Below are 57671 nucleotides of genomic sequence, written 5' to 3'. Positions count from 1 at the left end.
ACTGAGGCTCAGGCCCGCGTTGCGACCCTGGCGGAGGAGGGCGCGCTGGTGCTCTTTTCCGGCGGGCAGGATTCAGCCACCTGCCTTGCCTATGCGCTGGAGCGCTTCGGGCGGGTGGAGACCCTCGGCTTCCATTACGGCCAGCGTCACGCGGTGGAGCTGGAGCGCCGCCCCGTGCTGCGCGCGGCCTTCGCCGCCCTGAAGCCCGAGTGGGCCTCACGGCTCGGCGAAGACCATGTGCTGGACATGCCGGTGCTGGGCCAGATCTCCGAAACCGCCCTCACCCGCGACGTGGCGGTGGAGATGGCGGAGGGCGGCCTGCCCAACACCTTCGTGCCCGGCCGCAACCTCGTGTTCCTCACCTTCGCCGCAGCGCTGGCCTACCGGCGGGGCCTGCGGCACATCATCGGCGGCATGTGCGAGACCGATTTTTCCGGCTATCCGGACTGCCGGGACGACACAATCAAGGCCATGCAGGTGGCACTGAACCTCGGCATGGAGAAGCGCTTCGTCCTCCACACCCCGCTCATGTGGATCGACAAGGCCGAGACCTGGGGCCTCGCCGAACGGCTCGGGGGCACGGCCCTCGTCGACCTGATCGTGGAGGACACCCACACCTGCTACCTGGGTGAACGCGGCACGCGCCACGCCTGGGGCTACGGCTGCGGCGCATGCCCCGCCTGCAAGTTGCGTTCAGATGGCTTTGCACGCTACCGCGCGGGCCAAGACGTGGAAAGACGCGCATCCGCCACCAAATAACCGCCACTTTGCGCTAGATTTGCAACAAGTCGCTCAACGATTCGAGATCAATCATGGCCGAACCCGTGCCTGCCGCGTCCCCCGACGATTACGGCGCCCAGTCCATCCAGGTCCTCAAGGGCCTCGATGCCGTGCGCAAGCGACCCGGCATGTATATCGGCGACACGGACGACGGCTCGGGCCTCCACCATATGGTGTACGAGGTGGTGGACAACGCCATCGACGAGGCCCTCGCCGGCTGGGCCAAGGAAGTCACGGTCACCCTCAATGCTGACGGCTCGGTGACGGTGACCGACGACGGGCGTGGCATCCCCACCGATATCCACAAGGAAGAGGGCGTCTCCGCGGCCGAGGTCATCATGACCCAGCTGCATGCGGGCGGTAAGTTCAACCAGAACTCGTACAAGGTCTCCGGCGGCCTGCACGGGGTTGGCGTCTCGGTGGTGAACGCCCTGTCCACCACCCTTGACCTCACCGTCTGGCGCGATGGCAAGGAGCACGCCATGCGCTTCCGCCATGGCGACGCGGAAGCCCCGCTGAAGGTGGTGGGCGAGGCCCCCGCCGGGAAGCGCGGCACGAGGGTGACCTTCACCCCAAGCCCCGAGACCTTCACCAGGATCGAGTTCGACTATGCCACACTGGAGCACCGGCTGCGCGAGCTGGCGTTCCTGAATTCCGGCGTGCTCATCATCCTCACCGACGCGCGCACCGCCGACGTGAAGCGCGAGGAGCTGCATTACGAGGGCGGCGTGGAAGCCTTCGTGAAATATCTCGACCGCTCCAAGTCCGCCCTGCTCCAGAAGCCGGTGGTGATCCGCGCCGAGAAGGACGGCATGACCGTGGAAGCCGCGCTGTCGTGGAATGACGGTTATCACGAAAACATCCTGTGCTTCACCAACAACATTCCCCAGCGCGATCGCGGCACCCACTTCACCGGCTTTGCGGCGGCGCTGACCCGGCAGGTGATCGGCTATGCCAATTCCTCCGGCATCGCCAAGAAGGAGAAAGTGGACCCCACCGGCGAGGATTGCCGCGAAGGCCTCACCGCCGTGCTCTCGGTGAAGGTGCCCGACCCCAAATTCTCGTCCCAGACCAAGGACAAGCTGGTGTCCTCCGAGGTCCGCCCGGTGGTGGAATCCCTGGTGGGCGAGGCGCTGTCGGTCTGGTTCGAGGAGAATCCGGCGGAAGCCAGGAACGTGATCGGCAAGGTGGTGGAGGCCGCCGCCGCCCGCGAGGCCGCCCGCAAGGCCCGCGATCTCACACGGCGCAAGAGCCCGCTGGATGTGGCCTCCCTGCCCGGCAAGCTCGCCGACTGCCAGGAGCGCGACCCGGCCAAGTCCGAGATCTTCATCGTCGAGGGTGACTCGGCCGGCGGCTCCGCCAAGCAGGGCCGCGACCGCGCCTTCCAGGCGGTGCTGCCCTTGCGCGGCAAGATCCTGAACGTGGAGCGCGCCCGCTTCGACAAGATGCTCTCGTCCGAGCAGATCGGCACCCTGATCACCGCGCTCGGCACCGGCATCGGGCGGGACGACGGGCATTCGGGCGGCTTCGACCTCGCCAAGCTGCGCTACCACAAGATCATCATCATGACCGACGCCGACGTGGACGGCGCCCATATCCGCACCCTGCTGCTCACCTTCTTCTTCCGGCAGATGCCGGAGCTGGTGGACGCCGGCCACCTCTTCATCGCCCAGCCGCCGCTCTACAAGGTGGCGCGCGGCAAGTCCGAGACCTACCTCAAGGACGAGAAGGCGCTGGAGGACTATCTGGTTACCGCCGGGCTCGACGAGGCCTCCCTGCACCTGGCCACGGGCGAGGTGCGCACGGGCTCGGACCTCGCCCATGTGGTGGAGGTGTCGCGCCTGATGCGCGCGGCGCTGGGCGCCATGCACCCGCGCTACAACCGTGCGGTGGCCGAACAGGCCGCGCTCGCGGGCGCGTTCGGCGCCGGGGCGTTGCAGGACGAGGCCGCCGGCATCGCCGCCGCCGCCGAGGTGGCCATGCGGCTCGATGCCCTGGCGGACGAGACCGAACGGGGCTGGACCGGCCTGTTCGACGAGGCCGGCTACACCTTCTCCCGCACGGTGCGCGGCGTTGCCGAGGTGGCGCGCATCGACCACGCCTTCGTCGCCTCACCCGAGGCGCGGCGGCTGGACAATCTGGCGCGGGACCTCGATGGCGTGTTCACCGCCGCCTCCGTGCTGAAGCGCAAGAATGACGAGCAGGTGCTGTTCGGCGCCGTGGACCTGTTCGACGCGGTCACCGACACCGGCCGCAAGGGCCTCTCGCTCCAGCGCTACAAAGGCCTTGGCGAGATGAACCCGGAGCAGCTCTGGGAAACCACGCTGGACCGCAACGCCCGCTCGCTGCTCCAGGTGCGGGTGAAGGAAGTGGACGCCGCCGACGACCTCTTCAACCGCCTCATGGGCGACACGGTGGAGCCGCGGCGCGAGTTCATCCAGGAAAACGCCCTGCGCGCCAGCGTGGACGTCTAATACTATCGGCCTCGGTCGTTGACCGATGCCGAGTGGACGGCCGAGTGGGTACGCTCAGGCGCCGCGCGGGCTTGATTTGCGCAGGCGCCTTAATGCCGCGAGAACAGGTCGCGCACCTTGCACAGGGTGGTGGTGACATCGAAGCGCTGGTCGGGCAGCGCCTCGCCGGCGAGGATCTTCGCCAGCGCGGTGGCGGGATCGGCCTCTCCGGTCAGGAGAACATCCGTCCCCCGCTTCTTCATGTGGCGCAGGAAGCCGTCGCCCGCACTGCCCGCCACCACCAGGGCCACCCCGTCGAGGGGATGCGGACGATCGTCGGTGAAATGGTGGAGGACTTCCTCCTTGCCAAGCTCCACCCGCGCCGGCGCCGGCAGGGGATCGCCGGCGGCAACGCCCTCCAGATCATAGATGAACCAGCGCCGCGCCTTGCCCGCATGGCCGGCCACAGAGGCCCAGTCCCCGGTCGGAATCGCAATCTTCATGGCTCTCACCGCTTCGCGTGAAGCGATCCGGGTACCATGGGGAGCAAAGCCGCGACATTCCGGAGGAATGCGGAAGGGGGCGCGCCCGCCCCACGCCAAGCCCGCGCGGCACTTGAGCGTTACCCACTCGGCATCGGACCGATGCCAATGGTATTAAGCGGCCTGCTGCTGCTCCAGAAGATGGGCAAGGCCCTCGTCCCAGGGCGGCACCTGACCATAGAGCGCGGCAAGGTGGTCGATGAACACCCGCACCTTCTGCGGCAGGAAGCGGCGCGAGGGATAGACCGCGAACAGCCCCACCCGGTGCGAGGCCCGCCAGCGCGGCAGCACCACCTTCAGCGCGCCGGAGCGCAGTTCCGGCCCCACGTCCCAGGTGGAGCGCAAGGCGATGCCCACCGAGGCCAGCACCGCCTCCCGCACCACCTCGTTGGAATTGGTGCGCAATTGGGAATGCACGCGCAGCGTCACCGGCCCGTCCGGGCCCTCCAGCCGCCACGGGTCCTGGCCGTGGGTGGCGAGCAGCACATGGCCCGACAGTTCGGAAATGTGCCGGGGCTCCCCCACCCGCGCCAGATAGTCCGGCGTCGCGCACAGCACCCGGTGGACCGAGGCGAGGCGGCGGGCAACCAGGCTCGAATCGTCGAGATCGGCGATGCGCACCGCCACGTCGAAGCCCTCGCCCACGATGTCCACGAAGGAATCCGATAGTTCGAGGTCGATGGTGAGGTCCGGATTGGCGTCGAGCAGCGGACGCAGGTGGGGCGCGATATGCAGCCGCCCGAATGAGGTGGGCGCCGATACACGCAGCAGCCCCCGCGCCTCCGACGACTTGCGGGCGAGCTGGCTTTCCGCCTCCTCGATGGAAGCAAGGATCGCCACCACCCGCTCGTAGAAGCCCTGCCCCGCCTCGGTGAGGGTCACCTTGCGGGTGGTGCGCTGGAACAGTCGCGCGCCCAGCCGCTCCTCCAGCCGCTGCACCCTCTTGGACACCACTGGCGGCGACAGGCCCATTTCCCGCCCGGCCGCCGACAGGCTGCCCGCGGTGACGATGCGCGCGAAGATTTCCAGATCGCCCAGATTGCCGATCATGCGCCGGCCCGCCTCCGCCGCGGCCTGATGGGCCGATTGTTTTGGATCGCGACGACGACTTTATCCGCCACGGAAACAATCCGCGACGTTTTTTCCCAGTGAACCGATTATAGTTCCCTCTAAAGAGAACGGGCTCAACGAGGGACCGCCACATGACGGGAACAGCTCCGGGCCTCAGGATGCCGGACGCAGATGCGCGGGTGCTTGCCCGCCGCAATGACATCATCGCCGATCTCAAGGCCATCGTCCCCGGCGAGGGCGTTATCGCCCATGAGCGGGAGATGCGCCCCTACGAATCGGACGCGCTCACCGCCTACAAGCAATTGCCCCTGGTGGTGGTGCTGCCCTCCACCACCGCGCAGGTGGCAGCGGTGCTGAAATACTGCCACGACAACGAGATCCGCGTGGTGCCGCGCGGGGCGGGCACGTCCCTTTCCGGCGGCGCGCTGCCGCTGGAGGATGCGGTGCTGCTGGGCCTCGGCAAGTTCAACAAGATCCTGGAGATCGACACCCCCAACCGCTGCGCCGTGGTGCAGCCGGGGGTGACCAATCTCGGCATCTCCAAGGCGGTGGACCATCTCGGCTTCTATTACGCGCCCGACCCCTCCTCCCAGATCGCCTGCACCATCGGCGGCAATGTGGCGGAGAATTCCGGCGGCGTGCACTGCCTGAAATACGGCCTCACCACCAACAATGTGCTCGGCGCCGAGCTGGTGCTCATCACCGGCGAGATCGTGCGCCTCGGCGGCAAGCACCTGGATGCCGGCGGGCTCGACCTGCTGTCCGTCATCATTGGCTCGGAGGGGCTGCTGGGCGTGGTGACGGAAGTCACGGTGCGCCTGTTGAAGAAGCCGGACACCGCCCGCGCCGTGCTGGTGGGCTTCCCCACCTCGGAAGATGCCGGGGAATGCGTGGCGAAGATCATCGGCGGCGGCATCATCCCCGCCGCCATCGAGATGATGGACAAGGACGCCATCGCCGCCGCCGAGGCCTTCGTGAACGTGGGCTATCCCCTCGACGTGGAAGCCCTGCTCATCGTCGAGCTGGACGGGCCGGAGGCGGAATGCGCGCACCTGCTGGAAGAGGTGACGCGCATCGCCCAAGACTGCAATTCGGTCACCCTGCGGGTCTCCACCAGCGAGGCCGAAAGGCTCGGCTTCTGGGCCGGGCGCAAGGCCGCCTTCCCGGCGGTGGGGCGCCTGTCGCCCGACTATCTGTGCATGGACGGCACCATCCCGCGCCGGCAATTGCCCTTCGTGCTGGCCCGCATGCGCGAGCTGGGGACGAAATACGGCCTGCGCTGCGCCAACGTGTTCCATGCCGGCGATGGCAACCTGCACCCCCTCATCCTCTATGACGCGAACGCGCCGGGCGAGCTGCACGCGGCGGAGAGCTTCGGCGCCGACATCCTGCGCCTGTGCGTGGAAGTGGGCGGCGTGCTCACCGGCGAGCACGGGGTGGGGGTGGAGAAGCGCGACCTCATGGACACCATGTTCAACGAGGTGGACCTCGCCCAGCAGCAGCGCATGAAATGCGCGTTCGACGACAAGAGCCTGCTCAATCCCGGCAAGGTGTTCCCCACCCTCCACCGCTGCGCCGAGTTCGGCCGCATGCATGTGAGCGGCGGCGCCCTGCCCTTCCCGGACCTGCCGCGCTTCTAGAGCATGTTCGGCAAACACCAGTTCGCCGAACATGCTCTAGACCTTTGTTTCATCGCAATTCCGGACGCAAAACCGCTTCGCACTTTTGCTGGAATTGCTCTGGACGCACACCAACAGCCTAAGGCCACCCGATGAGCGACATCATCGCAGCGCGCGACGACGGCGAGGTCGCGGACGCTGTGCGCACCGCGCTTTCCGCCGGCAAGACCCTTGAGATCCGCGGGCATGGCTCCAAGCGCGCCGTCGGCCGCCCGAGCCAGACCGACCTCACCCTCGACCTGTCCGCCCTCACCGGCGTCACCCTCTATGAGCCGGAGGAGCTGGTGCTCTCCGCCCGCGCCGCCACCCCGCGCGCGGACATCGAAAACATGCTGGCGGCAAGCGGCCAGATGCTCGCCTTCGAGCCCATGGACCCCGCCCCCCTCCTCGGCAGCCCGGCCGGGGCGGGCACCGCCTCCGGAACCCTGGGCGGCCTGTTCGCGGTCAACCTCGCAGGTCCCCGGCGCATCAGCCATGGCGCGGTGCGCGACCATGCCCTCGGCATCAAGGCGGTGTCCGGGCGGGGCGAGCCGTTCAAGTCCGGCGGCCGGGTGGTGAAGAACGTCACTGGCTACGACCTGCCGCGCCTCATGGCCGGCGCCTTCGGCACGCTCTGCGTTGCCACCGAGATCACCCTGAAGGTGCTGCCCCGCCCGCCCATGGAAGAGACACTGGTGGCCAAGGTCGCCTCCCCCGAGGCGGCGGCGGCCGCGCTTTCCGCCGCCATGGGGTCGTCCTGCGAGGTGTCCGGCGCCGCCTTCCTCCCCGAGGGGGTCGCGGGACGGCTGCCGGGGCTTGGCGGATCGCCCGCCGTGGTGGCGCTGCGCCTGGAAGGCGTCGCGCCTTCGGTGAACGCGCGGCGGGCCATGCTGCGCGCCGTGCTCGCCCCCTTCGGCGCGGCGGATGTACTGGAGACGGAGGCCTCCCGCGCCCTGTGGCTGGGCGTGCGCGATGTGGTCCCCTTCTGCGGCCTCGGCGAGCGGGCGGTGTGGCGCCTTTCCACCCAGCCCATGGCCGGGCCGGCGCTGGCCACGCGCCTTGCGGCAGATCTGGGCGGCGAAGCCTATTGCGACTGGGCCGGCGGCCTCATCTGGCTGTGCCTGCCCGGCGAGAGCGCCCATGGGGATGAGGTGCGCGCGGCGCTTGCCCCCCACGGCGGCCATGCGACCCTGATCCGCGCCACCGCCGCCGAGCGCGCCCGAACTTGCGTGTTCCAGCCCCTCGACGGGGCACTGGCGGCCCTGACCAAGCGCGTGAAAGAAAGCTTCGATCCCGGCCTGGTGCTCAATCCCGGCCGCATGCATGCGGGGATGTGAGATGGCGCGCCGTCCTCATCCTTCCCGTTCCAGACCCACGCAACCCCTGCCTCCTTTTCACGGCTGAGCGCCCATGCAAACCCATTTCTCCCTCGCCCAGCTCGCCGATCCGCATGTGGCGGAGGCGGAAAAGATCCTGCGCACCTGCGTGCATTGCGGCTTCTGCACCGCCACCTGCCCCACCTATGTGCTGCTCGGCGACGAACTGGATTCCCCGCGCGGGCGCATCTATCTCATCAAGGACATGCTGGAGAACGACCGGCCGGCCACCGAGCAGGAGGTCAAGCACATCGACCGCTGCCTCTCCTGCCTGTCCTGCATGACCACCTGCCCCTCGGGCGTGAACTACATGCACCTGGTGGACCAGGCCCGCGTCCATATCGAGAAGACCTATGTGCGGCCGCCCGGCGACCGGCTCATGCGGGCCATGCTCGCCAAGGTGCTGCCCTATCCGGACCGCTTCCGCATCGCCCTCATGGGCGCCATGGTCGGCAAGCCGTTCGCGCCCCTGCTGGCGAAGATCCCCGGCCTGAAGCCCCTGGCCGCCATGCTGCGGCTGTCGCCCGGCATGCCCAACGGCCGCGCCCATCACGAGGCGCCGGGCACCTTCCCGGCCCAGGGCCAGCGGCGGGCGCGGGTGGCCCTGCTGCGCGGCTGCGCCCAGCCGGTGCTGCGCCCCGAAATCGATGGTGCCGCCATCCGCCTGCTCACCCGCCTCGGGGTCGAGGTGGTGCGGGTGGAGGGCGAGGGCTGCTGCGGCGCCCTGGTCCACCACATGGGGCGGGAGGAGGAAGCCCACGGCTTCGCCCGCACCAATGTGGACGCCTGGACCCGCGAGATGGACGGGCCTGGGCTCGACGCCATCCTCGTCACCACTTCCGGCTGCGGCACGCCCATCAAGGATTACGGCCACATGCTGCGCCTCGATCCCGCCTACAAGGACAAGGCGGCGCGGGTCTCGGCCATCACCCGCGACATCAGCGAGTTCCTCTACGGCCTCGGCCTGCCGAAGGCCGCGGCGCCGCTGGGCCGGCGCGTGGCCTATCATTCGGCCTGCTCGCTCCAGCACGGGCAGAAGGTGAAGGGCCCGCCGGTGGAGCTGCTGCGCACGGTGGGCTTCGAGGTGGCCGAGCCGTTCGACCCGCATTTGTGCTGCGGCTCGGCGGGCACCTACAACATGCTCCAGAGCGAGATCGCCGATCAGCTCAAGGCCAAGAAGGTGGGCACGCTGGAGGCGCTTTCGCCCGACATCATCGCCGCCGGCAACATCGGCTGCATGGCGCAGATCGGCTCCGGCACCGGCGTGCCCGTGGCCCACACGGTGGAACTGCTCGACTGGGCCATGGGTGGCCCGGCACCCGCGGGGGTCTCCGGAACCGCCAAGGCCGCGTGAGGTTCGCAGCCTGAGGTCCACGGGCGTGAGCGCCCGGCACCTTTGCCCGTCCGGCAAAGGTGTTAGCCGGTTGCGGTCTTAGCCTTTGGTCGCACCAGCCGTTTCGCCCGCCCATGTGTTGCACTAGATCAGCGTCACCAGATCCATTGCATCGCACCATGCCCCGTGCCCGGCAGGTCAACGGGGTCTCCCATCAATCCCCGGATTTGCCGGACCCAAGATGCCCAAGCCCTTCGACCTCACCCTCTATCTCGTCACCGACCCGCGCCTTGTCGCGGCGCGCGGACCGGGAACGAGCGGGCTGCTGGCGACGGTGGAAGCGGCCGTAAGGGGCGGCGCCACCATGGTCCAGCTGCGTGACCCCGACGCCCATGGCCGGGCCCTGGTGGAGCAGGCCCGCGCGCTCAAGGCCCTGCTTGCCCCGCTCGGCATCCCGCTCATCGTCAATGACCGGGTGGACGTGGCGGTGGCGGCGGATGCGGACGGCGTCCATCTGGGCCAGGACGACATGACCCCCGCCGATGCCCGCGCCGTGCTCGGGCCACACCGCATCCTCGGCCTGTCGGTGGGCAACCCGGCGGAATATGCCTCATCCGACCTGGCCGGGGTCGACTATCTCGGCGTCGGCCCGGTGAAGGCCACCGGCACCAAGGCCGACGCGGGCGGCGCCATCGGCGCGGCCGGTGTTGCGGCCATACGGGCGCTGACGCCCCTGCCCCTGGTCGGCATCGGCGGCCTTGGAACCGGCGACCCTGGAACCGGAGACCCTGGAACCGGAGTCGTGGCCGATGTGATCCGCGCCGGGGCGGATGGGATCGCAGTGGTCTCCGCCATCTGCGCCGCGCGCGATCCGGAACAGGCTGCCCGCGCGCTGAAAGCCGCGATCATAACCGCCCGCTGAGCCTTTTTGACTTCGGCCGATGCGCTTCAGGTGCCCGGCCGCGTAGCTGCGTAAGCACACCCCGTACGAGCCACCCGTACAATTGGAGACCCGACATCATGTCGTCCCCCGCCCTCAAGACCGCGCCGTCCGGCATCGAGATCATCGGCGAACTCGGCCCGCGCTTCGACGAGATCCTGACCCCGGAAGCCCTCGACTTCGTCGCCGGGCTGCACCGCACCTTCAACCCCACCCGCACCGCCCTGCTGGCGCGCCGCGTCGAACGGCAGGCGAAGTTCGACGCCGGTGACCTGCCCGACTTCCTGGCCGAGACCGCGCACATCCGCGCCGCCGACTGGACCATCGCGGACCTGCCCGCCGACCTGCTCGACCGGCGCGTCGAGATCACCGGCCCGGTGGACCGCAAGATGATCGTCAACGCGCTGAATTCCGGCGCCAAGGTGTTCATGGCCGACTTCGAGGACGCCACCTCGCCGGTCTGGGCCAACATGATCGAAGGCCAGATCAACCTGAAGGACCGCTGGGCCGGCGCCATCGACTTCACCGACGCCACCTCCGGCAAGGCCTACAAGCTGGGGCCGAACCCGGCGGTGCTCATCATCCGCCCACGCGGCTGGCACCTGCCGGAAGCCCATGTGCTGGTGGACGGCGCGGAAATCTCCGGCGCCCTGTTCGATTTCGGCCTCTACCTCTTCCACAACGCCAAGGCGGCGCTGGCCCAGGGCTCCGGCCCCTATTTCTACCTGCCCAAGACCGAGAGCCATCTGGAAGCCCGGCTGTGGAACGATGTGTTCACCGCCGCCGAGCAGAAGCTCGGCCTGGCCGTCGGCACCATCAAGGCAACGCTGCTCATCGAGACCCTGCCGGCCGTGTTCGAGATGGACGAGATCCTGTTCGAGCTGAAGGAGCACATGGCGGGCCTCAATCTCGGCCGCTGGGACTATATCTTCTCCTTCATCAAGCGGCTGGGGAAGAACGACCGCTTCCTCACCCCCGACCGCGCCCGCATGGTGATGAGCGAAGCCTTCCTGAAGGCCTATTGCGAGCTGCTGGTCGACACCTGCCACCGCCGCAACGCCTTCGCCATGGGCGGCATGGCGGCGCAGATCCCGGTGAAGGGCGATCCGCAGGCCAATGCCGCCGCCTTCGCCAAGGTGAAGGCGGACAAGGAGCGCGAGGCGGGCCTCGGCTGCGACGGCACCTGGGTGGCCCATCCCGATCTCGTGCCGGTGGCCCTGGAGGTGTTCGACCGCCTCATGCCCGGCGCAAACCAGCGCGACGTGAAGCGTCCGGACGTGACCGTCGTCCGCGACGACCTTCTGGAGATGCACAAGGGCACCCGCACCGAGAACGGCCTGCGCGAGAACATCCGCGTCGGCGTGCAATATATCGAGGCGTGGCTGCGCGGGCGCGGGGCGGTGCCGCTCTACAACCTCATGGAGGATGCCGCCACCGCCGAGATCAGCCGCGCCCAGGTGTGGCAGTGGATCCATCTCGGCGCCACGCTGGAGGACGGCCGCACCGTGACGCCGGAACTGTTCGACACGCTGCTCGACGACGAAATGTTGAACCTGCATTCGGTGCTGGGCGCGGAAGTCTATGATTCCGGCCGCTTCCCGGAGGCCATCAAGCTGTTCGCCGACATGTCCCTGGCGGACAATTTCGAGGAATTCCTGACGCTGCCGGCCTATCGCCTGATCGCGTGAGAAGAAGGCGCGGGCGGACCTCCGCCCGCGCCTCACACCGGCCGGCGGTCCTCGATGGTCTTGGCATCCGCCGGCAGCGTGCCGGGCGCCAGCAGGGCCACGCGGCCGCGCAGCTTGGTGGTGGCGCGCAGGTCGTCCAGCAGGGCCTCCTGCGACAGCCCCGAGGCGTCCAGCACTTCCACCTCCAGCAGCATGTCGTCCTGATCGCCGATGCGAGCCACCACGAGGCGGCTCTTCATCACCGCCGGATGCTTCTTCACCGCCGCGCTCACCTGCACCGGGTGCACGAACATGCCGCGGATCTTGGTCACCTGGTCGGCGCGGCCCATCCAGCCCTTCAGGCGGACATTGGTGCGCCCGCACGGGCTCAGGCCCGGCAGCACGGCGGAAAGGTCACCGGTGGCGAAGCGCACCAGGGGATAGTCGGGCTCGAACAGGGTGACGACCACCTCGCCCACCTCGCCTTCCGCCTCCACCGGATCACCGGTGCCGGGGCGCAGGATCTCGACGAGGCAGCCCTCGTCCACGATCATGCCCTCCTCTGCCTCGCTCTCATAGGCCACGAGGCCAAGGTCGGCCGTGCCGTAGCATTGGCGGGCGGCGATGCCGGCGGCCTTCAGCTCCGCGCGATGGGGCGGCAGGAAGGCTTCCCCCGTCACCAGCGCCTTCTTGAGGGAGGAGATGTCGGTGCCGGTTTCCCGCGCCTTGTCCACCAGGATCTTCAGGAACGACGGCGTGCCGCCATAGCCCTGGGGGCGGATGTCGGCGATGGCGCGCAATTGCAGGTCAGTCTGGCCCACGCCCGCCGGCACCACGGCGCAGCCGAGCGCATGGGCGCCGCCCTCCACCATCGAGCCGGCGGGGGTGAGGTGGTAGGAGAACGAATTGTGGACGATGTCGCCGGCGCGGAATCCGGCGGCGAACAGGCCCCGCGCGAAGCGCCAGAAGTCGGCGCCGTGGCCTTCCACGTCATAGATCGGCCCCGGCGACATGAAGATGCGGGCCAGCTTGCCCGGCGCCGTCGCATTGAGCCCGCCGAAGGGATAGCTCTTGGGCTGGATCTCCAAAAGGTCCGACTTGCGGGTGACGGGGAGCTTGGCCAGCGCCGCGCGGCTGGTCACCGCCTGCGGGTCCACCTCCTTGAAGAGGCTGGCGAAATAGGGCGCCTTTGCCTTGGCGTGCGCGACCTGGGCGGCAAGCGCCGCCATCAGCGCCTGTTCGCGGGCTTCGGGATCGCGGGTCTCGCAGGCATCGTAATGGCGGTTCGGATCGGTCATCTCACAGTCTCTATTGCCGCGGGACACATGGGAATCCAGACGCCCTTGCCCCCTCTCCCGCAAGCGGGAGAGGGGGCAAAAGTGGAGCGGGCGGGAAAAGCCCTCTCCCGCTTGCGGGGAAGGGCTGGGAGGGGGCGGAGCCGGCGGGGCCGAAAGCCATGTTCACGCCGTCACAGCCACCTTTTCCGGCGCTTGAAGCTCTTCAAATTCTTGAAGGACTTGCGCTCCTCGCCGCCGCCCTGGCCGAGGTAGAATTCCTTCACGTCCTCGTTGGAGCGGAGCATCTCGGCGGTGCCGTCGAGCACGATCTTGCCCTGCTCCATGATGTAGCCGTAGTCCGCCACCGAGAGCGCCACCCGCGCATTCTGCTCCACCAGCAGGATCGTCACGCCCAGATCCTGGTTGAGCTTCTTGATGATGGAGAACACCTCCTTCACCAGCAGCGGCGACAGGCCCATGGAGGGCTCGTCCATGAGGATGAGCTTGGGGCGGGCCATCATGGCGCGGCCGATGGCCAGCATCTGCTGCTCGCCGCCCGACAGGTAGCCGGCGAGCCCGGTGCGCTCCTTCAGGCGCGGGAAGAATTCGTAGACGCGCTCGATGTCGCTCTTCACCTCGTTGTCACGCCGGGTGAAGGCGCCGAGGCGCAAATTCTCGAGGCAGGTCATGTCGGAGATGATGCGCCGGCCTTCCATCACCTGGAAGATGCCGCGGCGCACGATCTTGTCCGGCTCGATGCCGTTGATCTTCTCGCCGAGGAAAGTGACGTCACCCCGCGTGATCTCGCCGTCCTCGGTCTTGAGCAGGCCGGAAATGGCCTTCAGCGTGGTGGACTTGCCGGCGCCGTTGGAGCCGAGCAGGGCGACGATCTGGCCCTGGGGGACCTTCAGCGAAAGCCCGCGCAGCACCAGGATGACGTCGTTGTAGACCACCTCGATATTGTCCACCGCCAGCAGCGGCGGCGCGGTCTCGGGGGCGGGTTCGAACTTCAGTGCGGCCTCTGCCATGGCGGTCTCCGGGAAAATTCCCTCTCCCCTTGCGGGAGAGGGTGGATCGCGGCGGAGCCGCGAGACGGGTGAGGGGGCTGGCGCTGACGGCCCACCCATGCGGGGGCGCAAACGCCCTCGCCCCTCACCCCAACCCTCCCCCGCAAGCGGGAGAGGGAGTTACGCTGCACAGGTCCTCACCAGCCCTGCAGCTCCGTCTTGCGGGGCAGGTCGATGGTGGCAATCTTCTCAAGCTTGATCGCCCCGCTCTTCACCAGCTCCGCCACCGAGGCATCGGTGGGGCCGCTCACCACCGAGCGGTAGAGGTCCACGCGGGTGGTGGGACGGTGGTCGGTGGCGCTCCAGGTGGAGGGGTTGCAGACACCCTCCATGCCCTTGGGCACCCAGTCGCTCTTCTGGTACATGCCGTCACGGGTCTTCACGCCGGTCACGCCGCCGTTCTTGTCCGCCCACTCCATGGCCTCCTTCATGTAGAGGGCAGTGCAGACGGCGGCGAGATAGTGCACCGGGCGATAGGCGGCGCCGGAGGGGTCGGACATCTTGGAAACGTCCTTCAGCGTCGCCATTCCGGGCGCGTTGCCGCCCCAGGTGATGGCGGTGCGCACCGGGAACACGACGCCGTTCGCCGCCTCGCCGGCCGCCTTCATGGCGTTCTCGTCCATGCCCCAGACATTGCCGAGGAACTGCACGTCCACGCCCGCGGTCTTGCAGGCCTTCAGCACCGAGATGTTGGAACCGGCGGTGTTGCCGAGATAGGCGTAGTTGGCGCCCGACTGCTTCAGGGTCAGGCACTGGGGGGTATAGTCACCCGGGGTGAGGGCGAAGGTGATGGGGTCCAGCACCTCGAAGCCCAGATCCTTGGCATAGGCCTCCGCCGCCGCCTTCGGCGAGTTGGGATAGGGGTGGTTGGCGCCCATGTGCACCCACTTGGGCTTGCCGGGCTTGCCCTTGGCCTTCCAGTCGTCGGCGGCCCATTTCACCATGGCGCGGGCGGCATCCGAATAGGACGGGCCGTAGAAGAAGTTGAACGGCGCGGCGCGCTCGCTCTTCTCGTTCACCTTGCCCTTGGGATCGGTGAGGGAGGCGGAGTAGGAGGCGGAGAAATAGGGGATCTCCTCCTTCGTCACCATGCCGACGAGGGCTTCGGTGTCCGCCGTGCCCCAGCCCTGGATGGCCACCACCTTGTTGGTGCCCACCCACTTCTTGAACGCGGCCAGCGCCCGCGGCACCTGATACCCGTATTCGTTGAAGTCCGAATCGATCTTCTTGCCGTTGACGCCGCCATTGGCATTGATCCAGGCGATGGTGTCCTGGATGCCCAGGCCGTAGGGCTGGCCCACGTCCGAGGTGCCGCCGGAATAATCGGCGAGGTGGCCGATGTTGATGGACTGGGCGAGCGCGGGCGCGGCCGCCGTAAGCGCCAGCGCCGAGACGAGGGACAAAGCGATCTTCTTCATCTTGTGCTCTCCTTGGGTTTCCTGTTTTGGACGGATCGTTCTGTGCGACCTCGCCCGGCTTGATCAGTAAGAGAAGGGATAGAGCTTCCAGTAGGCCTTGATGAGGCGCCAGCGGTGGGCGAGGCCGTCCGGCTCGAAGATCAGGAACAGGATGATGGTAAGGCCGATCAGCATCTCGCGCATGTAGGTCAGGCCATCCTTCAGGTGCAGCACCCGGTCGATGACGCTACCCGAGAGAGCGGAGGCGAGCCAGCCGGTGGCCTCGGGCAAAAGCACCATGAAGATGGTGCCCATGAGCGAGCCCATGATGGAGCCGAGCCCGCCGATGATGATCATGCCGAGGAACTGGATGGAGAACAGGATATCCAGCCCCTCCACCGACATGAACCCCACATAGTGGGCGTAGAGCGCGCCGCCGATGCCGGCATAGAAGGACGAGATGCCGAACGCCATGGTGCGGTACTTGGTGAGGTTCACGCCCATCATCTCGGCGGAGAGATAATGGTCGCGCACCGCGATCAGCGCCCGTCCGTCGCGGCTCCTCATGAGGTTGGCGGCGCCCAGATACATGACCACCACGAAGAACAGCACCACGTAGAAATAGCGGTCGTCGCCGGACAGGTCATAGCCGAACAGGGTGAAGGGCGCGGCCATGGCGCCGTGGGTGCCGCCGGTGAACCATTCCGCCCGCACGAAGAAATCCTGCAGGATGAACTGGGCGGCCAGCGTTGCGATGGCGAGATACAGCCCCTTCACCCGCGCCGCCGGCAGGCCGAACAGAAGGCCCACCGCCGTGGTCCACAGCCCGGCCAGCACGATGGCCAGCGGCACCGGCACGCCCTTGTTTGCCAGAAAGGCCGAGGCGAACCCGCCGAAGCCGAAGAACACCGCATGGCCGACGGAGATCTGCCCCGAAAAGCCGACGAGAATGTTCAGCCCCAGGGCGGCGATGCCCAGGTAGCCGATCTGGATCATCAGGCTCAGGATATAGCGCGAGAAGAAGAACGGCGCGAAGCAGGCCAGCACCACGCCGGCCACGCAAAACAGCATGGTGAGCCGGGTCGCGAAGATAGTCTGGTCGGCCTTGTAGCTGGTGCGGTAGTCGCCGCACGGGCGCAGGGTGTCGATGGCCATGGATCAGACCCTCTCGATGTCGCGGGTGCCGAACAGCCCGTAGGGTTTGATCATCAGGATGATGATGAGCGCGTAGAAGGGGACGATTTCATAGAGATTGCCCCATTTCAGATACTGGCTGTCGAAGTATTGGGCGAGGTTCTCAAGCAGGCCCATGATGAGGCCGCCCACCACGGCGCCGAACACGCTGTCGAGGCCGCCGAGGATCACCGCCGGGAACACCTTGATGCCGAAGAAGGAGAGCGCCGAGGACACCCCGTTCACGATGCCCACCACCACGCCGGCCACCGCCGATACCGCCGCCGAGATGCCCCAGGACAGGGCGAACACCTGGCGCACCGAGATGCCCAGCGACTGCGCCACCTGCTGCGAGAAGGCGGTGGCGCGCATGGCAAGCCCCAGCCGCGAATACTTAAAGAACCAGGCAAATCCCGCCATGATGGCAAGGCTGACCCCGGTGGACATGAGATAGGCCGTCTGCACCTGCAGGCCGAGGATGTCCACCTTGTCCACGCTGAAGATGGGCGGGAACGGCTGGGCGAAGGTGCCGAACATCCACTTCATCAAAGCCTGGAAGAAGATGGACATGCCGATGGTGACCATGATCACCGAGATGATCGGCTCGCCGATGAGCGGGCGCAGCACCACCATCTGCACCACGATGCCGAACACCATCATGAAGCACACGGCGATGAGGAAGCCCCAGAAGAAGGGGATGTTCCACGCCGTGAGCAGCCACCAGCAGGTCCAGGCGCCGATGAGCAGGAACTCGCCCTGGGCGAAGTTCACCACCTGCGAGGCCTTGTAGATGAGCACGAAGCACATGCCGACCACGCCGTAGAGCGTGCCGATGATGAGCCCGTTGATGATGAGCTGGAGAAGGAGCTGGGATTGCATCAGATGGGCTCCTTGATGTTGAAGTGCGGCCTCGCGGAACCGCGCGCCCCGGCCGACTGGAGCGTCAGCGGAAGGAGAGCCGGGGCCCAGCGCAAGACTTCGCCGAAGGCGGCGTGACCGGAGAGAGCCGAGGATAGGGCCGGCTTTGCCGGACTTTCCCCTGGACCCCGGATCGGCGCTCCGGCTGCGCCGTCTCTTGTCCGGGGCGCGAGGGCGTGGGGTGATGTCGTTCCCATCATGCCGCCCTCCTCTTGGTGTCGTCGTCCCTGCGGGGCGATGGCGCACCGAGGTCGATCACGTCGAGCTTGGTCTGGATGCGCTGGCGGGTGCCGTCCTGGAAGGTGATGGTGGTGTCCACGTCTATCACCTTCTCGCCCGCATACATGGCGTCGATGATGGTGCCGTAGCGCTCGTTGATGACACCCCGGCGCACTTTGCGGGTGCGCGTCAGCTCGCCGTCGTCGGCGTCCAGCTCCTTGTAGAGCAGGAGGAAGCGCCCGATGCGCTGCTTCTCGGGCAGGGTACGGTTCACCGTCTCCACTTCCTTGCGCAGCAGCGCGATGACTTCGGGTCGCGCCGAGAGGTCGGTATAGGTGGTGAAGGAGATGCGGTTCTTCTCCGCCCATTTGGAGACGATGGAGAAGCGGATGCAGATGAGCGCGGCGAGGCTGTCGCGCCCGTCGCCCAGCACCACCGCCTCGGCCACATAAGGTGAGAACTTCAGCTTGTTCTCGATATATTGCGGCGAGAAGCGGTCGCCGTGCGCCGTCTGCGCCATGTCGCGGATGCGGTCGATGACCACGAGGTGGCCGCGATTGTTGAAGAAGCCGGCATCGCCGGTGCGCATCCAGCCGCCGTCCACGAAGGATTTCGCGGTTTCCTCGTCATTGCGGAAATAGCCGGTGAAGGCGTTGCCGTGCCGCGTCACCACCTCGCCGAGGCCGTTGGGGTCCGGATCGTCGATGCGGATGTCGACGCCGTCGAAGGGCACGCCCACGGTGTCGAAATCCACGTCTTCCGCCTTGTGCAGCGTATAGGCGCCGAGCAGTTCCGTCTGGCCGTAGAGCTGACGCATGGGCACGCCGAGCGCCAGGAAGAAGCGGAAGGTGTCCGGCCCCAGCGCCGCGCCGCCGGTGGCAGCGGATTTCAGGTGCGAGAAGCCGAGCCGGTCGCGCAGGGCGCGGAACAGGATGAAGTCGGCCAAAGGCGAGCGCCGGCCCTGCTCCAGCGCCTTGAGGCCGAGCTTCATGCCCAGCTCGAACATGCCGCGCTTGAGCGCCGAGGAATCCATCATGCGCGAGCGCACGTCGGCGGCGATCTGCTCCCACACGCGGGGCGCGAACAGCACGAAGGAGGGGCCGATCTCGCGCATGTCGGCCATGAGCGTTTCCTGCTCCTCCACGAAGTTCACCCTCATGCGGGAGATGAGCGCCTGGCCGAAGGCGTAGATCTGCTCCATGATCCACGGCATCTGCAGCACGCTGACGTATTCGTCGGTGCTGGTGCGCGGGTCCATCTCCAGATAGGCGCGGCAGTGCCGCAGCAGCGCGCCGCCGGTGAGCATGGCAAGCTTGGGGTGGGAGGTGGTGCCCGAGGTGGTGCACAGGATGGCCACATCCTCGGCCCTGCCCTGCGCCACCAGCCGGTCATAGGCTTGAGGATCGCGCGCCGCCTCCGCCGCGCCGCGCGCTTCAAGGTCCTTCAGGGAGATGAGGCGCGGGTCGTCGTATTTGCGGATGCCGCGGGGGTCCGCATAGACGATGTGGCGGACGGTGGGGATCTTCTCGTCAAGGCAGAGCAGCTTGTCCACCTGCTCCTCGTCCTCGGCGAACACCACGGCCACGTCCGCATAGGTGACGAGATAGGCCACCTCGTCGCCGAGGGCATCGCGATAGATGCCGAGGCTCATGCCGCCCAGCGCATGGGTGGCGATCTCGCCCATCAGCCATTCGGGGCGGTTGTCGCCGAGCAGGCCCACCACATCGCCGCGGGCAACGCCCAGCGTGGTGAAGCCGAGGGTGATGTTGCGCACCCGCTCGGCCACCTGCGCCCAAGTATAGGAAATCCAGATGCCGAGGTCCTTCTCGCGCAGCCAGGTCTCGTCGGGATGGGTGCGGGCGTTGAGCGCCAGCAGCTTCGGCATGGTGTCGTGGACGGCGACGTCCGGATAGGCGGCGGTGATTTCGGACATGGCGGACCTCACGCAATCACGGCGGCGGGGGCCGCCTCGTCGAGATCGTCCTCGCCCAGATAGGCCTTGCGCACATGGGGATCGGCCAGCACCTCGGCGGGCTCGCCCTCCACCAGCTTCTTGCCGAAATCCAGCACCATGACGCGGTGGGAAATGTCCATCACCACCCCCATGTCGTGCTCGATCATGACGATGGTCATGCCCCACTCCTCGTTGAGATCCACGATGTAGCGGGCCATGTCCTCCTTCTCTTCCAGGTTCATGCCCGCCATGGGCTCGTCGAGGAGGATGAGCTTGGGCTCCAGCGCCACCGCGCGGGCCAGTTCCACCCGCTTCCGGAGGCCGTAGGAGAGGGTGCCGGCGGCGGCCTTGCGCACGTGCTGGATGTCGAGGAAGTCGATCACCTCCTCCACCTTGCGACGATGCTCCAGCTCTTCCGTCTGCGCCCCGCCGATCCAGTAGAGCGCGCCGGTGAGGAAGTTGTTCTTCAAAAGATGGTGGCGGCCGACCATGATGTTGTCGAGCACGCTCATGTGGCTGAACAGAGCCAGGTTCTGGAAGGTGCGGCCGATGCCGATGGCGGCGCGGCGGTTGGGCTTCAGCCGGGTCACATCCTCCCCGTCGAACACCACGCGTCCCGCACTCGGCGTATAGCGCCCGGAGATGCAGTTGAGCATGGAGGTCTTGCCGGCGCCGTTCGGCCCGATGATGGAGAACAGCTCGCCCGGGCGCACATGGAAGCTCACGTCGCTCAGCGCCTTGAGGCCGCCGAACCGGAGCGAGATATTCTCGATACTCAAGAGCGCGGCCGTGCCCGGATCAGCCCCAGCCGAAGCTGCGGGTAGCGCCATATTCCCCTCCCTCATTCCCGTACACGGGGCGGCTTCTTTGAGCCATTGTCTCATATTGTGAGACGATATTGATCATCATTATCTAGCGGCATCTCGAATGTTTCAAGAGCATCCGATCAACTTCCAAAAAATATTGCAAACATCCCAAGTTGGTCTCACATTATGAGACATGACTGCACCTTTGGATCCCGACTCTACCTCCCCCAAGGGGGCTCAAAGCTTGTCCCGTGCCGTTGCCGTCCTGCGGGCGGTGGCCGACGCGCCGACCCCTGGCGCGCGGCTTGCCGATCTCATGGCGAGCACCGGCCTGTCGAAGCCCACGACCCACCGCCTGGCTGCGGCGCTCGTTCACGAAGGCCTTCTCGCCTATGATCCGGCGACACGTCTCTACACGCTCGGCGCCTTCTGCCTGAGCCTCGGCCGCCGCGCGGGCACGGTGCCGGCGGAGACCGCGACGGAGACCGATGCGGCATCGGTTCCGAGCCTGTATCAACGGCCGGAGTATCGCGGCGAGGCCATTCCCCTCGCCCATTTGCTCTGTGACCGGCATCTGCCCGGCAAGCGCTCGCATCCGGCCATGATCCATGAATCCGTGTCGGGTCAGACTTCGGAACTGAGCTTTGGCAGGCTTTCCGACTATTCATCGCGCTTTGCTCGTGTATTGGCGACCATCGGCATCAAGAAAGGCGATTGCGTTGCCGTCATGCTGCCCAAGGGTGTCGAGTTGGTCATTGCCGCGCTTGCCATCTGGCGAGTTGGCGCCGTCTACATGCCGCTGTTCTCCACCTATTCCGCCTCGGCGGTGAACGCCCGCCTGGACTCGAGCGGCGTCAAGGCCATCGTTGCAGATCGGGTGCTGGTCGAGCGCGCCCGCAAATACATCAAGCCGTCAACGCCGGTCTTTCTCGTGGAAGGGGACCATATCAACCGCATAGAAGGTCGGGTCACCCAGTTCTGGTCATCGATCTACGAGGCCGAGCCGTTGGCCGAAGCCGCGACCTATGCGGCGGACGACCCTTTCATCATGACCTATTCAACAAAGACGGTTGAACCCCGGTACGGCCTGCTCACCCCCGTCCGCGCCCTGGCCGCAATCGAGCAATACATGCGTCTCGGGCTTGATGTCCGGGACGAGGACGTGTTCTGGAACATGACCGACCAGGGCTGGGAATACGGGATCTTCTACGGTCTCGTCGGCCCGCTCCTGATCGGCAGCTCCATCCTGTTCTGCGATGGACCCTACGATGTCTCGCAGGGCTATCGCGTCCTGTCGAAATTCCGTGTCACCAACCTCACCGCCGCACCCTCCCAGATCAAGGCCTGGTGGCGCGGCGATCCCTCCACGGCCTCGCACCCGCTCGCGCTGCGCGTGGTGACCGTCGGCGGCGAACCATTGCCCCAGGACATCATCGCCTGGGTGACGCAGAAGCTCGGCGTGCCCCTGATCAACCAGTACGGACACCGCGAGGCGGGGATGATCATCGGCATGAAGCATGACCCGCACGATCCGCGCTCCCTGAACCGGGTTTCCGTCGGCCGGGTCGCGCCCGGCTTTTCCCTCGTCGTCCTCGACGACAAGGGGGCAGAACTGGGCGTGGGTGCCGAAGGAATACTGGCAATCCACGTCCGGCGCTCACCGCTTTTCTGGTTTCGTGCCTACAGGAAGGACGAGGCCGCAACGAAAGCCAGATTCAGGTTCGGAAGCGCCTACTACATCATCGGGGATACCGGGCACATGGATGCCGACGGCTGCGTCCACTACAGCGGACAGGCATCCCACGCCATCTCGATGCACAAGGATTGATGTCGCGCCCTCTCGGTCGCCATGTCGTCATCTCCCTCCGTTCTTTGCGCCCCGCTTGTGCGGCTGGCTTGGCGCGTGCCCGGTCATTTCGCCGGGTTCAGGAAACAATCAAGCGTTCTTTTTTATTTTGGTCAAGCGAGATTTCAGGCCGGGCAGTTGCGGACTGGCGTATCTTATCCGCCGGCGGATGTCCGGCGTGGATGCGTGCGCAACGTGCGCCTCGGTCAGTCCAGGGCAGAATGTCGTTTCCGTTTGCACCCATCCAGCCGGATTTTCGCACACTTGCCGTGCATCCATTCATACTTTCGAGGCGGGGCGCGGTGGTTTCGAAATCTTGAACATCGGTGCCCGGCCCCACGCTCCTCGCTGACGGAGGAATGTCGCGGTGCCCTTCAGGGAAACAATCAAGCGTTCCTTTATTCTGGCCAAACGCATTTCGATGTCGCAGGATGGGGACGATATCGGCGCAGTCCGAGAATGATGCACGAGGCCACCCCGGCCGCCACCAACGCTGACACCCACCATGGCGCGCACCATCGGTTCCAACGGCGCCCGGACCGCCGAAGCCATTCGGCAGGCGGGCGTCAAGCTCATCTACAAGCACGGCTACGAGGCCATGAGCCTCAGGCAGCTCGCCGCCGAGGTGGGTCTGCAGTCCGGCTCGCTCTACAAATATTTCGAGAACAAGCAGAATCTCCTGTTCGACATCGTGCGCGACCACATGGAGGACCTGCTGGGCAAGGCCGAGGCCGATCTTGAGGGCATCACCGACCCGCTGGCGCGGCTGAAGACCTTCTCCGCCTTCCACCTGCGCTACCACATGACGCGCATGGCCCATGTCTTCATCGCCAACATGGAGATCCGCAGCCTGGAGGACGAGCACCGCGCCGTGGTGGTCGCCCTGCGCCGGCGCTACGAGGGTCTGCTGGAAGAGATCCTGCGGCAGGGCGCGCAGGACGGCGTGTTCCAGGTGAGCGAGCCCAAGGTCGCCACCTACGCCATCATCTCCATGCTCACCGGCATCTGCATGTGGTACCGGCCGGGCGGGCGGCTCTCCCAGGACGAGCTGGTGGACATCTACACCGGCCTCGTGGTGGACGGCGCCACCGGCCCCGGCGCCGCGGAGGCCGCCCGCACCAAGCCGCTTGAAGCCAGACCGCTTGAAGCCGCTGCTGCCCAGCCCCGCGACAGCGGCGTGCGGGCCAAGCCGCGCGCCGCACGGCCCAAGACGGCGCGGGCATAGGACGGCGCGGGCATAAGACGGTCCAGGCGTAAAAGCCCCCTTCACGCTGCAAGAGCCCTTGCGCGCCTGATAAAAAAACGTACGATCGTTTCCAAGCCGGCAACGACCGGCACCGGAGGATGACGCGCCCACCTGCCGCCCGCCCATCGAGGCGACGGGCGCGCGTCGGTCTCCGTTCGGTCAATGGCAGATGGGCCGGGGTCATCGGTCCGTCGTTTCGGGGGCGAGAGCGCTCATGGCGATCATTGAGGACGCGGTGGACCGCCGCTCCGACACCTTCCGCCGCAACAGTCAGGCCCTGGAGGCCTCCGTCGCGGACCTGCGCGCCACGGTGGAGCGCGTCGCGGAAGGCGGCGGGGAAGTGGCGCGCGAGCGGCACCTGAAGCGCGGCAAGCTGCTGCCGCGGGACCGCATCCGCACCCTGCTCGACACCGGCTCGCCCTTCCTCGAACTGTCGCAGCTTGCCGCCTTCGGCATGTATGACGACGAAGTGCCGGCCGCCGGGATCATCACCGGCATCGGCCGCGTCTCCGGCCGCGAATGCGTCATCGTCGCCAACGACGCCACCGTGAAGGGCGGCACCTATTATCCCGTCACGGTGAAGAAGCACCTGCGGGCCCAAGCCATCGCCCGGGAAAACCACCTGCCCTGCATCTATCTGGTGGATTCCGGCGGCGCCAACCTGCCGAATCAGGACGAGGTCTTCCCCGACCGCGAGCATTTCGGCCGCATCTTCTTCAACCAGGCCCACATGTCGGCGGATGGCATCCCGCAGATCGCCGTCGTCATGGGCTCGTGCACGGCGGGCGGCGCCTACGTGCCGGCCATGGCCGACCAGTCCATCATGGTGAAGAACCAGGCCACCATCTTCCTCGGCGGCCCGCCCTTGGTGAAGGCCGCCACCGGCGAAGTGGTCACGGCGGAAGAGCTGGGCGGGGCCGACGTGCACACCCGCACCTCCGGCGTCGCCGACCACATGGCGGAGAACGACGCCCATGCGCTGGGCATCGCCCGGTCCATCGTCGCGAACCTGAACGCCACCAAGGCCCATTCCCTCGACATCCGCGAGCCCCGCGCGCCGCTCTACGACGCCAGGGACATCTACGGCATCGTCTCCGCCGACCCCAAGCAGCCCTTTGATGTGCGCCAGATCATCGCCCGTATCGTGGACGGCTCCGAGTTCGACGAGTTCAAGCCGCTCTATGGCCAGACGCTGGTGACCGGCTTTGCCCGCATCTTCGGCTATCCGGTGGGCATCATCGCCAACAACGGCATCCTGTTCTCCGAGAGCGCGCTGAAGGGGGCGCACTTCGTGGAATTGTGCTGCCAGCGCAATATTCCCCTCGTGTTCCTGCAGAACATTACCGGCTTCATGGTGGGGCGGAAGTATGAGGCGGGCGGCATCGCCAAGGACGGCGCGAAGTTCGTCACCGCCGTCTCCTGCGCCGCCGTGCCCAAGTTCACGGTGGTGATCGGCAATTCCTTCGGCGCCGGCAATTACGGCATGTGCGGGCGCGCCTTCGACCCGCGCTTCCTCTGGATGTGGCCCAATGCCCGCATCTCGGTGATGGGCGGCGAGCAGGCGGCGGGCGTGCTCGGCCAGGTGAAGCGCGACGGCATCGAGGCGCGCGGCGGCACATGGTCCGCCGAGGAGGAAGAGGCCTTCAAGGCCCCCATCCGCACCCAGTACGAGGTGCAGGGCCATCCCTATTATTCCTCGGCGCGGCTGTGGGACGACGGCGTCATCGATCCGGCCGACACCCGCATGGTGCTGGCACTGGCTCTCTCCGCCGCGCTCAACGCCCCCGAGCAGGAGACGCGCTTCGGCGTGTTCCGCATGTGATGGCGACATCACTTATGGCTGCAGCACCCCGCCCCCGTGCCCCGGCCGACTGGAACGCAGCGCAGCGCAGTGGAAGGAGAGCCGGGGCCCAGCGCAGGAAATTCGCCGTAGGCGGCTTCATCCGCAGCCTCCCGAAGGACTTGTCTGCTGCGCAGGAGCTGTGCGCTGGCCCCCGGATCGGCGCTCCAGCTGCGCTGTCGCTTGTCCGGGGAACAGACAGGCCTGCACCACGCCCATCGACGCCGCGCGGAATGATCCCATGAGCCTCATCACCACTGTCGAGGATGGCGTCGCCGTCCTGACGCTCGATCGGCCGGAGGTGCGCAACGCCTTCGACGATGCGCTCATTCTCGCGCTCACCCGCGCCTATGATGCCGCCACCATCGATCCGGAGGTCTACGCCGTCCTGCTCAGGGCCAACGGCCCCATCTTCTGCGCCGGCGGCGACCTCAATTGGATGCGCCGCATGGCCACCTATTCGCGGCACGAGAACCTGGCCGACGCCATGGCACTGGCGACGCTCATGCGCACCATCGACCTGTGCCCCAAGCCGACCCTCGTGCGGGTGCACGGCTCGGCCTTCGCCGGCGCCACCGGCCTGATCGCCGCCAGCGACATCGTGGTGGCGGTGCCGGAGGCGGAATTCGCCGTCACCGAGGTGCGCATCGGCCTCATCCCCTCGGTCATCAGCCCCTATCTGGTGCGGGCCATGGGGGCGCGGCAGGCGCGGCGTTATTTCCTCACCGCCGAGCGCTTCTCCGCCGCCACCGCCCTCGCCCTCGGCCTCGTGCACGAGGTGGTGAGCGCCGAGGAGCTGGACGCCGCCATCGCCCGGCATCTCAAGGCGCTGAGGGCGGCGAGCCCCGGCGCCATGGCCGCCACCAAGGCGCTCGTTGCCGCCGTGGACCGGCCCTTCGACCAGGCCGTGATGCAGGACACCGCCCGCCGCATCGCCGACCAGCGCGCGAGCGCCGACGGACGCGAGGGCGTTTCCGCCTTCCTCGAAAAAAGAAAACCCACATGGGGGACCGCATGAACTGGGGGGCCGCATGACCAAAGCGATCCGCACCCTGCTCGTCGCCAATCGTGGCGAGATCGCCGTGCGCGTGATGCGTACCGCAAAGGCCTTGGGTCTGCGCACCGTCGCCGTCTATTCGCAGGCGGACGCCAACGCCCTCCATGTGGCGAGCGCGGACGAGGCCTATCCCATCGGCCCGGCGCCCGCCCGCGAGAGCTACCTTCGCATCGACGCCATCCTCGACGCGGCGAAGAGGAGCGGCGCGGATGCCATCCATCCCGGCTACGGCTTCCTGTCCGAGAATGCGGACTTCGCCGAGGCCTGCGAACAGGCGGGCATCGTCTTCGTCGGCCCGCCGGCCTCGTCCATCCGCGCCATGGGTTCCAAGAGCGCCGCCAAGTCGCTGATGGAAAAGGCCGGCGTGCCGCTGGTGCCCGGCTATCACGGCGAGGACCAGGACGCGGGCCTGCTCGCCCGGGAAGCGGAACGCATCGGCTTTCCCGTGCTCATCAAGGCGTCCGCCGGCGGCGGCGGCAAGGGCATGAAGGTGGTGCGCAGCGCCGCTGAATTCCCCGACGCCCTCGCCTCCGCCCAGCGCGAGGCCAGGAGCGCGTTCGGCGACGACAAGGTGCTGGTGGAAAAATACCTCACCACACCGCGCCACATCGAGGTGCAGGTCTTCGCCGACAGCCACGGCAACGCGGTCTACCTGCACGAGCGCGACTGCTCCATCCAGCGTCGCCACCAGAAGGTGGTGGAGGAGGCCCCCGCCCCCGGCATGACACCGGAGCGCCGCGCCGCCATGGGCAAGGCCGCGGTGGATGCCGCCAAGGCGGTGGGCTACGTGGGCGCCGGCACGGTGGAATTCATCGCCGAGGGCGAGCACTTCTACTTCATGGAGATGAACACCCGCCTGCAGGTGGAGCATCCGGTGACGGAGAGCATCACCGGCCAGGACCTGGTGGAGTGGCAGATTCGCGTGGCGCAGGGCGAGACGCTGCCGCTGGCGCAGGCCGATATCCCGCTGAAGGGCCACGCCATCGAGGTGCGGCTTTATGCCGAGGACCCGGCGCGGGATTTCCTGCCGCAGGTGGGCCGGCTGGATCATCTGGTGCTGCCTTCCCATCTTGAGGGCACGCGGGTGGATACGGGCGTGCGCGCCGGCGACACGGTGTCCATCCATTACGATCCCATGATCGCCAAGATCATCGTCTCCGGCGCAGACCGCACCGAGGCGGTGCGCCGGCTGGATGCCGCCCTTGGCGCCACCGAGGTGGTGGGCCTTGCCACCAACCGGGTGTTCCTCAAAGCCATCGCCGCTCATCCCGCCTTTGCCGCGGCGGAGCTGGACACCAATTTCATCGCCCGCCACCAGGACCAGCTTTTGCCGCCGCCCCAGCCGGTGGACGACACGGCGCTGGCGCTGGCCGCCCTCTCCATCCTGAAGGAGGAGGCGCGGCAGTCCGCCGAGGCGGTGGACGCGGCCGACCCGTGGTCGCCATGGGGGCTCGCGCCGGGCTGGCGGCTGAACCGCGACGCCCATGTGGACCTCACCTTCGCCGACCGCGAGCGGCGCATCGCCGTGCGCGCCCATTTCCGCCCCTCGGGCTTCATCCTTAGCCTGCCGGGCGGGGACATGAGCGTGGAAGGCGACGCGGAGGCCGATGGCACGCTGCGCGCCCGGCTCGATGGCGTCGCCTTGTCGGCGCGGGTGGTCCGCACCGGCGCCCGCCTCACCATATTCGTGCGCGGCGGGGAATTTGGCGTCGAGTTCATCGACCCGCGCCTCGCCTCCCAGGCCGCCACCGGAACCGCCGGCCGGCTGGTCGCCCCCATGCCCGGCACCATCATCCGCATCGCGGTGGAGGAGGGCCAGGAGGTGGCGAAGGGCGCCGCGCTGGTGGTGGTGGAAGCCATGAAGATGGAGCACACCGTCGCCGCCCCCCGCGACGGCCGGGTGAAGACGCTGAAATTCGCCGTGGGCGACCTCGTGGACGAGGGCGCCGAGCTGCTGGTGCTGGAAGAAGCAGAATAGGAGGACGCGTGATGGCCCGCCCAGCATCGGTGCGTATCGTCGAGGTGGGCCCGCGCGACGGGCTCCAGAACGAGCCCGGCCTCGTGCCCGTGGCCGCCAAGGTGGCGCTCATCGACGCGCTGGCCGGCGCCGGGCTGACGATGATCGAGAGCGGCTCGTTCGTCTCGCCCAAATGGGTGCCGCAGATGGCCGACACCGGTGAGGTGCTGGCACAGATCGACCGGCGCGAGGGGGTCCGTTATCCGGTGCTCACCCCCAACCTGAAGGGGCTGGAACTGGCGCTCGCCTCCGGCGTGGAGGAAGTGGCCGTGTTTGCCGCCGCCTCGGAGGCCTTCAGCCAGAAAAACATCAACTGCTCCATCGCCGAGAGCCTGGAGCGCTTCGTCCCTGTGCTCGATCTTGCGAAGGCGCAGGGCGTGGCGGTGCGCGGCTATGTGAGCTGCGTGCTCGGCTGCCCCTATCAGGGCGAGGTGCCGGTGGCCAAGGTGGTGGAGGTCTCCGAACGCCTGGTCGCCATGGGCTGCTACGAGGTCTCGCTGGGCGACACCATCGGGGTCGGCACCCCCGACAAGGCGAGGGCCATGGCACGGGCGGTGGCGGATCATATCGGCGTCGCGCGCACCGCCCTGCACTTCCACGACACCTACGGGCAGGCGCTGGCCAATGTGCTCGCCTGCCTGGAGCTGGGCATCGCCAGCGTGGATGCGGCGGTGGCCGGCCTCGGCGGCTGCCCCTATGCCAAGGGCGCCTCGGGCAATCTGGCCACCGAGGACCTCGTCTACATGCTCGACGGCCTCGGCGTGGACACCGGGGTGGACCTTAACGCCCTCGCAAGCGCGGGCCGGGCGATTACCGCCGCTTTGGGCCGCACGCCGGCCTCGAAAGTGGCACAGGCGCTGGCTGCTCGGGCGGGGTAGGCGGAGGCGGTACCCGTCGCACTTGCTTCGGCTGGGTGCGACGGAACCCTCTCCCGCGTGCGGGGGAGGGCAGGGTGGGGGCGGGCGTTTCCGCGTTCCCCGCCGCCGGATCTTCGCACAGTATCCCTCCGCATCGCCCCGCCCGCATTTCCAAACACACGTCCCTGCCCCCTCCCCAGCCCTCCCCCGCACGCGGGAGAGGGGGCAGTCTGCGTTTGTGGAAGCAACACTCTTCTAACCTGCACCGCCGTGAACCCTCTCCCGCCCGAGGCCGGATGTTTCCGGCCTCGGCTCGTGGGAACCGAACTCGGCAGGAGCCGAGTTCGGGCGGGGGAGGGTAGGGTGGGGGTCGACGGCTGCCACCGTCCCGCCGCGCCGAGGTATCTCCCGCCGCATTTCCCCGTCGTCGACCCGCCCGCGTTTCCCCAAACACACGCCCCTGCCCCCTCCCCAGCCCTCCCCCGCAAGCGGGAGAGGGGGCCGGCCTGCGTCTGCGGCAGTGCCCCACCCTGCCCGCGCCCATGCCCGCGCCCCATGCCATCGCCCCATGCCATTCCGTTGACGCCCATGAAATCCCATGTTAGCCCATTATTACCCATGAACACGGTGGACGGCTCCTGCCGTCAAGCGGGCGGACCGAACCGCCGCCTGCCGCAAACGAGGGGCACCCGGGCGCCATGGACCGCTTCGTGTCCACCTACACGATGCGGCTCGACGCCAAGGGCCGGGTTTCCATCCCCGCGCCCTTCCGCACGGTGCTGGCCAAGGACGGCGCGGACGGCCTCTATTGCCATCCGAGCCTTGCCGAACCCGCGCTGGATGCGGGCGGAAACCGCCTGATCGGCGAGATCGACGCGCTGATCGAGAGCTACCCGCCCTATTCCGAGGCGCGCGAGGAGCTGGCCGCCGCCCTCTACGGCACCAGCGAGACCCTGCGCATCGACCCGGAAGGCCGGGTGGTGCTGACCGACACCCTGAAGGCCCATGCGGCGATCACCGACCAGGTGGCGTTCGTGGGGCTGGGGCACAAATTCCGGATCTGGGAACCGGAGCGGCTGAAGGCGCATCTCGCGGAGGCCACCCAACGGGTGCGCGAGCTGCGTCAGGCCATCGGCTCCCGAGCGGAGAACCAAAGGAGCACCAAGGCATGACGACGGGCCACGGGGTCGGCCCCGCCGACGCCGCTGGCGGACCGGCCCGTCACCTGCCTGTGATGCTCGCCGAGGTTCTCGCGCACCTCGCGCCGAAGGATGCCGGCCGCTACGTGGACGGCACCTTCGGCGCGGGAGGTTACACGCGGGGCATCCTGAACGCCGCCGATTGCCGGGTGCTGGCCATCGACCGCGATCCCACCGCCATCGCCGCCGGCGCGGACCTGGTGGCCGAGGCCGCCGGGCGGCTCGTGCTGGTGAACGACCGCTTTTCCCGCCTCGATGCGGTGGCGCAGGAGCACGATTTTGCGCCCCTTGACGGCGTGGTGCTGGACATCGGCGTCTCCTCCATGCAGCTCGACCAGGCGGAGCGCGGCTTCTCGTTCCGCCGCGACGGCCCCCTCGACATGCGCATGGGCGATACCGGCCCCTCCGCCGCCGACCTCGTGGCGACGTTGGACGAGGTGCAGCTCGCCCATCTCATCTGGAGCCTGGGGGAAGAGCGGCATTCGCGGCCCATCGCCCGCGCCATCGTCAAGGCGCGGGGCGAATCGCCCATCATCCGCACCGCGCAACTCGCGGAGATCGTGTCCCGCATCGTGTGGCCCAAGCCCGGCGAGATGCACCCGGCCACTCGCACCTTCCAGGCCCTGCGCATCGCCGTGAACGAGGAATTGTCCGAGCTGGTCGAGGCCCTTGTCGCCGCCGAACGGGCGCTGGCCCCGGGCGGGCGGCTGGTGGTGGTGACCTTCCATTCCCTGGAGGACAGGATCGTTAAGACATTTCTGTCAAACCGGGCAAAGGCACCGTCCGCGTCGCGCCACCTGCCGCAGGCGGAGGGTCCGGAGCCTGCCTTCCGCCTGGTGGCGAAAGGCGTGGTGGAACCCGGTCCCGACGAAGTGGCAGGCAATCCGCGCGCAAGGTCCGCGAAGCTTCGCGCGGCCGAACGTACGAACGCCCCGGCGCATCCGGGCGGTGACCTGATGGGGCTGCTGCCAGCCCCATCACCGCAACGCCACGGGCGGAGACGCTAGAAGACATGTTCCGGGTCGCCAATGTCGTGATGGTCGTCGCGCTTCTGGTGACCGCCGCGGTGGTCTACCAGCTGAAATACGCGTCCACCGCCGAAGCCGAACGCCTCGCCACCCTGCGCATGCAAATCCGCAAGGAACGCGACTCCATCGCCATGATGCGGGCCGAATGGGCGCGCCGCACCTCGCCCATCTATATCCAGGGCCTGGCCGAGCGCCATCTCGACATGAAGCGGCTCGACATCGATTCCATCTCCAGCCTCGACGACTTGCCGGAGAAGCCCGCCAACAATTCGGACGGCATCGGCGGCCTGCTTGAGGCGCTGGTGGACACGCCGCTGGTCACCTCCTCCACCTCGTCGAAGCCGTCGGCCTCGCCCACAGCCCCCACCGGCACCGGCGGCGCATCGGTGCCGACCACCTCGGCCCTGCGTCCCGCCACGCCACCGAAACCCGCCGCGAGCACGGCATCGGCGAGCCCGCCGCGGCCGCCCCGCGCCACCGCTCCCATTGTCCAGAATGCCCCCGCCGCGCCGCCTTCGGCCCCCGAGGCCCGCCCCGATCCCGGGCCGGATCTCATCGAAGGGCTGAAGCGCCTGTTCTCCGGGGAACGCTGAAGAGGTCGCCATGGTCGAGAAGACGCCCTTTTCCGCCCGCATCGCCCGTTTCGCCGCCGATACGGCTGCGGCCATGGGTCCCGAAATCCAGAAGGCCGACGCCGCCTGCGCCGTGCTGCTGGAGACCGCCGGCCGCCTCGCCGGTGCCGCCGGCCGCGCCCTGCTGCGCGGGTTGCGCCGCGCCGCCATCGCCACCTGGACCGTGGCGGCGGCGGTCACGGTCCATCTCAGCCACCTCGCCTGGCGCGCCGGCCGGCATGTGGTGCGCGGCCTGTTCGGCCTCGACCGGGGCGACATGGAAGCCGTCGCCCGTGGACGCATCAGGCTGATCATGTTCACCTTCTGCGCCGTGTTCATCGCCATCGGCGCGCAGCTCTCCCATCTGGCCATCACCTCCGATCCCGGCGCCACCCGCGGGCGCAGCCTGGACGCGGTGGCCTCGGCACGGCCCGACATCATCGACCGCAACGGCGACATCGTCGCCATCGACGTGAAATCGCCGTCCCTGTTCGCCGAGCCGCGCCGCCTCATCGATCCCGACGAGGCGCTGGAAGGCCTGCTCAAGGTGCTGCCCGACCTCGACGTGGAGGAAAGCCGCAAGCGGCTCAATTCCGGCAAGGGCTTCGCCTGGCTGAAGCGCGAGATAACCCCGGCGCAGATGCGCGCCATCCACCGCCTCGGCATTCCCGGCATCGGCTTCCTGAAGGAAAACCGCCGCATCTATCCCGACGGCCCCATCCTCTCCCACGTCATGGGCGGGGTGAACGTGGACAACCAGGGCATCTCGGGCCTTGAAAAATACATCGACGGCCGCGGCCTCGCCGAGCTGCACCTCGCGGGCTTCGCCACCGACCGGCAGCAGGAGCCGGTGCAGCTGTCCATGGACATGCGGGTGCAGCACGCAGTGCGCGACGAGATGATCCGGGCCAAGAACAAGTTCTCGGCGCTCCACGCCATGGCGGTGGTGACCGAGGTCAACACCGGCGAGATCATCTCCATGGTCTCGCTGCCGGACTTCGACCCCAACGTGCCCGGCAACCCGAAGGACGACGCCTATCTCAACCGGCTCACCACCGGCGTGTTCGAGATGGGCTCCACCTTCAAGGCCCTGTCCTTTGCCATGGCGCTCGATTCGGGCAAGATCGGCCTGAACTCCTCGTTCGACGCCCGCGGCGCCATGCATTTCGGCCGCTTCAAGATTTCCGACTATCACGCCGAAAACCGCGTGCTGACGGTGCCCGAGATCTTCCTCGTCTCATCCAACGTGGGCACGGCGAAGATGGTGCTCTCCCTTGGCGTGGAGGCCCACAAGGCGTTCCTGAAGAAGATGGGCCAGCTCGACCGGCTCCGCACCGAGCTGCCGGAAAGCTCCGAGCCCATCGTCCCCCGGCGCTGGGGCGAATTGAACTCCGCCACCATCGCCTTCGGCCACGGCCTGTCCGTCGCCCCGCTGCAGGCGGTGATGGCGGTGAATTCCATGGTGAACGGCGGCTATCTCATCACCCCCACCTTTATCAAGCGCACCCCCGAGGAGGCGCAGAAGGTGGCGGTGCGGGTGCTGAAGCCCGACACCTCGGACAAGATGCGCTACATCATGCGCCTCAATGCGGAGAAGGGCACCGCCTCCAAGGCGGAAGTGCCGGGCTATCTGGTGGGCGGCAAGACCGGCACCGCCGAAAAAGTGGTGAACGGACGCTACGCCAAGAACAAGCTGCTCACCTCCTTCACGGCGGTCTTCCCCATGGACAAGCCGCGCTACCTCATCCTCGTGATGCTGGACGAGCCCAAGGCGACCTCCGAAACCTACGGCTTCGCCACGTCGGGCTGGAACGCGGCGCCCACCGCCGGCAAGATCATCGAGCGCATCGCGCCGCTGCTGAACATCGCGCCGCGGCAGAACCTGCCCAATGCGGAACAGCTGCTGCGCACGCCGCTGAAGGTGGCCGACCGGCACTGAGGGGCTATGTTCAAGCGCCGCGCGGGCTTGAGCGTTGCTGAATAATCCGCTGCCGCACGTCGATACCGCCCGCGGGACGCGGCCTCAGGTCTAGAGCACGCGCCGATCAGATTGCATCGCAATCGGATCGGATAACGCGTTCTCTATCTTAGAGTCAGAGGGCGATTCGCCGATCGGATTGATTCAATCCGATCGGATCGCGCTCTAGGGTGACAACCGGCGCGGGTGGATGCCAAAAGAGGTCCGATGACCAGCCATTCCCTCGGACAGATCCTCGACGGTCACGCCCGCATCCTCTCCGCCGGCGCAGGCGACGAACCCGTTTTCGGCCTCTCCGCCGACAGCCGCAGGATCACGCCCGGCGACCTCTTCGTCGCCATTCCCGGCACCCATGCGGACGGAACACGCTTCATCGCCGATGCGGTGGCGCGGGGGGCCGGCGCGGTGCTGATGGAGCCCACCGCGCCCCGGCCCGTGCTGCCGCCCCAGGTGGCGCTCGCCTTCTCCCTCGACGTGCGGCGCTCCCTGTCGCTCGCCGCTGCGCGCTTCTACCCGCGCCAGCCCGCCACCATCGCGGCGGTGACGGGCACGGCGGGCAAGACCTCCGTCGCCTTCTTCCTGCGGCAGATCTGGGAGCGGCTCGGCCACAAGGCGGCCTATCTGGGCACCATCGGCCTGGTGGCGCCGGACGGCTCCACCTATGGCAGCCTCACCACGCCCGATCCGGTGGAGCTGCACGCCACCCTGGACCGCCTCGCCGGCGAGGGCGTCACCCACATGGCGCTGGAGGCCTCGTCCCACGGGCTGGACCAGAAGCGGCTCGACGGGGTGCGCTTCACCGCCGGCGGCTTCACCAATCTCGGCCGCGACCATCTGGACTACCACCCCACCATCGACGCCTATTTCCGCGCCAAGCTGCGCCTGTTCACCCAAGTGATGCCGGATGAGGCCACCGCCGTGGCGGTGACAGGCGCGCCCTTCGCCGCCAATGCCCTGGCGTGGGGTGAGACGCGCGGCCTGAAGCTGCTGCCCATCGGCGAGGGGCAGGCGGGCGGCCTCGACATCTTCGGCACCACCGGGTCCGGCACCGGGCAGAAGGTGATGTTCGCGGACGGCAGCCATGCCATCGTGCCGCTGGTGGGCCGCTTCCAGCTCGACAACGCCTTGCTCGCCGCCGGCCTTGCCATCGCCTGCGGGGCGGAGCGGGCGGCGGCGCTCGATGCCCTTGCGCACCTCACCGGCGTGCCCGGCCGGCTGGAGCGCATCGGCGACGACCCGCGCCGGCCGGTGTTCGTGGACTACGCCCACAAGCCGGAGGCGCTGGCCACCGTGCTCGACACCCTGCGCGCGGCGGTGCCGGGGCGCCTCATGGTGGTGTTCGGCTGCGGCGGCGACCGGGACAAGGGCAAACGGCCCCTCATGGGCGCCATCGCCGCCTCCAAGGCGGACGTGGTGATCGTCACCGACGACAATCCCCGCAGCGAGGATCCCGCCACCATCCGCGCCGAAATCCTCGAAGGCGCCCACGGGGCGAGGGAAATCGGCGACCGGGCGGAGGCCATAAAAGCGGCCGTGGGGATGCTCCAGCCTGGGGATGCGCTCATTGTTGCCGGCAAGGGTCACGAAACCGGCCAAATCATCGGCGACCGGACATATCCGTTCTCGGATGCGGAGGAAGTCCTCGCCGCTCTCGAGTCGGGTTCCGCGAACCCGTCTCTCAACTTGGGGTAAGAAGGACGCGTCATCCGATCGCCGCGCGGAGCGGCACGATCGGCGCGTGCTTCGGAGGAGGTAGCAGCATGAACATGAGCGCTGGCATGAGCGGTCGAGTCCTGCATACCGTCGCCGAATTGGCGGAGGCCACGGGCGCTCTGGTGCGCGGCACGCCCCGCGACGTCACCGGCATCTCCATCGACAGCCGCACGCTTGTCACCGGCGACGCCTTCTTCGCCATCACCGGCGAGAACAGCGACGGCCACGCTTATGTGGAAAAGGCGCTGGGCGCCGGCGCCGCCCTCTGCGTCGTCGCCCGCGACAGGGCGGACGCCTTCCCCGAGGGCGCGCCGCTGCTGGTGGTGGACGACGTGCTCGCCGCCCTCTCGGACCTCGCCCGCGCCGCCCGCGCGCGTTCAAAAGCGCAGATCGTGGCGGTGACCGGATCGGTGGGCAAGACCACCACCAAAGAGGCCCTGCGCATCGCGCTGGGCGCCGATGGGGAGACCCACGCCTCCGCCGCCTCCTACAACAATCACTGGGGCGTGCCCCTGTCGCTGGCCCGCTTCCCTCGGGAGGCGCGCTACGGCGTATTCGAGATCGGCATGAACCATCCGGGCGAGATCACGCCCCTGGTCGAGCTGGTGCGCCCCCACGTCGCCATCGTCACCACGGTGGAGCCGGTGCACATCGCCCAGTTCTCTTCCATCGAGGAGATCGCCGACGCCAAGGCGGAGATCTTCGACGGCGTGGAGCCCGGCGGCGCGGCGGTGCTGAACCGCGACAATCCGCTGTTCGAGCGCCTGAAGGCGGCGGCCGAGGCCCGCGGCATCTCCCGCATCGTCAGCTTCGGCGAGGCCGAGGGCGCGGACGTGCGGCTGAAGGAGGCCGCGCTGAAATCCTTTTGCTCGGTGGCGGTGGCGGACGTGATGGGCACGCCGGTCACCTTCAAGGTGGGCATGCCCGGCCGCCACATCGTGCAGAACATGCTGGCGGTGCTCGCCGCCGCCAAGCTCGCCGGCGCCGACATGGCGCTCGCCGCCCTCGCGCTGTCGCACCTCAAGCCGCCGCCCGGGCGCGGCGTGCCGGTCCAGCTCCAGGTGAAGAGCGGTCAGGCGACCCTGCTCGACGAGAGCTACAACGCCAATCCCGCCTCCATGCGCGCCGCCCTCGACGTGCTCAGCCGCACCCCGGTGGGGACACGCGGCCGGCGCATCGCGGTGCTGGGCGACATGCTGGAACTGGGTCCGGACGGGGAGGCACACCATGCCGGCCTCGCCGCGGCCATCGTCGCGGCGAAGATCGACCAGGTCTATTGCTGCGGCCCGCAGATGCACGCCCTGTGGCAGGCGCTTCCCTCGGACCGGCGGGGCGGCTATGCCGCCCACGCCACCCACCTCGAACCCATGGTGGCCGCCGCCATCCGCGCCGGCGACACGCTCATGGTGAAGGGATCCAACGGCAGCCGCATGGGCCCCCTGGTCAAGAAGCTCGCCGAGCGTTTCCACGCCGGCGAGGACGCGCTGCTCGAAGGATAATTTTTCAATGCTCCAGTGGCTTGCCGAATTCCACGCGTCGTTTCCCGCCTTCAACGTCTTCCGCTACATCACCTTCCGCACCGGCGGGGCGGTGGTGACGGCGCTGCTGTTCGTGTTCCTGTTCGGGCCGGGCATGATCTCCACGCTCCGCCTGAAGCAGGGCAAGGGCCAGCCCATCCGCACCGACGGACCGCAGTCGCACCTGCTCACCAAGAAGGGCACGCCCACCATGGGCGGGCTCATGATCCTGTCGGGCATCCTGGTCGCCACCCTGCTCTGGGCGAACCTCTCCAACCCCTATGTGTGGGTGGTGCTGCTGGTGACGCTGGGCTTCGGCCTCATCGGCTTCTACGACGACTACCTGAAGGTGACGAAGCAGACCCACAACGGCCTGTCCGGCAAGGCGCGCCTCGGCATCGAGGCGGTGATCGCCGGCGTCGCCATGGTGATCATCATGACCGCAGGCAAGCCGGGGCTCTCCACCTCGGTGGCCTTCCCCTTCTTCAAGGACCTGCTGCTGAACCTCGGCATGTTCTTCGCCATCTTCGGCATGTTCGTCATCGTGGCGGCGGGCAATGCGGTGAACCTCACCGACGGCCTCGACGGCCTCGCCATCGTGCCGGTGATGATCGCGGCGGGCTCGTTCGGCTTCATCGCCTATCTCGCCGGCAACGTGGTGTTCGCCGACTATCTGCAGATCCACTACGTGGCCGGCGTGGGCGAGCTGGCGGTGGTGTGCGGGGCGCTGATGGGGGCGGGCCTCGGCTTCCTGTGGTTCAACGCGCCGCCAGCCCAGGTGTTCATGGGCGACACCGGGTCGCTGGCGCTGGGCGGCCTGCTCGGCACGGTGGCGGTGGCGACCAAGCACGAGATCGTACTGGCGGTCATCGGCGGCCTGTTCGTGCTGGAAGCGGTGTCGGTGATCGTGCAGGTGGTGTCGTTCAAGCTCACCGGCAAAAGGGTGTTCAAGATGGCGCCCATCCACCACCATTTCGAGCAGCTCGGCTGGACCGAGCCGCAGGTGGTGATCCGCTTCTGGATCGTCGCCGTGGTGCTGGCGCTGGCCGGCCTCGCGACGCTGAAGCTGAGGTGAGAACGCGTCCGCCCGGATGAAAGAAGGCCCGCGGGAGCATCTCCCCGGGCCTTCTTCATATCCGCAGGCCTGAAAGCCTCGCTCCTGCGCGCAGGTTTACTCTTGCGTGCAGGTTTACTCCCCCGCGCGCCTTTACTCCCGCGCGCAGGTCTTGATGCCGAACGGCACATAGGCCGGGCAGAAGCGGAAGATGGCGGTGAGCAGCATCACCACCCCCACCGCGCCGATGATCCAGCCCCAGTTCCCAAGCCCCGCCAGGGCCGGAACCGAAGGCGCCACGAACGGCACCAGGATCAGCACCACACCCACGATGAACCGCAACACGCGGTCGATCCCACCCACATTGGCCATGTCCAGCTCCTTTGCCTGTCGTGAACATTCAATGTTCCGAATGTTGCGGACGGTCAACCACGGGATTTCCCGTAAGACTTCTGTGGTTGCGAAAGGCATTCGCACTTTTGGCCGTCTTGCTCTAGACGGAAAAGAGACGATCCATTGCCGCACCGGAATTTTCGTAACGCCATGATCCCCGTCACCGTCTTCAAGGACCGGACCGTCGCCCTTTTCGGGCTCGGCGGCTCCGGGCTCGCCACCGCCGAAGCACTCAAGGCCGGCGGCGCCCATGTCGTCGCCTATGACGATGCCGAAGCCTCCCGCCTCAAGGCCGGCGAGGCGGGCATTCTCGTCCAGGACCTGAGGTCCATCGACTGGACGGCCGTCGCCGCCCTCGTCCTTTCGCCCGGCGTGCCGCTCACCCATCCCGAGCCGCACTGGTCGGTAAAGCTGGCGCGCGACGCCGGCGCGGAGGTGATCGGCGACATCGAGCTGTTCTGCCGGGAGCGGCACGCCATCGCCCGGCGCTCGCCCTTCATCGCCATCACCGGCACCAACGGCAAGTCCACCACCACGGCGCTCATCACCCACATCCTGCGGGTGGCCGGACGCGACGTGCAGATGGGCGGCAATATCGGCACCGCCATCCTCTCCCTCGCCCCGCCCAAGCCGGGCCGGGTGCATGTGGTGGAGTGCTCCTCCTACCAGGTGGACCTCGCCCCCAGCCTCGACCCCTCCGTCGGCGTGATGCTGAACGTCACCCCCGACCATCTCGACCGCCACGGGACAATCGAGCATTACGCGGCAGTCAAGGAACGCCTCGTCACCGGCGTCGAGGGCGGCGGCGCCGCCGTGGTAGGGGTGGACGACGATTTCTCCGCCGCCATGGCCGACCGGGCCGTTGCGGCGGGCAAGTATGTGGTGCGCATCTCGGTGAAGCGCCCCCTGCCCGACGGCATCTGGCTGGATGGCGAGACGCTGGTGGCATCCGAGGGCGGGGCCGAGCGCTTCCGTCTGCCGCTCAGCGGCATCGGCTCCCTGCGCGGCACCCACAATGCGCAGAATGCCGCAGCGGCGTTTGCCGCGTGCCGCGGGGTAGGCGTCGCGCCCGAGGTCATCACCGTGGCCATGAAGCGCTTCCCCGGCCTTGCCCACCGCATGGAAGAGGTGGCCAACAAAGGCCCGGTGCTGTTCGTCAACGATTCCAAGGCCACCAATGCGGACGCCGCCGAGCGGGCGCTGGCGAGCTTCACCAACATCTTCTGGATCGCCGGCGGCAGGCCCAAGACCGGCGGCATCGCCCCGCTCGCGCCCTTCTTCGGCCGCGTCGCCAAGGCCTATCTGATCGGCGAGGCGGCTGCCGGCTTCGCCGCGACCCTGGGCGACACGGTGGCCCACGAGATCGTCGGCACCCTCGATAAGGCGGTGGAAGCCGCCGCGCGGGACGCCGAGGCCTCCGGGCTCAAGGAGCCGGTGGTGTTGCTGTCGCCGGCCTGCGCCAGCTTCGACCAGTTCCCCAACTTCGAGGTGCGCGGCGACGCCTTCCGCGAGTTGGTGCGGCAGGTGCCGGGGGTGGAGGCGCGGACGCGGTCCACCACCCCCGTGGCCCAGAAGGAGCAGCCGAAAGGCGGGCATCCGGGCGGACATCCCGGAGGTCATCCCGGTGGCGCCCCCCACGGCATGGGGGGCGGGCATGGCGGCGGGCACGGGGGCGGGCATCCCCATGGCATGGGCAACCCGCACGGCGGCGGCCATCCGGGCAAGGGGCACCCGTAGAAGGTTTTCCGCTCCCATTGGCTCACGCCCGAAGGCGCCGGGCCAAGCCGCCGGCCAGGTTGAGGCCATCGGGTCGGATCCGGCTGCGGGCGCCACCTGATGATGGGGGAAGCCGGGCGGTATCGCCCCTCCCCGTCACCATCGTACCCCGCCGAAACCAAAGGCTTTGCGGAGCCCGCCGCAGCTCTTGTGGTTCGGTTTCCGTCATGGCACTTGTGCGGTGCACAAGAGGAAACGCGCCATGGCCGAACACTCCAACAGCACGCAGAGGTCTCACCCCCACGCACCGCCTCTGGTGTCCGGACTGTCCGCCTTTGCCGGCCAGTACGATCTCATCCTGTGCGATGTCTGGGGCGTGCTGCATAACGGCGTCGCCGCCTTCCCCTCCGCCTGCGACGCGCTCACCCGCATGCGCGCCGGTGGGGCCAGCGTGATCCTCGTCTCCAACGCGCCGCGGCCCAACCGCTTCGTCATGGAGATGCTGGATGGCCTCGGCGTGCCGCGCACCGCCTATGACGCCATCGTCACCTCGGGCGACGTCACCCGCGAGATGCTGGCGGCCCGCACCGGGGCGCGCACCTATCATCTGGGTCCTGGGCGCGACCTCGGCCTGTTCGAGGGCCTTGATCTCACCCTCACCGATCTCGACGGGGCCGACCTCGTGGTGGTCACCGGCCTGTTCCACGACGAGGTGGAGACCCCGGACGACTATGTCGAGGCCATCGCCGCCATGAAGGCCCGGGACCTGCCGATGATCTGCGCCAATCCCGACCTCGTGGTGGAGCGAGGCGAGCACCTCATCTTCTGCTCCGGCGCCATCGCCAAGGCCTATGAGGAGGTCGGCGGCAAGGCCATCTGGTGCGGCAAGCCTTACCGGCCCATCTACGACACCGCCTTCGCCCATGCGGAGGTGATCCGCGGCGGCGCCATCGACCGCGCCCGCGTGCTCGGCATCGGCGATGCCCTGCGCACCGACATCGCCGGGGCCAACGATGCCGGCTTCGACAGCCTGTTCATTTCCGGCGGCATCCATGCGCAGGAGCTGAAATCGGTCGACGGCGCCATTCCCGATACGGAAAGCCTTGCCGAGCTGTTCACCGGACACGCCCATCCGCGGGGCGTCATGCCCCGCCTCGCCTGGTGAGGCGCCCTTGACGCCTCCGGGCGCCAGCGCCTAGAGCACCTGTTCGTCGTCGACGCTGGCGCGCGTTGCGCCGGGCGCCGCCACGTTTCGCCGAGAGACGACAAGACAAGGCAAGGCTGCTGCCCGCCGATGACAGGTGATCCCTCCTCCGACTTTCTCCTGGTGCGCGGCAATGCGCCGCTTCCGCCCGCCTTGGCGCGACCCGTGGTGGCCATCGGCAATTTCGACGGCGTGCATCGCGGCCACCGGGCGGTGTTCGACACCGCCCGCGCCATGGCCGCCGAGGCCGGCGTTCCGGCCCTTGCCGTCACCTTCGAGCCCCATCCGCGCACCTTCTTCAATCCCGCCTCGGCACCGTTCCGCCTCACTCCTGAGGCGCGCAAGCTGCGCCACATTGCCGAAAGCGGGTTGAAGGGTGCCATCGTGCTGCCCTTCGACGCCCAGCTGGCCGCCATGGCGGCGGAGGATTTCGTGCGCGAGATCCTGGTGGGCCGCTATAACGTCACCGGCGTGGCGGTGGGCTTCGACTTCCATTTCGGCCGCGCCCGCGCCGGCTCCCCCGCTTTCCTTGAGGATGCGGGGCGGCGGCACGGCTTCACGGTCACCGTGGTGCCCCCCATGCGGGACGAGGGCGACGCCATCTCCTCCACCGCCATCCGCAGCGCGCTGGCATCGGGGCAGGTGGGCCACGCGGCGCACATGCTGGGCCGGCCGTTCGCGGTGGCGGCCGAAGTGCTTCACGGCGACAAGCGCGGCCGCACCATCGGCTTTCCCACCGCCAACCTCGCCCTCGCCGAGGACATGGAGCTGGCCTTCGGCATCTATGCGGTGCGCGCGGTGACGCCGCTGGGGCGCTTCGACGGGGTGGCCAATTACGGCCGCCGGCCCACCTTCGACAATGGCCGCCCGCTGCTGGAAGTGCATCTGTTCGACTTTTCCGGCGACCTCTACGGCGCCATGCTGGAAGTGGAATTCCACGCTTATCTTCGGCCGGAGCTGAAATTCGACGGCGTCACAGCCCTCGTCGCCCAGATCGCGGCCGATGCACGGCAGGCCCGGGATGTTCTCGCCCGGATTTGATGGCGGCGCGCGTCACCCTGCGATCTGAGTTAGCCGCACCTTAACCGGCGGGGCTTCATTCTCGCGGCCACCATGATCGCCGCGAGAAAAGACCGCTCCGCCGTGCCAGCTTCCCCCGTCGCGCCTCCCGAGGACCGCCGCTCGCCCTTCATCCGCCTCGCCGACCTGTTGGCGGGGATCGATCCCGGCCGCCAGCCTTTGAGCGCGGCCGTGGGCGAGCCCCAGCATGCCATGCCGGATTTCGTCGGCCCGGTGCTGGCGAAAGCGCTGCCCGGCTTCGGCCGCTATCCCCGCGCCGAGGGCACCCCCACCTTCCGCGCCGCCGCCGCCCGCTGGCTGGCGCAGCGCTACGCCCTTGCCCGCCCCATCGATGCCGACCGCGAGGTGCTGGCGCTCAACGGCTCGCGCGAGGGCCTGTTCTCCGCCGCCATCGTGGCGCGGCGGCTGACCGATCCGAAGAAGGGCGGCAAGGGCCGCCCCGCCATGCTGCTGCCCAATCCCTTCTATGCCGCCTATGCCGCCGGCGCGGAGGCGGCCGGCTGCGAGGCGGTGGTGGTGCCCACCTCCCGCGACAGCGGCTGGCTGCCCGACCTCGACGCCCTCGACAAAGACCTCCTCGACCGCACGGTGGCCATCTACATCGCCTCCCCCGCCAATCCGCAGGGGTCCATCGCCTCCGCCGCCTATCTCGGCCGGGCTCTGGAGCTGGCGCGCCGGCACGGGGCCTTCCTGTTCTCGGACGAGTGCTATTCGGAAATCTACCTGGGCGCGGAAAAGCCCGCCGGCATCCTGGAAGTGGCGGGCGGCGACTTCAGCCGGGCGGTGGCCTTCAACTCCCTGTCCAAGCGCTCGTCTTTGCCCGGCCTGCGCTGTGGCTTCTGCGCCGGCGACCCGGCCTTCCTGAAGGATTTCCTCGCCTTCCGCTGGGTGGCGGCGCCGCAGGTGCCGGAACCGTTGCAGGCGGTGGCGGTGGCGGCGCTGGAGGACGAGGCCCATGTGTCCGCCTCCCGCGACCTCTATCGCGCCAAGTTCGACCTCGCCGACCGCATGCTCGAAGGCCGCCTGGGCTATGAGCGGCCGGGCGGCGGCTTCTTCCTCTGGCTCGACGTGTCGCACCTCGCCTCCGATACCCTTTCGGGGGGCGAGGCGGCGGCGATGAAGCTGTGGCGCGAGCAGGGCCTGCGCACGGTGCCCGGCGGCTATCTCGCCCGCCGCGACCTGACCGGCGCCAACCCCGCCGCCGACTTCCTGCGGGTCGCCCTGGTCCAGGACCTTCCCACCTGCGAGGAGGTGCTGACCCGCCTCGTCGCCGCCCTCACCTGAAGGAGAGCTGCGCCGATGCCGAGGGCCAGAAGCCGTTCCGCCACCGCCGATGCCGTGCTGAACACGCACATGCCGCCCGCCGCCCCGCGCTTCGACCTCATCCCCGAGGGCGTGCGGCTCGCCGTGCGGCGGCGCAGCCGCGAAATCGTCGGCACCAGCCTCATCATCGCGACGCTCACGTCTTTCCTCGCGCTGGGCACCTGGTCGGCTTCCGACCCGAGCCTGTCCAATGCCACCCATGCGCCGGTCACCAACTGGCTGGGCTGGCCCGGCGCGGTGGTGGCGGACCTGCTGGTACAGCTGTTCGGCCTCGCCGCCCTCGCCGTGCTGCTGCCGCCGCTCTATTACGGCTGGCGGCTGGTGACCCACCGCCCGTTCAGCCGCGAGCGCATGCGCACCACCTGCTGGCTCATCGGCGTGCTGGGGGCCACCGCCTTCCTCGGCGCCCTGCCCCGGCCCGACAGCTGGCCGGGGCTCACCGGCATGGGCGGCGCGCTGGGCGATCTGTTTCCCCGGGCGCTGGGCGTGGTGCGCGGCTCGGCGGCGTCCATCGTGGATGCCCTGGTCATCGGCGCGGCCGGCCTCGCCTTCGGCACCACCGGCCTGTTCTTCGCGGTGAGCGGCGGACGGCGCACGCCCCTGAAGGTCGCGCCCGACACCGAACTCCCCGGCGAGGTGGGCGACGAGGATGAGGAGGATGACGGCGCCACCGTGTCCCTCGGCGCACTCACCCACACGCTTCTGTCCTGGAAGGCCCGCCTGAACGTCGCCGGGTTCCTCGGTCACAAGCGCGAAGCCCCGCCCCGCGCGGCGGACGGGGTCACCCCCCGTCCCCGCCGCGGCGGCGAGCGCATGGAACCGCGCCTCGGCGGTGGTCCGGCCCTGGCGACGAAAGCCGAAGCCGCGCAGGATCTCGAACCCCGTGGCCGCTCCGCAAAACGCGATGCCGGCGGACGACGCGGGTCCCGTCGTGGCGGCTACCAGCACCCCGCCCTCGACCTCCTGACCCCGGCCGTGCAGACCAAGGCCCCCGCCATGAGCCCGGAGGCGCTGGCCGATACCGCCAAGGAGCTGAAGGGCACGCTGGAGGATTTCGGCGTGCGCGGCGAGATCGGCCAGGTGCGGCCCGGCCCGGTGGTCACCCTCTATGAGCTGGAGCCGGCGCCGGGCATCAAGTCGTCCCGCGTCATCGGGCTGGCCGACGACATCGCCCGCTCCATGAGCGCGGTCTCGGCGCGCGTCGCCGTGGTGCCGGGACGCAACGCCATCGGCATCGAGCTGCCCAACCAGAAGCGCGAGAAGGTGCTGCTGCGCGAGCTGCTCGCCACCAAGGATTTCGGCGATTCGGGCCACAAGCTCGCCATCGCCCTGGGCAAGACCATCGGCGGCGATCCGGTGATCGTGGACCTCGCCCGCATGCCGCACCTGCTGGTGGCCGGCACCACCGGTTCCGGCAAGTCGGTGGCCATCAATACCATGATCCTCTCCCTGCTCTACCGGCTGAAGCCGGAGCAGTGCCGGCTGATCATGGTGGACCCCAAGATGCTGGAACTCTCCGTCTATGACGGTATCCCGCATCTTCTCGCCCCCGTGGTCACCGACCCCAAGAAGGCGGTGGTGGCGCTGAAGTGGGCGGTGAAGGAGATGGAGGACCGCTATAAGAAGATGTCGAAGCTGGGCGTGCGCAACATCGACGGCTTCAACGCCCGGGTGAAGGATTCCACCGACAAGGGCGAAACCCTCGCGCGCACCGTGCAGACCGGCTTCGACCACGACACGGGCGAGGCCATCTACGAGCGCGAGGAGATGAACCTCGAGCCCCTGCCCTATATCGTGGTCATCGTGGACGAGATGGCCGATTTGATGCTGGTGGCCGGCAAGGACATTGAAGGCGCCATCCAGCGCCTCGCCCAGATGGCCCGCGCCGCCGGCATCCATCTGGTGATGGCCACCCAGCGCCCCTCGGTGGATGTGATCACCGGCACCATCAAGGCCAATTTCCCCACCCGCATATCGTTCCAGGTAACCTCCAAGATCGACAGCCGCACCATCCTCGGCGAGATGGGCGCCGAGCAGCTCCTTGGCCAGGGTGACATGCTCTACATGGCCGGCGGCGGGCGCATTTCCCGCGTCCACGGCCCCTTCGTTTCCGATGAGGAGGTGGAGAGCGTGGTGAAGCATCTCAAGGCCCAGGGCGTGCCCTCCTATGTGGAGGCGGTGACCGCCGAAGCCGACGAGGAGGATGCAGACGGCGCGGTGTTCGACAAGGGCAGCTTCGGCGAGGAGGGGCAGGACCTTTATTCGCAGGCGGTCGCCGTGGTCATGCGCGACCGCAAATGCTCCACTTCCTACATCCAGCGCCGGCTGCAGATCGGCTACAACCGCGCCGCATCGCTGGTGGAGCGCATGGAGAAGGAAGGCCTTGTCGCCGCCCCCAACCATGCCGGCAAGCGCGAAATCCTGATGCCGGAAGAGGCGGCGGAGTAGATCACGCGTCGTCTACACCCACATCCGGCAGGTAACATCGGACGTCATTCCAATGGCCCGTGAGCTTGACACATGGTCCATTGGTCAAGCCCGCGCGGCGCACGGCTCCGGCCAATGCCGGATCCGGCTTTAACATCCACAACTCGGGAACACCCGAGTTGTGGAGCGCCACCCACTTGGCGTCGGTCGAAGACCGATGCCAATGGTATAAGGCTTGCCGCCCACCCGATGTCAGGCCACAGGATCGCCATACGCCTTGGGCAAGGTCTATATTGACAAGATGTTCCTCCGATCAGCCTGCGCCGGGGCAGGGTCGGAACCAGACTTCAGGTTTCGCACTTCCCGTCCCGAATGCCGCGCGCCAGAGACCTCAATGATGCCGAGCCGCTTTCCCGCCAAGTCCCGCATCCGCCACGGCCTGCCGCCTGCCGCGCGCGGCGTTGCTCTGTCCTGCGGGCTTGCCGTGACCCTCGCCATGCTGTCGGGCGCCTGCGCCTCGGCGCAGACCATTCTGCCCCCCGGCGACCTGATGAAGCCGCAGGCGAAGCCGAGCGCGCCCCATGCCGCCCCCAATACCGCCCCGTTGCCGCCGCAGAAGCCCGGGGCGGCCGGTTTCACCGTCGCCCAGGCTGCGCCGGTGCAGACCGCCGCCGCCAATCCGGACGGGCGGGCGCCCCGCGCCACCGTCGATCGCGTCACCAGTTACTACAATTCGGTGCAGTCGCTGACCGGCAACTTCACCCAGATCGACCCGGACGGCACCCGCCGCACCGGCGACGTCTATATGCAGAAGCCGGGCCGCGTGCGCTTCGAATATGATCCGCCGAGCCCGGTGGAGCTGATCGCCAACGGCCAGTCGGTGGCGGTGCGCGACCGCAAGCTGAACACGCAGGACATCACGCCCCTGTCGCAGACGCCGCTGCGCTTCCTTTTGGCGGAGCGCATCGACCTTGCCAGCGATCCCCATGTGGCGGGCGTGTTCCAGGACGACAAGTTCATCTCGGTGATCATCCAGGAGCAGGTGCCCATGATGGGCACCTATCGCCTGCTCATCATGTTCGACGCCAAGACCTCGGCCCTGAAACAGTGGATCATCACCGATCCGCAGGGCTACGACACCCAGGTCACGCTTTCCAACCTGCAGGTGAACAAGAAGCCCGATCCGAAGCTGTTCGTGATCAATTTCGAACGGATACTGCAGTAAAAGCGGCTCGGAGCCGGCCGAACCGCTCACATCTGCGTGCGGGCGCGGATGGCGGCGGAAAGCGTGCCCTCGTCGAGATAGTCGAGCTCGCCGCCCACCGGCACGCCCTGGGCGAGGCGGGTCACCCGCACCTGCGCATCCCGCACCTGGGCCTCCCGCAGGAGATCGGTGATGTAATGGGCGGTGGTTTGCCCATCGACGGTGGCGCCGAGGGCCAGGATGACCTCGCCCACCTCATCCTCATGCACCCGGGTGACCAGCCTGGCCAGGTTGAGGTCTTCCGGCCCCACCCCGTCGAGGGGCGAGAGCACGCCGCCAAGCACATGATACGGGGCATTCAGCGCGCCCGCCCGCTCCAGCGCCCACAGGTCGCCCACGTCCGCCACCACCACGAGGACCCGCCGATCGCGCGAGGCGTCGGTGCAGATGGTGCAGGGATCGCACACATCCACATTGCCGCAGCGGCGACATTCCACGATCTTCCCCAGGGCGTCCGTCAAGGCGGCGGCAAGCGGCGCCATCAGCGCCTCGCGCTTCTTGATGAGGTGCAGCGCCACCCGGCGGGCCGAGCGCGGCCCAAGCCCGGGCAGGCGGGCAATAAGCTGGATCAGGCGCTCGATCTCGGGGCCAGCGACGGCGCGGGGCATGATGTCTCCTGAATCAGGGTCCGATCGGATCGGCCGCTGCTCTCTTGCTCCAAGTTGCCGGCGGCGGTCTACCGCAGACTTGGCTATCCACGCGCAAAGCCCGGCGAGACACCCCGGTCGACTGAACCCGATACCTTGCCGTGAAGTGATCCCGGCGTGCCAAAAGCATCTCCGCCGATTTCGCCACCGCTCCTGCGGAGCGGCAGAAGGCACGTGAAGCAAAATCTGATCGGACGGGTTTAATCTGACCAGGTCCCGGCCTGAACACCCGGGAAGAGAAACCAGCATCCCATCGGCCCACACGCGGCAAAGCGACTTGCCGGGGCGCGGCCGGCCGAGGAGGAAATGCAGGTCTCAACCGGTGCGATATCACCCATCTGCATGGACCATAGCTTTGCGGTATGCGCCTCTTCTTCGCCGTCGGACCTCGACAGATCATACCCGCTTGAAGGTTCTCCCACGCCCCATTGCGACCGAAAGTTGCGTACAGTGAGGCGTTGTACTTCCTTACAGGAAGCAAGAAGAAGAGCCATCGGAAGGGTCTGAGCACCATCTCGCAGTGGGCCGCTCCAACGTGCTACGCGGATGCCGGACGCCAACACTTCTCCCTCCCGATGTTTTCATCTGAGAAGGGGGCGATTCGCTGATGTCTCAAGGATCAAATGTGGCCTTTGCGTGCCTGCCATGGCGCCCGATGGCAGGCGCAAACCCGCATTATTGCTCGATCTTCAAGAGTTTTCCCAGACCGGATTGTATTTCTTTCGGCTGGTGCTATAAATTATTTGCGAAAAGTTCAGAAGCCGATGTGGTGCTCGCCTGAAGCCGGCGCTCCCGCAACGCCCATCGCCACGAACAGACAGAAAGGGACTCCCCGTGAGCGACTCCGACTCCAATTCCACATCGCCGAGCTACATCGATTTCGCAACAGAGATCGTGGCCGCCTATGTGAGCAACAACAGTGTTTCGGCGACCGAGCTGCCGGCTCTTATTGAATCGGTCTACCGCGCCCTCGGCCAGCTCGGCACCCCGGCCGCGCCCGTGGTGGAAGAGCAGAAGCCCGCCGTCCCGGTAAAGAAGTCGGTGACGCCCGAATACATCATCTGCCTGGAAGACGGGAAGAAGTTCAAGTCGCTGAAGCGCCATCTGCGCACCAGCTACGGCATGACTCCTGAAGTCTACCGCGAGAAGTGGGGCCTGCCGAAGGACTATCCCATGGTGGCCCCGGCCTATGCTGCCGCCCGCTCCGAGCTTGCCAAGAACATGGGCCTCGGCCAGACCCGCAAGAAGGCGCCCGTCGCTCCGGCCAAGAAGCCCGCGACCCGCCGCGCCAAGGCCGCGGCCTGATCCAAAGCGGCCGCGCCCGGGGACAGTCCCGGCGCGGCCCTTTATTGATCAACGTCCCGTGTTTGCTGTCGTGATCTCGATATTGCGAGATAAAACTCAGTCAAGTCCCAGCTTTCGGCAGACTTCGTCGAGCTGATCGAGACTTGTGTAGCGGATGCGCAAAGCGCCCGCTTCGCCCTTGCCTTCAATATCCACGCTGAGGCCCAGCGCATCGGTGAGGCGCTTTTCCAGCGCCCGGCTGTCCGCACTCTTGCGCTCCGGCGCGCCGCCCTTGCCCCCCTTCCCGGCTTGTCCGCTTCCCGCCTGGCCCTTGGCCGAGGACGCGGCAAGCGCGGTGCGGGCCTTGGACAGGGCCTCCACGTCGCGCACAGTCAGCCCCTTCTCCACCACGTCCTTCGCCATGCGCTCGGGATCGGCGCAGGCGAGCAATGCGCGGGCATGGCCGGCGCTCAGGCGCCCGTCGGCGAGATAGGTCTTCACCCCCGCCGGCAGCTTCAGCAGGCGCAGGGTGTTGGCGATGTGGCTGCGGCTCTTGCCGATGATGCGGGCGAGGTCGTTCTGGTTGTAGTCGAACTCCCCCATGAGGGAGTCGTAGCCCTGGGCCTCTTCCACCGGATTGAGGTCGGCGCGCTGGACGTTCTCGATGATGGCGACTTCCAGCGCCTCCCGATCGGACAATTCCAGCACCACCACCGGCACCTCATGCAGCGCCGCCCGCTGGGCCGCGCGCCAGCGCCGCTCGCCAGCGACGATCTCGAAGCTGTCGCTGCCGTTCAGCTGGCGCACCACGATGGGCTGGATGATGCCCTTCTCGCGGATCGAGGCGGTGAGGTCTTCCAGCCCCTCCTCCGGGAAGGTGCGGCGCGGATTGCGCGGATTGGGCCGCACATGCTCGATGGGCACCCGGCGCGGCCCGCCGCGCCCGGCCCCAGAGCGCGCCGCCGGAGCCGCCTGGGGCTCCCCCATCTCCCCGATGAGCGCCGCAAGACCGCGGCCGAGCCGCGAGCGCTGTTCTTCCGCCATTGTTCCGTCCCTTGTCCGCCGTCAGGCCGCAGCATCCGCCCGCGCCGCGCGCTCGCGCTGGATCACCTCCGAGGCGAGCCGCAAATAAGCTTGTGATCCCACGCACTTGAGATCGTAAAGCAGCACCGGCTTGCCATAGGACGGCGCCTCCGACACCCGCACGTTGCGGGGGATCACCGTCTCATAGACCTTGTCGCCCATGAATTGGCGCACGTCCTGCACGACTTGCTCGGACAGGTTGTTGCGGCCGTCATACATGGTCAGCACGATACCGTGGATGGTCAGTGTCGGATTGAGACTGACGCGCACCTGCTCCACCGTTTTCAGCAGCTGCGACAGGCCCTCCAGCGCGAAAAACTCGCATTGCAGCGGCACCACGATGGCGTCGGCCGCCGCCATGGCATTCACCGTCAGCAGGGAGAGCGAGGGCGGGCAATCCACCAGCACATAGGTGAAGCGCGGCCCGGCACTGTCCACCGCCAGGGCCTTGAGCGCGCTGCGCAGGCGGAAGGCCCGGTCGCGCTCGGCCGCGATCTCCAGTTCGAGGCCCGACAGGTCGAGGGTAGAGGGCGCCACATAAAGCTGCGGCACGCCGGTCTCCAGCACCGTCTCGCGCATGCTGGCCTCGCCGGTGAGCACGTCATAGGTGGAGAGGTTGCGCGAGCGGCGATCGATGCCAAGGCCGGTGGAGGCATTGCCCTGCGGGTCGAGATCCACCACCAGCACCGTTTCGCCGATGGCGGCGAGCGCCGTGCCCAGATTGATGGCGGTGGTGGTCTTGCCCACCCCGCCCTTCTGGTTGGCAAGCGCCAGCACGCGCGGCGCGGCGGGGGTGCCACCGGCGGGAGAGGGTGTCTGTTGATCCATCATGGCGCCTTCATCCTCGACGCGTCGCATTCGGGCGGCCCGCCACCGGCATCCGGCTCCCCGCGGGAGCGCGCGTCGGATTGGGGTTCGATGGTGTCGGTCCCGCGCCTCGCGCCCCTCACCAGGAGGATCCGGCCGTCCGGATCGCTCGTACTGGGGCGCAGGTCACAGTCGAGTGTCCAGCTTCTTGCAGCGTCGGTCAATTCTCGTTCCGCATCCCGGCCCTTGGGAAAAAGGCCCAAGGCGCCGGCGGCGAGGAAGGGCGCAGCCAGATCCAGCAGTTTGGGCAAAGGCGCCAGCGCGCGGGCGGAGACCACCTCGGTTCCCGGCGCCAGCATCGGCGCCACCTGCTCGATGCGCGCGGCATGAACGGTGACAGGCAGTTGCGCCACCCGTGCCGCCTCCCTCAGGAACGCGGCCTTGCGGCTGTCGCTTTCCACAAGATGCATGTGGGCGCCCTCCCGCTCCGCCAGCACCGCCGCCACCACCAGGCCGGGAAAGCCGCCGCCGGATCCCAGATCCACCCAGCGCAAGGGGGTCTGCGGAACATGGTGAACGAGCTGGAGCGAATCACCCACGTGCCGCGCCCACAGGTCGGGCAGGGTGGCAGGGGCCACGAGGTTGATGGTCTTCTGCCACTTCACCAGCAGATCGGCGATGGTGGTGAGCCGGCCAAGTGTTTCACGTGAAACCACCGCCGCGATGGCCTCGCGCCCCGCGCTCCCGCTCAACTGCTTGCCGCCCTTCATCCGATCCCTCGCTCTGCCTAAGCCGTCATCCCCATGATCCACAGGCAGGCCATCAGCCACCTGCCCCGGCCCGCCGCGCATGGGTGGCGAGCAAAGCGAGGGCCGCGGGCGTCATGCCCTCCATGCGTCCCGCCTGCCCCACGGTGCGCGGGCGGATGCGGGCGAGCTTCTGCTTCAGCTCGTTGGAGAGGCCCGGCAGATCCGCGTAAGCCAGATCATCCGGCAGGCTCAATTGCTCGTCCCGGCGCAGCATGGAAATGTCCGCCGCCTGCCGGTTGAGGTAGACGGCGTATTTGGCGTCGATCTCCACCTGCTCGGCCACCGCCGGATCAAGCCCCGCCAGCTGCGGCCAGATGGCGCCGAGCCGCGCCATGCCGATGTCCGGATAGGCCAGGAGGTCGAACGCGGTGCGCCGCTGCCCGTCGCGATTGACGCTGAGGCCGTGCCGCGCCCCTTCCGTGGGTGTGAGGCTGAGGCTTTCCGCCAGCGCCCGCACTTCTTCCAGCGCCGCGCTGCGGCGGGCGAAATGGACGGAGCGCTCCGCCCCGATGAGGCCCAGCGCTTCGCCCCGACGGGTGAGCCGCTGGTCCGCATTGTCCGCCCGCAGCGTCAGGCGATATTCGGCGCGGGAGGTGAACATGCGATAGGGCTCGCTCACCCCGCGGGTGACGAGATCATCCACCATCACCCCGAGATAGGCCTCCGCCCGATCAAACACGGTCCCGTCGGCCCCGCCGGCGCGCCGCGCCGCATTGAGGCCGGCGAGCAGCCCCTGGGCCGCAGCTTCCTCATAGCCGGTGGTGCCGTTGATCTGGCCGGCGAGGAACAGCCCGGCCACGCGCTTGGCCTCCAATGTGGGGCCGAGCTCACGCGGGTCCACATGGTCGTATTCGATGGCGTATCCCGGCCGCAGCACCGCCACCCGTTCCAGACCGGGGATGGTGCGCAGGAAGGCGGTCTGCACCTCGGCGGGAAGGGAGGTGGACAGGCCGTTGGGATAGACGGTGGGATCGTCCAGCCCCTCGGGCTCCAGGAAGATCTGGTGGCCGTCGCGATCGCCGAAGCGGACGATCTTGTCCTCGATGGACGGGCAATAGCGCGGGCCGCTGCTCTCGATGCGGCCGGAATACATGGCCGAGCGCGACAGGTTGGCCCGGATCAGCGCATGGGTCGCGTCCGTGGTGCGGGTGATGCCGCACTCCACCTGGGGGTTGGGTAGCCGCGTGGTGAGGGCCGAGAACGGCTCGGGCCGATCATCGCCGGGCTGCATCTCCAGGCTCGCCCAATCGATGGTGCGGCCATCGAGGCGGGCCGGCGTGCCGGTCTTCAGCCGGCCGAGGGCGAAGCCGAGGCGCGCGAGGGCAGGGGAGAGGCCCAGCGCCGGCTTCTCGCCCATGCGCCCGGCGGGATAGCTCACCTCGCCCATGTGGATGAGGCCGTTGAGAAAGGTGCCGGTGGTGAGCACCACCGCGCTGCAGGACAAGTCCCGCCCATCGGCGAGACGCACGCCGGTGATGCGGCCGCCGTCCACCAGAAGGTCATCCGCCTCCCCCTCGACGAGGGTGAGGCCATCCTGCGCGGCCAGCGCCGCCTGCATGGCGCGGGCATAGAGCTTGCGGTCGGCCTGCGCGCGGGGTCCCCGCACGGCGGGACCCTTGCGGCGGTTGAGCACGCGAAACTGGATGCCGCCCTGGTCCGCCACCCGCCCCATGAGGCCGTCCAGCGCATCAATCTCCCGCACCAGATGGCCCTTGCCCAGTCCGCCGATGGCGGGATTACAGGACATGGCGCCGATGGTGGCGCGGGAATGGGTGAGCAGCGCCGTGCGCGCGCCGGTGCGCGCGGACGCGGCGGCAGCCTCGCATCCCGCATGGCCACCGCCCACCACGATCACGTCGAAGGCATTCGCTGAAAGGGTTTCGGTCATTCTCACCCGGGGCAGAAGAGCGGCCCATGCCGCCCCTTCTGGAAACGCCCACTTTCCGGCGCCGTCAAGGCCGCAGCGCCGGATGTTTCACGTGAAACATTGTCCGAGCCGGGCGCGCCCTCATTTCCCGATGCAGAAGGTGCTGAAGAGGGCGTCCAGAACATCCTCCACGTCCACCCGGCCGATGAGCTGGTCCAGCGCCCGCACCGCCAGGCGCACGTCCTCGGCCCGCAATTCCTCGTGGCCGCCGAAGTCGCCCAGCGCCCGTTCCAGATGGAGCGTGGCCACCTCCAGCGCGCGCCGCTGACGCTCGCGGGTGATGAGCGCCGGCTCGCGTCCGCCCAACTGGTCCGCCTCTTGTTCCAGCCTAACGATGAGGGCTTCGACACCCGCGCCTGTGGCGGCGGAAATGCCGATCCAGCCTTCGGGAATGGTGTCGTCCCGATCGGTCTTGGTGCGCACTTTCACCGCGTGGCCGAGGGCAGGGGGCGGCTGCGAGCCGGTGTCGCAGAGCCAGAGCACCACATCCGCCCCCTCCGCCCGTGCCAGCGCGCGGCGCACGCCTTCGGCTTCCACAAGGTCTGAAGTCTCACGCAGGCCGGCCGTGTCCAGCAGGGTGACCGCCTGCCCGGCCAGCTCCAGATGCACCTCCAGCACGTCGCGGGTGGTGCCCGGGAGGTCGGAAACGATGGCCGCTTCCCGCCCCGCCAGACGGTTCAGCAGGGTGGACTTGCCGGCATTGGGCGGGCCGGAAATGGCCACCACCAGCCCGTCGCGCACCCGCTCGCCCCGCGCCGCGTCCATGAGCGCGGCAAACAGATCGTCCTTCAGCCGGGCAAGGAGGGCGATGGCATCCGTCGTGACCTCGCCCGACACATCGCTCTCGTCGGAAAAGTCGATACCGGCCTCGATCAGCGCCAAAGCGGAGACGAGCCCCACGCGCCAGTCCTCCACCCGGCGGGAGAGGGCGCCGGAGGCCAGCGCCAGCGCCTGCCTCCGCTGGGCCTCGCTCTCCGCCGCCACCAGGTCGGCGAGGCCCTCCACTTCAGCTAGATCCAGCTTGCCGTTGGCATGGGCGCGGCGGGTGAACTCGCCCGCCTCCGCCGCTCGCAGGCCGGGGAGGGTGGCGAGCGCCCGCAGCACCGCCGCCACCACCGCACGGCCGCCATGGAGATGAAGCTCGGCCACATCCTCCCCCGTGGCGCTGTTGGGGCCGGGGAAGAACAGGATGAGGCCCCGGTCCAGCGCCTCCCCGGTCCTGGGGTCATTGAGAGCGCCATAGCGGGCGAGGCGGGGCGGGGGCAGCACGCCGCACAGGGCCAGCACGGCCGCCGCCGCGTGGGGGCCGCTGAGGCGCAGCACCGCCACGCCGGCCGGCAGGCGGCCCGACGAGAGGGCGAAGATGGTGTCGGTCATGGCGTGCCTTCCCAAACTGGCCTTCCCAAACTGGCCTTCCCAAACTGGCGACGGATTTGCACGGCGCGGGCAGATGGCGGACCATGCGCCATTCATTGCCTGAACCTTTCGTCGCCCACCTCCATTGCCACCAAAGCCGGCGTCAGCCGAGGGATTTTAAAGATCATGAGCGAGAACCGCCTCTCCCGCGAGACCAGCCCTTATCTGCTCCAGCACAAGGATAATCCGGTGCACTGGTGGCCGTGGGGGCCGGAGGCGTTCGCGGAGGCGAAGGCCACGGGCAAGCCCATCCTCCTCTCGGTGGGCTATGCGGCGTGCCATTGGTGCCATGTGATGGCCCACGAGAGCTTCGAGAATGCGGACGTGGCGGGGCTCATGAACGCCCTGTTCGTGAACATCAAGGTGGACCGGGAAGAGCGGCCGGACGTGGACCAGATCTACATGTCCGCGCTCCAGCAGCTGGGCCAGAGTGGCGGCTGGCCGCTCACCATGTTCCTTGATCCGGAGGGGCAACCGTTCTGGGGCGGCACCTATTTCCCCCCCACCGCCAGCTATGGGCGCCCCGGCTTCACCGACGTGCTGCGGCAGGTCTCCACCGTCTTCACCGAAAGCAAGGACAAGGTGGAGAAGAACACCGCCACCATCCTCGCCCGGCTGAAGAAGGCCGCCGCGCCCGTGGCCGGCGCCGCCATCGGCCGGGACGACCTGAACGACGCAGCCGCGCGCCTGCCCGCCATGTTCGATCCCGTCCATGGCGGGTTGAAGGGGGCGCCGAAATTCCCCCAGTCCGGACTGCTGGAATTCCTGTGGCGGGTCGGCACGCGCCGCAAGGACGACCAGCTGAAGGCCATCGTCTCCCTCACCCTCAACCGCATGTGCGAGGGGGGTATCTATGATCATCTCGGCGGCGGCTTTGCCCGCTATTCCGTGGACGAGATCTGGTTCGTCCCGCACTTCGAGAAGATGCTCTACGACAATGCGCTGCTCATGGAATTGCTGGCGCTGGCCTATTCCGACACCCGCGATGCGCTCTTCCTCACCCGCGCGCGTGAGACGGTGGGCTGGCTGAAGCGGGAGATGCTGACCCCCGAAGGCGCCTTCGCCGCGAGCCTGGACGCCGACAGCGAGGGCCACGAAGGCCGCTTCTATGTGTGGAGCGAGGCCGAGATCGTCGCCGTTCTGGGCGCGGAGGACGCCGCCTTCTTCAACCGCTTCTATGATGTGACCCGCGCCGGTAACTGGGAGGTGGGCAACATTCTCAACCGCACCGAGGCCGGCGTGGTGAGTGCGGAGGACGAGGCGCGCCTTGTTCCCCTGCGCGAAAAGCTGCTTCTGGCGCGGGAAAAACGGGTGCGTCCGGGCCGGGACGACAAGGTGCTGGCGGACTGGAACGGCCTGATGATCGCGGCTTTGGCGCGGGCCGGCGGCTTCCTCGGCGAGGCCGAATGGGTGGCGCTGGCACAGCGCGCCTTTGACGCCGTGGTGACGCACATGGTGGTGGACGGACGCCTCGCCCATTCCTGGTGCGGAAGCAAGATCGTGCTGCCGGGCCTCGCCTGCGACCTCGCCGCCATGGCCCGCGCCGGCATCGCGCTCCATGAGGCGACGGGTGCGCCCGAGCCGCTGGCCCACGCCGCGCACTTCCTGGACGTGCTGGAAACCCACCATCGCGACCCCGAGACCGGGGCCTATTTCCTCACGGCGGACGATGGCGACAGCCTCATCGTGCGGCCGCT

The 57671-nt window shown here is 68.1% G+C and carries 44 protein-coding genes (2 of these 44 running past the window's edge); 28 read left to right on the top strand and 16 right to left on the bottom strand.

The window, feature by feature from the left end:
* Both queC and gyrB read left to right on the top strand, forming a co-directional pair.
* Window positions 1-759, top strand: the 3' portion of a protein-coding gene (queC, locus tag V5F48_RS15880) for a 7-cyano-7-deazaguanine synthase QueC (protein ID WP_394259481.1). 3 nt of this gene lie to the left of the window's left edge; only the last 759 of its 762 coding nucleotides appear in the window; its start codon lies beyond the left edge, outside the window; it ends in the stop codon at window positions 757-759.
* 53 nt (window positions 760-812) lie between these two features.
* Complete coding sequence (gene gyrB, locus V5F48_RS15875; protein WP_394259480.1) at window positions 813-3254, top strand: DNA topoisomerase (ATP-hydrolyzing) subunit B; 2442 nt, start codon at window positions 813-815, stop codon at window positions 3252-3254.
* Between the two features lie 89 nt (window positions 3255-3343).
* Here gyrB and V5F48_RS15870 read toward each other — a convergent pair whose 3' ends face one another.
* Both V5F48_RS15870 and V5F48_RS15865 read right to left on the bottom strand, forming a co-directional pair.
* Complete coding sequence (locus tag V5F48_RS15870; RefSeq protein ID WP_394259479.1) at window positions 3344-3736, bottom strand: NifB/NifX family molybdenum-iron cluster-binding protein; 393 nt, start codon at window positions 3734-3736, stop codon at window positions 3344-3346.
* A 153-nt stretch (window positions 3737-3889) separates the two neighbouring features.
* Window positions 3890-4825: a LysR family transcriptional regulator gene (locus tag V5F48_RS15865; protein WP_282641199.1), complete on the bottom strand. Its 936-nt coding sequence runs from the start codon at window positions 4823-4825 to the stop codon at window positions 3890-3892.
* Between the two features lie 152 nt (window positions 4826-4977).
* Here V5F48_RS15865 and V5F48_RS15860 point away from each other — a divergent pair, with 152 nt between their 5' ends.
* From V5F48_RS15860 to aceB, 5 genes are all read left to right on the top strand, one after another.
* Window positions 4978-6486, top strand: a complete 1509-nt coding sequence (locus V5F48_RS15860; RefSeq protein ID WP_394259478.1) for an FAD-linked oxidase C-terminal domain-containing protein — start codon at window positions 4978-4980, stop codon at window positions 6484-6486.
* Window positions 6487-6617: 131 nt separating this feature from the next.
* Window positions 6618-7841: a glycolate oxidase subunit GlcE gene (gene glcE / locus V5F48_RS15855; RefSeq protein WP_394259477.1), complete on the top strand. Its 1224-nt coding sequence runs from the start codon at window positions 6618-6620 to the stop codon at window positions 7839-7841.
* A 73-nt stretch (window positions 7842-7914) separates the two neighbouring features.
* Window positions 7915-9234, top strand: a complete 1320-nt coding sequence (gene glcF / locus V5F48_RS15850) for a glycolate oxidase subunit GlcF (protein ID WP_394259476.1) — start codon at window positions 7915-7917, stop codon at window positions 9232-9234.
* A gap of 220 nt (window positions 9235-9454) precedes the next feature.
* Window positions 9455-10135 carry a thiamine phosphate synthase gene (gene thiE / locus V5F48_RS15845; protein WP_394259475.1) on the top strand — a complete coding sequence of 227 codons (681 nt, stop codon included), beginning with the start codon at window positions 9455-9457 and terminating at the stop codon, window positions 10133-10135.
* Between the two features lie 98 nt (window positions 10136-10233).
* The gene (gene aceB / locus V5F48_RS15840) at window positions 10234-11841 is read left to right on the top strand and encodes a malate synthase A (RefSeq protein WP_394259474.1); all 1608 of its coding nucleotides are present in this window, start codon (window positions 10234-10236) and stop codon (window positions 11839-11841) included.
* Window positions 11842-11873: 32 nt separating this feature from the next.
* On the opposite strand, the gene V5F48_RS15835 is transcribed toward aceB, so the two are convergent.
* From V5F48_RS15835 to V5F48_RS15805, 7 genes are all read right to left on the bottom strand, one after another.
* The gene (locus V5F48_RS15835; RefSeq protein ID WP_394259473.1) at window positions 11874-13118 is read right to left on the bottom strand and encodes a phenylacetate--CoA ligase family protein; all 1245 of its coding nucleotides are present in this window, start codon (window positions 13116-13118) and stop codon (window positions 11874-11876) included.
* 170 nt (window positions 13119-13288) lie between these two features.
* A complete protein-coding gene (locus tag V5F48_RS15830) occupies window positions 13289-14125 on the bottom strand; it encodes an ABC transporter ATP-binding protein (protein WP_394259472.1) in 837 nt (278 codons plus the stop codon).
* A gap of 176 nt (window positions 14126-14301) precedes the next feature.
* Window positions 14302-15582, bottom strand: a complete 1281-nt coding sequence (locus tag V5F48_RS15825; RefSeq protein ID WP_394259471.1) for an ABC transporter substrate-binding protein — start codon at window positions 15580-15582, stop codon at window positions 14302-14304.
* Between the two features lie 63 nt (window positions 15583-15645).
* The gene (locus tag V5F48_RS15820; RefSeq protein WP_394259470.1) at window positions 15646-16716 is read right to left on the bottom strand and encodes a branched-chain amino acid ABC transporter permease; all 1071 of its coding nucleotides are present in this window, start codon (window positions 16714-16716) and stop codon (window positions 15646-15648) included.
* Between the two features lie 3 nt (window positions 16717-16719).
* A complete protein-coding gene (locus V5F48_RS15815) occupies window positions 16720-17613 on the bottom strand; it encodes a branched-chain amino acid ABC transporter permease (protein ID WP_394259469.1) in 894 nt (297 codons plus the stop codon).
* A gap of 235 nt (window positions 17614-17848) precedes the next feature.
* Window positions 17849-19804, bottom strand: a complete 1956-nt coding sequence (locus V5F48_RS15810) for a long-chain fatty acid--CoA ligase (RefSeq protein WP_394259468.1) — start codon at window positions 19802-19804, stop codon at window positions 17849-17851.
* An 8-nt stretch (window positions 19805-19812) separates the two neighbouring features.
* Entirely contained in the window at window positions 19813-20655 is an 843-nt protein-coding gene (locus tag V5F48_RS15805) for an ABC transporter ATP-binding protein (protein ID WP_394259467.1), read from the bottom strand.
* A gap of 169 nt (window positions 20656-20824) precedes the next feature.
* Between V5F48_RS15805 and V5F48_RS15800 the strand changes: the two genes are divergently transcribed.
* The 13 genes from V5F48_RS15800 to mraY all read left to right on the top strand — a co-directional run bounded on the left by V5F48_RS15800 (window position 20825) and on the right by mraY (window position 38615).
* Window positions 20825-22459, top strand: a complete 1635-nt coding sequence (locus tag V5F48_RS15800) for an AMP-binding protein (RefSeq protein WP_394259466.1) — start codon at window positions 20825-20827, stop codon at window positions 22457-22459.
* Window positions 22460-22982: 523 nt separating this feature from the next.
* Window positions 22983-23702, top strand: a complete 720-nt coding sequence (locus V5F48_RS15795; RefSeq protein WP_394259465.1) for a TetR/AcrR family transcriptional regulator — start codon at window positions 22983-22985, stop codon at window positions 23700-23702.
* A gap of 235 nt (window positions 23703-23937) precedes the next feature.
* The gene (locus V5F48_RS15790) at window positions 23938-25545 is read left to right on the top strand and encodes a carboxyl transferase domain-containing protein (protein ID WP_394259464.1); all 1608 of its coding nucleotides are present in this window, start codon (window positions 23938-23940) and stop codon (window positions 25543-25545) included.
* Window positions 25546-25804: 259 nt separating this feature from the next.
* Entirely contained in the window at window positions 25805-26581 is a 777-nt protein-coding gene (locus V5F48_RS15785; protein WP_394259463.1) for an enoyl-CoA hydratase/isomerase family protein, read from the top strand.
* Between the two features lie 13 nt (window positions 26582-26594).
* Window positions 26595-28598 carry an acetyl/propionyl/methylcrotonyl-CoA carboxylase subunit alpha gene (locus V5F48_RS15780; RefSeq protein ID WP_394259462.1) on the top strand — a complete coding sequence of 668 codons (2004 nt, stop codon included), beginning with the start codon at window positions 26595-26597 and terminating at the stop codon, window positions 28596-28598.
* 11 nt (window positions 28599-28609) lie between these two features.
* Window positions 28610-29515 (top strand): hydroxymethylglutaryl-CoA lyase, encoded by a 906-nt coding sequence (locus V5F48_RS15775; RefSeq protein WP_394259461.1) that lies wholly within the window; start codon window positions 28610-28612, stop codon window positions 29513-29515.
* A 677-nt stretch (window positions 29516-30192) separates the two neighbouring features.
* Window positions 30193-30666 carry a division/cell wall cluster transcriptional repressor MraZ gene (locus tag V5F48_RS15770; RefSeq protein WP_394108685.1) on the top strand — a complete coding sequence of 158 codons (474 nt, stop codon included), beginning with the start codon at window positions 30193-30195 and terminating at the stop codon, window positions 30664-30666.
* Complete coding sequence (gene rsmH, locus V5F48_RS15765) at window positions 30663-31700, top strand: 16S rRNA (cytosine(1402)-N(4))-methyltransferase RsmH (protein ID WP_394259460.1); 1038 nt, start codon at window positions 30663-30665, stop codon at window positions 31698-31700. The genes V5F48_RS15770 and rsmH overlap by 4 nt, the downstream gene beginning before the upstream one ends.
* 5 nt (window positions 31701-31705) lie before the next feature.
* A complete protein-coding gene (ftsL, locus tag V5F48_RS15760) occupies window positions 31706-32314 on the top strand; it encodes a cell division protein FtsL (protein WP_394259459.1) in 609 nt (202 codons plus the stop codon).
* Between the two features lie 10 nt (window positions 32315-32324).
* Entirely contained in the window at window positions 32325-34271 is a 1947-nt protein-coding gene (locus V5F48_RS15755) for a peptidoglycan D,D-transpeptidase FtsI family protein (protein ID WP_394259458.1), read from the top strand.
* A 246-nt stretch (window positions 34272-34517) separates the two neighbouring features.
* Window positions 34518-36002 carry a UDP-N-acetylmuramoyl-L-alanyl-D-glutamate--2,6-diaminopimelate ligase gene (locus tag V5F48_RS15750; protein ID WP_394259457.1) on the top strand — a complete coding sequence of 495 codons (1485 nt, stop codon included), beginning with the start codon at window positions 34518-34520 and terminating at the stop codon, window positions 36000-36002.
* An 86-nt stretch (window positions 36003-36088) separates the two neighbouring features.
* Window positions 36089-37522 (top strand): UDP-N-acetylmuramoylalanyl-D-glutamyl-2,6-diaminopimelate--D-alanyl-D-alanine ligase, encoded by a 1434-nt coding sequence (locus V5F48_RS15745; protein WP_394259456.1) that lies wholly within the window; start codon window positions 36089-36091, stop codon window positions 37520-37522.
* Between the two features lie 7 nt (window positions 37523-37529).
* The gene (gene mraY / locus V5F48_RS15740) at window positions 37530-38615 is read left to right on the top strand and encodes a phospho-N-acetylmuramoyl-pentapeptide-transferase (protein WP_394108679.1); all 1086 of its coding nucleotides are present in this window, start codon (window positions 37530-37532) and stop codon (window positions 38613-38615) included.
* Window positions 38616-38747: 132 nt separating this feature from the next.
* Here the strand turns inward: mraY and V5F48_RS15735 are convergent, their stop codons facing one another.
* On the bottom strand, window positions 38748-38966 hold the full coding sequence (locus tag V5F48_RS15735) for a YgaP family membrane protein (RefSeq protein ID WP_394259455.1): 219 nt from the start codon (window positions 38964-38966) through the stop codon (window positions 38748-38750).
* Between the two features lie 171 nt (window positions 38967-39137).
* Between V5F48_RS15735 and murD the strand changes: the two genes are divergently transcribed.
* The 6 genes from murD to V5F48_RS15705 all read left to right on the top strand — a co-directional run bounded on the left by murD (window position 39138) and on the right by V5F48_RS15705 (window position 47962).
* Window positions 39138-40724, top strand: a complete 1587-nt coding sequence (gene murD / locus V5F48_RS15730) for a UDP-N-acetylmuramoyl-L-alanine--D-glutamate ligase (protein WP_394259454.1) — start codon at window positions 39138-39140, stop codon at window positions 40722-40724.
* Between the two features lie 241 nt (window positions 40725-40965).
* The gene (locus tag V5F48_RS15725; RefSeq protein WP_394259453.1) at window positions 40966-41868 is read left to right on the top strand and encodes a TIGR01459 family HAD-type hydrolase; all 903 of its coding nucleotides are present in this window, start codon (window positions 40966-40968) and stop codon (window positions 41866-41868) included.
* Window positions 41869-41997: 129 nt separating this feature from the next.
* On the top strand, window positions 41998-42948 hold the full coding sequence (locus V5F48_RS15720) for a bifunctional riboflavin kinase/FAD synthetase (protein WP_394259452.1): 951 nt from the start codon (window positions 41998-42000) through the stop codon (window positions 42946-42948).
* Between the two features lie 72 nt (window positions 42949-43020).
* The gene (locus V5F48_RS15715; RefSeq protein ID WP_394259451.1) at window positions 43021-44271 is read left to right on the top strand and encodes an aminotransferase class I/II-fold pyridoxal phosphate-dependent enzyme; all 1251 of its coding nucleotides are present in this window, start codon (window positions 43021-43023) and stop codon (window positions 44269-44271) included.
* A gap of 15 nt (window positions 44272-44286) precedes the next feature.
* Complete coding sequence (locus V5F48_RS15710; RefSeq protein ID WP_394259450.1) at window positions 44287-46758, top strand: DNA translocase FtsK; 2472 nt, start codon at window positions 44287-44289, stop codon at window positions 46756-46758.
* Window positions 46759-47131: 373 nt separating this feature from the next.
* Entirely contained in the window at window positions 47132-47962 is an 831-nt protein-coding gene (locus tag V5F48_RS15705) for an outer-membrane lipoprotein carrier protein LolA (protein ID WP_394259449.1), read from the top strand.
* A gap of 26 nt (window positions 47963-47988) precedes the next feature.
* Here V5F48_RS15705 and recR read toward each other — a convergent pair whose 3' ends face one another.
* A complete protein-coding gene (gene recR, locus V5F48_RS15700) occupies window positions 47989-48609 on the bottom strand; it encodes a recombination mediator RecR (RefSeq protein WP_394108671.1) in 621 nt (206 codons plus the stop codon).
* A gap of 873 nt (window positions 48610-49482) precedes the next feature.
* On the opposite strand from recR, the gene V5F48_RS15695 reads away from it, so the two are divergent.
* The gene (locus tag V5F48_RS15695; protein ID WP_394108670.1) at window positions 49483-49953 is read left to right on the top strand and encodes a Ros/MucR family transcriptional regulator; all 471 of its coding nucleotides are present in this window, start codon (window positions 49483-49485) and stop codon (window positions 49951-49953) included.
* A 96-nt stretch (window positions 49954-50049) separates the two neighbouring features.
* Here V5F48_RS15695 and V5F48_RS15690 read toward each other — a convergent pair whose 3' ends face one another.
* The 5 genes from V5F48_RS15690 to mnmE all read right to left on the bottom strand — a co-directional run bounded on the left by V5F48_RS15690 (window position 50050) and on the right by mnmE (window position 55935).
* Entirely contained in the window at window positions 50050-50976 is a 927-nt protein-coding gene (locus tag V5F48_RS15690; RefSeq protein WP_394108669.1) for a ParB/RepB/Spo0J family partition protein, read from the bottom strand.
* 21 nt (window positions 50977-50997) lie between these two features.
* A complete protein-coding gene (locus V5F48_RS15685) occupies window positions 50998-51846 on the bottom strand; it encodes a ParA family protein (RefSeq protein WP_394108668.1) in 849 nt (282 codons plus the stop codon).
* Window positions 51843-52592, bottom strand: coding sequence for a 16S rRNA (guanine(527)-N(7))-methyltransferase RsmG (locus V5F48_RS15680; RefSeq protein ID WP_394259448.1), 750 nt, complete (start codon window positions 52590-52592; stop codon window positions 51843-51845). Before V5F48_RS15680 ends, V5F48_RS15685 begins: the two co-directional genes overlap by 4 nt.
* A 52-nt stretch (window positions 52593-52644) precedes the next feature.
* Window positions 52645-54519, bottom strand: a complete 1875-nt coding sequence (gene mnmG, locus V5F48_RS15675) for a tRNA uridine-5-carboxymethylaminomethyl(34) synthesis enzyme MnmG (protein ID WP_394259447.1) — start codon at window positions 54517-54519, stop codon at window positions 52645-52647.
* A 120-nt stretch (window positions 54520-54639) separates the two neighbouring features.
* Entirely contained in the window at window positions 54640-55935 is a 1296-nt protein-coding gene (gene mnmE, locus V5F48_RS15670; RefSeq protein WP_394259446.1) for a tRNA uridine-5-carboxymethylaminomethyl(34) synthesis GTPase MnmE, read from the bottom strand.
* A gap of 165 nt (window positions 55936-56100) precedes the next feature.
* Here mnmE and V5F48_RS15665 point away from each other — a divergent pair, with 165 nt between their 5' ends.
* A protein-coding gene (locus tag V5F48_RS15665) for a thioredoxin domain-containing protein (protein WP_394259445.1) crosses the window boundary here: on the top strand, window positions 56101-57671 show its 5' portion. Its footprint extends 439 nt past the window's final position; only the first 1571 of its 2010 coding nucleotides appear in the window; it begins with the start codon at window positions 56101-56103; its stop codon lies off the right edge, out of view.

Origin of the sequence: Xanthobacter autotrophicus ATCC 700552 (assembly GCF_043194565.1) — a bacterium.
Taxonomy (GTDB): Bacteria; Pseudomonadota; Alphaproteobacteria; order Rhizobiales; family Xanthobacteraceae; genus Xanthobacter; species Xanthobacter autotrophicus_F.
The sequence above is the reverse complement of the archived record's forward strand: the minus strand, read 5'-3'. Positions and strand labels throughout refer to the sequence as shown.

Excerpts from the sequence above, each read along its gene's own strand:
- gyrB (WP_394259480.1), top strand. The coding sequence starts at position 813 with ATGGCCGAACCCGTGCCTGCCGCGTCCCCCGACGATTACGGCGCCCAG.
- V5F48_RS15870 (WP_394259479.1), bottom strand. The coding sequence starts at position 3,736 with ATGAAGATTGCGATTCCGACCGGGGACTGGGCCTCTGTGGCCGGCCAT.
- V5F48_RS15865 (WP_282641199.1), bottom strand. The coding sequence starts at position 4,825 with ATGATCGGCAATCTGGGCGATCTGGAAATCTTCGCGCGCATCGTCACC.
- V5F48_RS15860 (WP_394259478.1), top strand. The coding sequence starts at position 4,978 with ATGACGGGAACAGCTCCGGGCCTCAGGATGCCGGACGCAGATGCGCGG.
- glcE (WP_394259477.1), top strand. The coding sequence starts at position 6,618 with ATGAGCGACATCATCGCAGCGCGCGACGACGGCGAGGTCGCGGACGCT.
- glcF (WP_394259476.1), top strand. The coding sequence starts at position 7,915 with ATGCAAACCCATTTCTCCCTCGCCCAGCTCGCCGATCCGCATGTGGCG.
- thiE (WP_394259475.1), top strand. The coding sequence starts at position 9,455 with ATGCCCAAGCCCTTCGACCTCACCCTCTATCTCGTCACCGACCCGCGC.
- aceB (WP_394259474.1), top strand. The coding sequence starts at position 10,234 with ATGTCGTCCCCCGCCCTCAAGACCGCGCCGTCCGGCATCGAGATCATC.
- V5F48_RS15835 (WP_394259473.1), bottom strand. The coding sequence starts at position 13,118 with ATGACCGATCCGAACCGCCATTACGATGCCTGCGAGACCCGCGATCCC.
- V5F48_RS15830 (WP_394259472.1), bottom strand. The coding sequence starts at position 14,125 with ATGGCAGAGGCCGCACTGAAGTTCGAACCCGCCCCCGAGACCGCGCCG.
- V5F48_RS15825 (WP_394259471.1), bottom strand. The coding sequence starts at position 15,582 with ATGAAGAAGATCGCTTTGTCCCTCGTCTCGGCGCTGGCGCTTACGGCG.
- V5F48_RS15820 (WP_394259470.1), bottom strand. The coding sequence starts at position 16,716 with ATGGCCATCGACACCCTGCGCCCGTGCGGCGACTACCGCACCAGCTAC.
- V5F48_RS15815 (WP_394259469.1), bottom strand. The coding sequence starts at position 17,613 with ATGCAATCCCAGCTCCTTCTCCAGCTCATCATCAACGGGCTCATCATC.
- V5F48_RS15810 (WP_394259468.1), bottom strand. The coding sequence starts at position 19,804 with ATGTCCGAAATCACCGCCGCCTATCCGGACGTCGCCGTCCACGACACC.
- V5F48_RS15805 (WP_394259467.1), bottom strand. The coding sequence starts at position 20,655 with ATGGCGCTACCCGCAGCTTCGGCTGGGGCTGATCCGGGCACGGCCGCG.
- V5F48_RS15800 (WP_394259466.1), top strand. The coding sequence starts at position 20,825 with ATGACTGCACCTTTGGATCCCGACTCTACCTCCCCCAAGGGGGCTCAA.
- V5F48_RS15795 (WP_394259465.1), top strand. The coding sequence starts at position 22,983 with ATGGCGCGCACCATCGGTTCCAACGGCGCCCGGACCGCCGAAGCCATT.
- V5F48_RS15790 (WP_394259464.1), top strand. The coding sequence starts at position 23,938 with ATGGCGATCATTGAGGACGCGGTGGACCGCCGCTCCGACACCTTCCGC.
- V5F48_RS15785 (WP_394259463.1), top strand. The coding sequence starts at position 25,805 with ATGAGCCTCATCACCACTGTCGAGGATGGCGTCGCCGTCCTGACGCTC.
- V5F48_RS15780 (WP_394259462.1), top strand. The coding sequence starts at position 26,595 with ATGACCAAAGCGATCCGCACCCTGCTCGTCGCCAATCGTGGCGAGATC.
- V5F48_RS15775 (WP_394259461.1), top strand. The coding sequence starts at position 28,610 with ATGGCCCGCCCAGCATCGGTGCGTATCGTCGAGGTGGGCCCGCGCGAC.
- V5F48_RS15770 (WP_394108685.1), top strand. The coding sequence starts at position 30,193 with ATGGACCGCTTCGTGTCCACCTACACGATGCGGCTCGACGCCAAGGGC.
- rsmH (WP_394259460.1), top strand. The coding sequence starts at position 30,663 with ATGACGACGGGCCACGGGGTCGGCCCCGCCGACGCCGCTGGCGGACCG.
- ftsL (WP_394259459.1), top strand. The coding sequence starts at position 31,706 with ATGTTCCGGGTCGCCAATGTCGTGATGGTCGTCGCGCTTCTGGTGACC.
- V5F48_RS15755 (WP_394259458.1), top strand. The coding sequence starts at position 32,325 with ATGGTCGAGAAGACGCCCTTTTCCGCCCGCATCGCCCGTTTCGCCGCC.
- V5F48_RS15750 (WP_394259457.1), top strand. The coding sequence starts at position 34,518 with ATGACCAGCCATTCCCTCGGACAGATCCTCGACGGTCACGCCCGCATC.
- V5F48_RS15745 (WP_394259456.1), top strand. The coding sequence starts at position 36,089 with ATGAGCGGTCGAGTCCTGCATACCGTCGCCGAATTGGCGGAGGCCACG.
- mraY (WP_394108679.1), top strand. The coding sequence starts at position 37,530 with ATGCTCCAGTGGCTTGCCGAATTCCACGCGTCGTTTCCCGCCTTCAAC.
- V5F48_RS15735 (WP_394259455.1), bottom strand. The coding sequence starts at position 38,966 with ATGGCCAATGTGGGTGGGATCGACCGCGTGTTGCGGTTCATCGTGGGT.
- murD (WP_394259454.1), top strand. The coding sequence starts at position 39,138 with ATGATCCCCGTCACCGTCTTCAAGGACCGGACCGTCGCCCTTTTCGGG.
- V5F48_RS15725 (WP_394259453.1), top strand. The coding sequence starts at position 40,966 with ATGGCCGAACACTCCAACAGCACGCAGAGGTCTCACCCCCACGCACCG.
- V5F48_RS15720 (WP_394259452.1), top strand. The coding sequence starts at position 41,998 with ATGACAGGTGATCCCTCCTCCGACTTTCTCCTGGTGCGCGGCAATGCG.
- V5F48_RS15715 (WP_394259451.1), top strand. The coding sequence starts at position 43,021 with ATGATCGCCGCGAGAAAAGACCGCTCCGCCGTGCCAGCTTCCCCCGTC.
- V5F48_RS15710 (WP_394259450.1), top strand. The coding sequence starts at position 44,287 with ATGCCGAGGGCCAGAAGCCGTTCCGCCACCGCCGATGCCGTGCTGAAC.
- V5F48_RS15705 (WP_394259449.1), top strand. The coding sequence starts at position 47,132 with ATGATGCCGAGCCGCTTTCCCGCCAAGTCCCGCATCCGCCACGGCCTG.
- recR (WP_394108671.1), bottom strand. The coding sequence starts at position 48,609 with ATGCCCCGCGCCGTCGCTGGCCCCGAGATCGAGCGCCTGATCCAGCTT.
- V5F48_RS15690 (WP_394108669.1), bottom strand. The coding sequence starts at position 50,976 with ATGGCGGAAGAACAGCGCTCGCGGCTCGGCCGCGGTCTTGCGGCGCTC.
- V5F48_RS15685 (WP_394108668.1), bottom strand. The coding sequence starts at position 51,846 with ATGATGGATCAACAGACACCCTCTCCCGCCGGTGGCACCCCCGCCGCG.
- V5F48_RS15680 (WP_394259448.1), bottom strand. The coding sequence starts at position 52,592 with ATGAAGGGCGGCAAGCAGTTGAGCGGGAGCGCGGGGCGCGAGGCCATC.
- mnmG (WP_394259447.1), bottom strand. The coding sequence starts at position 54,519 with ATGACCGAAACCCTTTCAGCGAATGCCTTCGACGTGATCGTGGTGGGC.
- mnmE (WP_394259446.1), bottom strand. The coding sequence starts at position 55,935 with ATGACCGACACCATCTTCGCCCTCTCGTCGGGCCGCCTGCCGGCCGGC.